Annotated in this window: 52 protein-coding genes and 6 pseudogenes (2 of these 58 running past the window's edge); 34 read left to right on the top strand and 24 right to left on the bottom strand. The window is 66.1% G+C overall.

Annotation, left to right across the window (positions count from 1 at the left end; all coding sequences use genetic code 11):
• The 3 genes from G6N24_RS14740 to G6N24_RS14730 form a co-directional block, all read left to right on the top strand.
• Positions 1-1,012: the 3' portion of a thiolase family protein gene (locus G6N24_RS14740; protein WP_085160582.1), read on the top strand. It extends 182 nt beyond the left edge of the window; 1,012 of the gene's 1,194 nt are visible here — the last part of the coding sequence; the start codon falls outside the window, past its left edge; it ends in the stop codon at positions 1,010-1,012.
• Between the two features lie 7 nt (positions 1,013-1,019).
• Complete coding sequence (locus G6N24_RS14735) at positions 1,020-2,507, top strand: FadR/GntR family transcriptional regulator (protein WP_085160580.1); 1,488 nt, start codon at positions 1,020-1,022, stop codon at positions 2,505-2,507.
• 129 nt (positions 2,508-2,636) lie between these two features.
• Positions 2,637-3,608, top strand: a complete 972-nt coding sequence (locus G6N24_RS14730; RefSeq protein ID WP_085160578.1) for a sensor histidine kinase — start codon at positions 2,637-2,639, stop codon at positions 3,606-3,608.
• Positions 3,609-3,666: 58 nt separating this feature from the next.
• On the opposite strand, the gene G6N24_RS14725 is transcribed toward G6N24_RS14730, so the two are convergent.
• The 3 genes from G6N24_RS14725 to G6N24_RS14715 all read right to left on the bottom strand — a co-directional run bounded on the left by G6N24_RS14725 (position 3,667) and on the right by G6N24_RS14715 (position 5,974).
• Positions 3,667-3,807: a hypothetical protein gene (locus tag G6N24_RS14725; protein ID WP_163745525.1), complete on the bottom strand. Its 141-nt coding sequence runs from the start codon at positions 3,805-3,807 to the stop codon at positions 3,667-3,669.
• 325 nt (positions 3,808-4,132) lie between these two features.
• Positions 4,133-4,315, bottom strand: coding sequence for a hypothetical protein (locus G6N24_RS14720; RefSeq protein ID WP_085160576.1), 183 nt, complete (start codon positions 4,313-4,315; stop codon positions 4,133-4,135).
• 180 nt (positions 4,316-4,495) lie between these two features.
• Positions 4,496-5,974 (bottom strand): cytochrome P450, encoded by a 1,479-nt coding sequence (locus G6N24_RS14715; protein WP_085160574.1) that lies wholly within the window; start codon positions 5,972-5,974, stop codon positions 4,496-4,498.
• Positions 5,975-6,134: 160 nt separating this feature from the next.
• Here G6N24_RS14715 and G6N24_RS14710 point away from each other — a divergent pair, with 160 nt between their 5' ends.
• Entirely contained in the window at positions 6,135-6,743 is a 609-nt protein-coding gene (locus tag G6N24_RS14710; protein ID WP_085160650.1) for a TetR/AcrR family transcriptional regulator, read from the top strand.
• Positions 6,744-6,777: 34 nt separating this feature from the next.
• Complete coding sequence (locus tag G6N24_RS14705; RefSeq protein WP_085160573.1) at positions 6,778-7,683, top strand: SDR family oxidoreductase; 906 nt, start codon at positions 6,778-6,780, stop codon at positions 7,681-7,683.
• Between the two features lie 146 nt (positions 7,684-7,829).
• Here the strand turns inward: G6N24_RS14705 and G6N24_RS14700 are convergent, their stop codons facing one another.
• Both G6N24_RS14700 and G6N24_RS14695 read right to left on the bottom strand, forming a co-directional pair.
• Positions 7,830-8,882: a DNA polymerase IV gene (locus tag G6N24_RS14700; RefSeq protein WP_085160648.1), complete on the bottom strand. Its 1,053-nt coding sequence runs from the start codon at positions 8,880-8,882 to the stop codon at positions 7,830-7,832.
• Between the two features lie 11 nt (positions 8,883-8,893).
• Positions 8,894-9,508: a TetR/AcrR family transcriptional regulator gene (locus tag G6N24_RS14695; RefSeq protein WP_085160571.1), complete on the bottom strand. Its 615-nt coding sequence runs from the start codon at positions 9,506-9,508 to the stop codon at positions 8,894-8,896.
• 88 nt (positions 9,509-9,596) lie between these two features.
• Between G6N24_RS14695 and G6N24_RS14690 the strand changes: the two genes are divergently transcribed.
• On the top strand, positions 9,597-10,169 hold the full coding sequence (locus G6N24_RS14690; RefSeq protein ID WP_139822403.1) for an NAD(P)H-dependent oxidoreductase: 573 nt from the start codon (positions 9,597-9,599) through the stop codon (positions 10,167-10,169).
• 25 nt (positions 10,170-10,194) lie between these two features.
• On the opposite strand, the gene G6N24_RS14685 is transcribed toward G6N24_RS14690, so the two are convergent.
• Positions 10,195-10,764, bottom strand: a complete 570-nt coding sequence (locus G6N24_RS14685; RefSeq protein ID WP_085160567.1) for a diacylglycerol-binding protein — start codon at positions 10,762-10,764, stop codon at positions 10,195-10,197.
• 474 nt (positions 10,765-11,238) lie between these two features.
• On the opposite strand from G6N24_RS14685, the gene G6N24_RS14680 reads away from it, so the two are divergent.
• The 9 genes and pseudogenes from G6N24_RS14680 (at position 11,239) to G6N24_RS14650 (ending at position 20,076) form a co-directional block, all read left to right on the top strand.
• A complete protein-coding gene (locus G6N24_RS14680) occupies positions 11,239-11,478 on the top strand; it encodes a redoxin NrdH (protein WP_085160563.1) in 240 nt (79 codons plus the stop codon).
• Positions 11,479-11,513: 35 nt separating this feature from the next.
• Positions 11,514-11,990, top strand: coding sequence for a class Ib ribonucleoside-diphosphate reductase assembly flavoprotein NrdI (gene nrdI / locus G6N24_RS14675; protein WP_085160561.1), 477 nt, complete (start codon positions 11,514-11,516; stop codon positions 11,988-11,990).
• A pseudogene (locus G6N24_RS25550) lies at positions 11,957-12,517 on the top strand (ribonucleotide reductase N-terminal alpha domain-containing protein); the annotation flags it as partial. The gene nrdI and the pseudogene G6N24_RS25550, both read left to right, overlap by 34 nt.
• Positions 12,506-13,429 (top strand): annotated as a pseudogene (locus G6N24_RS25545) (Hint domain-containing protein); the annotation flags it as partial. The pseudogenes G6N24_RS25550 and G6N24_RS25545, both read left to right, overlap by 12 nt.
• A 306-nt stretch (positions 13,430-13,735) precedes the next feature.
• Positions 13,736-15,352, top strand: a pseudogene (nrdE, locus tag G6N24_RS25540) (class 1b ribonucleoside-diphosphate reductase subunit alpha); the annotation flags it as partial.
• 640 nt (positions 15,353-15,992) lie between these two features.
• The gene (locus G6N24_RS14665; RefSeq protein ID WP_085160557.1) at positions 15,993-16,733 is read left to right on the top strand and encodes a TetR/AcrR family transcriptional regulator; all 741 of its coding nucleotides are present in this window, start codon (positions 15,993-15,995) and stop codon (positions 16,731-16,733) included.
• A gap of 145 nt (positions 16,734-16,878) precedes the next feature.
• The gene (locus G6N24_RS14660; RefSeq protein WP_085160646.1) at positions 16,879-18,447 is read left to right on the top strand and encodes a flavin-containing monooxygenase; all 1,569 of its coding nucleotides are present in this window, start codon (positions 16,879-16,881) and stop codon (positions 18,445-18,447) included.
• 135 nt (positions 18,448-18,582) lie between these two features.
• On the top strand, positions 18,583-19,557 hold the full coding sequence (gene nrdF / locus G6N24_RS14655; RefSeq protein ID WP_085160555.1) for a class 1b ribonucleoside-diphosphate reductase subunit beta: 975 nt from the start codon (positions 18,583-18,585) through the stop codon (positions 19,555-19,557).
• A gap of 108 nt (positions 19,558-19,665) precedes the next feature.
• A complete protein-coding gene (locus tag G6N24_RS14650) occupies positions 19,666-20,076 on the top strand; it encodes a DUF3349 domain-containing protein (protein WP_085160553.1) in 411 nt (136 codons plus the stop codon).
• On the opposite strand, the gene G6N24_RS14645 is transcribed toward G6N24_RS14650, so the two are convergent.
• The 4 genes and pseudogenes from G6N24_RS14645 to G6N24_RS14625 all read right to left on the bottom strand — a co-directional run bounded on the left by G6N24_RS14645 (position 20,065) and on the right by G6N24_RS14625 (position 24,873).
• Entirely contained in the window at positions 20,065-21,045 is a 981-nt protein-coding gene (locus G6N24_RS14645) for an NAD(P)-dependent alcohol dehydrogenase (RefSeq protein ID WP_085160550.1), read from the bottom strand. The genes G6N24_RS14650 and G6N24_RS14645 overlap by 12 nt on opposite strands.
• 128 nt (positions 21,046-21,173) lie before the next feature.
• Positions 21,174-21,927: pseudogene (gene istB / locus G6N24_RS14640) on the bottom strand (IS21-like element helper ATPase IstB).
• Positions 21,928-21,999: 72 nt separating this feature from the next.
• Positions 22,000-23,554, bottom strand: a pseudogene (istA, locus tag G6N24_RS14635) (IS21 family transposase).
• A gap of 278 nt (positions 23,555-23,832) precedes the next feature.
• Positions 23,833-24,873 (bottom strand): iron-siderophore ABC transporter substrate-binding protein, encoded by a 1,041-nt coding sequence (locus G6N24_RS14625; RefSeq protein WP_085162075.1) that lies wholly within the window; start codon positions 24,871-24,873, stop codon positions 23,833-23,835.
• A 279-nt stretch (positions 24,874-25,152) separates the two neighbouring features.
• On the opposite strand from G6N24_RS14625, the gene ctaD reads away from it, so the two are divergent.
• The 8 genes from ctaD to G6N24_RS14585 all read left to right on the top strand — a co-directional run bounded on the left by ctaD (position 25,153) and on the right by G6N24_RS14585 (position 33,722).
• On the top strand, positions 25,153-26,874 hold the full coding sequence (gene ctaD / locus G6N24_RS14620) for an aa3-type cytochrome oxidase subunit I (protein ID WP_085162074.1): 1,722 nt from the start codon (positions 25,153-25,155) through the stop codon (positions 26,872-26,874).
• Positions 26,875-26,905: 31 nt separating this feature from the next.
• On the top strand, positions 26,906-28,141 hold the full coding sequence (gene serB, locus G6N24_RS14615; RefSeq protein WP_085162068.1) for a phosphoserine phosphatase SerB: 1,236 nt from the start codon (positions 26,906-26,908) through the stop codon (positions 28,139-28,141).
• Between the two features lie 70 nt (positions 28,142-28,211).
• A complete protein-coding gene (locus tag G6N24_RS14610) occupies positions 28,212-29,063 on the top strand; it encodes an ABC transporter ATP-binding protein (RefSeq protein ID WP_139822534.1) in 852 nt (283 codons plus the stop codon).
• Positions 29,060-29,890, top strand: a complete 831-nt coding sequence (locus tag G6N24_RS14605; protein WP_085162066.1) for an NUDIX hydrolase — start codon at positions 29,060-29,062, stop codon at positions 29,888-29,890. The genes G6N24_RS14610 and G6N24_RS14605 overlap by 4 nt, the downstream gene beginning before the upstream one ends.
• Positions 29,887-30,651, top strand: coding sequence for an enoyl-CoA hydratase (locus tag G6N24_RS14600; protein WP_139822533.1), 765 nt, complete (start codon positions 29,887-29,889; stop codon positions 30,649-30,651). The genes G6N24_RS14605 and G6N24_RS14600 overlap by 4 nt, the downstream gene beginning before the upstream one ends.
• A gap of 11 nt (positions 30,652-30,662) precedes the next feature.
• A complete protein-coding gene (locus tag G6N24_RS14595; protein ID WP_085162064.1) occupies positions 30,663-31,643 on the top strand; it encodes a class I SAM-dependent methyltransferase in 981 nt (326 codons plus the stop codon).
• A gap of 133 nt (positions 31,644-31,776) precedes the next feature.
• Entirely contained in the window at positions 31,777-32,964 is a 1,188-nt protein-coding gene (locus tag G6N24_RS14590; RefSeq protein ID WP_085162073.1) for a class I SAM-dependent methyltransferase, read from the top strand.
• 74 nt (positions 32,965-33,038) lie between these two features.
• Positions 33,039-33,722, top strand: coding sequence for an esterase (locus G6N24_RS14585; RefSeq protein WP_085162063.1), 684 nt, complete (start codon positions 33,039-33,041; stop codon positions 33,720-33,722).
• Between the two features lie 7 nt (positions 33,723-33,729).
• On the opposite strand, the gene G6N24_RS14580 is transcribed toward G6N24_RS14585, so the two are convergent.
• The gene (locus G6N24_RS14580; RefSeq protein WP_085162072.1) at positions 33,730-35,019 is read right to left on the bottom strand and encodes an outer membrane protein assembly factor BamB family protein; all 1,290 of its coding nucleotides are present in this window, start codon (positions 35,017-35,019) and stop codon (positions 33,730-33,732) included.
• A gap of 314 nt (positions 35,020-35,333) precedes the next feature.
• Between G6N24_RS14580 and G6N24_RS14575 the strand changes: the two genes are divergently transcribed.
• Entirely contained in the window at positions 35,334-36,071 is a 738-nt protein-coding gene (locus G6N24_RS14575; RefSeq protein WP_085162062.1) for an acyltransferase, read from the top strand.
• 66 nt (positions 36,072-36,137) lie between these two features.
• On the opposite strand, the gene G6N24_RS14570 is transcribed toward G6N24_RS14575, so the two are convergent.
• Complete coding sequence (locus tag G6N24_RS14570; RefSeq protein WP_085162061.1) at positions 36,138-36,683, bottom strand: anti-apoptotic protein; 546 nt, start codon at positions 36,681-36,683, stop codon at positions 36,138-36,140.
• A gap of 177 nt (positions 36,684-36,860) precedes the next feature.
• A complete protein-coding gene (gene ricR / locus G6N24_RS14565) occupies positions 36,861-37,166 on the bottom strand; it encodes a copper-sensing transcriptional repressor RicR (protein WP_085162060.1) in 306 nt (101 codons plus the stop codon).
• A gap of 377 nt (positions 37,167-37,543) precedes the next feature.
• Between ricR and G6N24_RS14560 the strand changes: the two genes are divergently transcribed.
• Complete coding sequence (locus tag G6N24_RS14560) at positions 37,544-37,975, top strand: DUF4189 domain-containing protein (protein ID WP_085162059.1); 432 nt, start codon at positions 37,544-37,546, stop codon at positions 37,973-37,975.
• Between the two features lie 41 nt (positions 37,976-38,016).
• Here the strand turns inward: G6N24_RS14560 and G6N24_RS14555 are convergent, their stop codons facing one another.
• The 10 genes from G6N24_RS14555 to G6N24_RS14510 form a co-directional block, all read right to left on the bottom strand.
• Positions 38,017-38,514, bottom strand: a complete 498-nt coding sequence (locus G6N24_RS14555; RefSeq protein ID WP_197743093.1) for a lipocalin-like domain-containing protein — start codon at positions 38,512-38,514, stop codon at positions 38,017-38,019.
• 30 nt (positions 38,515-38,544) lie between these two features.
• Entirely contained in the window at positions 38,545-39,594 is a 1,050-nt protein-coding gene (locus tag G6N24_RS14550; protein ID WP_163745524.1) for an alpha/beta fold hydrolase, read from the bottom strand.
• 2 nt (positions 39,595-39,596) lie between these two features.
• Positions 39,597-40,259: an MFS transporter gene (locus tag G6N24_RS14545; protein WP_163745523.1), complete on the bottom strand. Its 663-nt coding sequence runs from the start codon at positions 40,257-40,259 to the stop codon at positions 39,597-39,599.
• A gap of 1 nt (position 40,260) precedes the next feature.
• Positions 40,261-41,817 carry a bifunctional 3-(3-hydroxy-phenyl)propionate/3-hydroxycinnamic acid hydroxylase MhpA gene (mhpA, locus tag G6N24_RS14540; RefSeq protein WP_232070570.1) on the bottom strand — a complete coding sequence of 519 codons (1,557 nt, stop codon included), beginning with the start codon at positions 41,815-41,817 and terminating at the stop codon, positions 40,261-40,263.
• Positions 41,814-42,752, bottom strand: a complete 939-nt coding sequence (locus G6N24_RS14535) for a fumarylacetoacetate hydrolase family protein (protein WP_085162056.1) — start codon at positions 42,750-42,752, stop codon at positions 41,814-41,816. Before G6N24_RS14535 ends, mhpA begins: the two co-directional genes overlap by 4 nt.
• Positions 42,749-43,879, bottom strand: coding sequence for a VOC family protein (locus G6N24_RS14530; protein WP_085162055.1), 1,131 nt, complete (start codon positions 43,877-43,879; stop codon positions 42,749-42,751). The genes G6N24_RS14535 and G6N24_RS14530 overlap by 4 nt, the downstream gene beginning before the upstream one ends.
• Before the next feature lie 292 nt (positions 43,880-44,171).
• Positions 44,172-44,570 carry a hypothetical protein gene (locus tag G6N24_RS14525; protein ID WP_085162054.1) on the bottom strand — a complete coding sequence of 133 codons (399 nt, stop codon included), beginning with the start codon at positions 44,568-44,570 and terminating at the stop codon, positions 44,172-44,174.
• Positions 44,571-44,588: 18 nt separating this feature from the next.
• Entirely contained in the window at positions 44,589-45,833 is a 1,245-nt protein-coding gene (locus G6N24_RS14520; protein WP_085162053.1) for a glycosyltransferase family 4 protein, read from the bottom strand.
• A gap of 115 nt (positions 45,834-45,948) precedes the next feature.
• Positions 45,949-47,529 carry a 1,4-alpha-glucan branching protein domain-containing protein gene (locus tag G6N24_RS14515; protein ID WP_085162052.1) on the bottom strand — a complete coding sequence of 527 codons (1,581 nt, stop codon included), beginning with the start codon at positions 47,527-47,529 and terminating at the stop codon, positions 45,949-45,951.
• Positions 47,526-48,335 (bottom strand): class I SAM-dependent methyltransferase, encoded by an 810-nt coding sequence (locus tag G6N24_RS14510; protein ID WP_085162051.1) that lies wholly within the window; start codon positions 48,333-48,335, stop codon positions 47,526-47,528. Before G6N24_RS14510 ends, G6N24_RS14515 begins: the two co-directional genes overlap by 4 nt.
• 328 nt (positions 48,336-48,663) lie before the next feature.
• Between G6N24_RS14510 and G6N24_RS14505 the strand changes: the two genes are divergently transcribed.
• From G6N24_RS14505 to G6N24_RS14470, 8 genes and pseudogenes are all read left to right on the top strand, one after another.
• Positions 48,664-49,464, top strand: a complete 801-nt coding sequence (locus G6N24_RS14505; protein WP_085162050.1) for an electron transfer flavoprotein subunit beta/FixA family protein — start codon at positions 48,664-48,666, stop codon at positions 49,462-49,464.
• Between the two features lie 77 nt (positions 49,465-49,541).
• Positions 49,542-50,498: an electron transfer flavoprotein subunit alpha/FixB family protein gene (locus tag G6N24_RS14500; protein WP_085162049.1), complete on the top strand. Its 957-nt coding sequence runs from the start codon at positions 49,542-49,544 to the stop codon at positions 50,496-50,498.
• A 149-nt stretch (positions 50,499-50,647) separates the two neighbouring features.
• Entirely contained in the window at positions 50,648-51,505 is an 858-nt protein-coding gene (locus tag G6N24_RS14495; RefSeq protein WP_085162048.1) for a GNAT family N-acetyltransferase, read from the top strand.
• Positions 51,505-52,449, top strand: coding sequence for a lysophospholipid acyltransferase family protein (locus tag G6N24_RS14490; protein WP_085162047.1), 945 nt, complete (start codon positions 51,505-51,507; stop codon positions 52,447-52,449). The genes G6N24_RS14495 and G6N24_RS14490 overlap by 1 nt, the downstream gene beginning before the upstream one ends.
• 33 nt (positions 52,450-52,482) lie before the next feature.
• Positions 52,483-53,664, top strand: a complete 1,182-nt coding sequence (locus G6N24_RS14485; protein WP_085162069.1) for a cysteine desulfurase family protein — start codon at positions 52,483-52,485, stop codon at positions 53,662-53,664.
• Positions 53,661-54,764 carry a tRNA 2-thiouridine(34) synthase MnmA gene (gene mnmA, locus G6N24_RS14480; RefSeq protein WP_085162046.1) on the top strand — a complete coding sequence of 368 codons (1,104 nt, stop codon included), beginning with the start codon at positions 53,661-53,663 and terminating at the stop codon, positions 54,762-54,764. Before G6N24_RS14485 ends, mnmA begins: the two co-directional genes overlap by 4 nt.
• 195 nt (positions 54,765-54,959) lie before the next feature.
• Positions 54,960-55,274 carry a PE family protein gene (locus G6N24_RS14475; RefSeq protein WP_163745522.1) on the top strand — a complete coding sequence of 105 codons (315 nt, stop codon included), beginning with the start codon at positions 54,960-54,962 and terminating at the stop codon, positions 55,272-55,274.
• Positions 55,271-55,849, top strand: a pseudogene (locus G6N24_RS14470) (PPE family protein); the annotation flags it as partial. The gene G6N24_RS14475 and the pseudogene G6N24_RS14470, both read left to right, overlap by 4 nt.
• Before the next feature lie 24 nt (positions 55,850-55,873).
• On the opposite strand, the gene G6N24_RS14465 reads toward G6N24_RS14470, so the two are convergent.
• Positions 55,874-56,740, bottom strand: coding sequence for an ISAs1 family transposase (locus G6N24_RS14465; protein WP_197743092.1), 867 nt, complete (start codon positions 56,738-56,740; stop codon positions 55,874-55,876).
• A 437-nt stretch (positions 56,741-57,177) separates the two neighbouring features.
• Here G6N24_RS14465 and G6N24_RS14460 point away from each other — a divergent pair, with 437 nt between their 5' ends.
• On the top strand, positions 57,178-57,671 hold the 5' portion of the coding sequence (locus G6N24_RS14460; protein ID WP_163745521.1) for a PPW family C-terminal domain-containing PPE protein. The gene runs 145 nt beyond the window's last position; only the first 494 of its 639 coding nucleotides appear in the window; it begins with the start codon at positions 57,178-57,180; its stop codon lies beyond the right edge, outside the window.

Below are 57,671 nucleotides of genomic sequence, written 5' to 3'. Positions count from 1 at the left end.
CGTCAATGCCGAATTGCGGATCGTCGCCGCGGACTGCGGCAGCGGGTTCGGCACTGGCGGCTTGCTGAGCCCGGTGATGTCGGCGTGCCGTGCGGTCGCCGAGAGGCGCGCTCGTCACGTGGTGGTCTATCGGACGATTCACATGCTCGGCGGCACGGTCCCGGTGAAACCCCAGGGCAATGCCCGCGCCCCGGCGCTTGCGCGCATGTTCGAGACGCGGCACGGCGCACCACGGCCCGCCGTCGGTGCGATGGACGATGTCAACGAACTGGTTGCGGCCCAGGCCTACTCGGCGGCGAACTGGCTGGCGCTGAACTGCCGTCGCCACATGGAGTTGTACGGAACCACCAAGGAGCAACTGGGCTGGCTGGCCCTCAATGCCAGGCGCAACGCCGCATTGAATCCCCGTGCGGTCTACCGCGATTCGCTGACCATGGCCGATTATCTGGGCGCGCGGCTGGTTTCGACGCCGTTCGGGTTGCTGGACTGCGATGTACCGATCGACGGCTCGATCGCGGTGGTGGTATCGAACGCGGTATACGCGCGAGACTGCCCGCACCGCGCCGTGGCGGTGGAGGCGGTCGGCGGGTCCGATGGTGCCGGTGGCTGGTTTCACCGCGACGACTATCCCAAAATGGCGATGTCGGATGCGGCGGCGCAGATGTGGTCGCGAACGCAGTTGACGCCCGCCGACCTTGACGTCGCGCAGCTGTACGACGGATTCACATTTCTGGCGATCGCGTGGCTGGAAGCCCTCGGAATATGCGGCGACGGCGAGGGCGGCCCATTCGTCGAGGGCGCCGAACGGATCGCCCGCGACGGGCAACTTCCGCTGAACACCTACGGCGGCCAACTTTCGGCCGGTCGGATGCACGGCTACTGGGCGCTGCACGAAGGGTGCCTGCAGTTGCGCGGTGAGGCGGGAGAGCGGCAAGTGTCCCGGCGCCCCGAGGTCGCGGTGGTTTCTGTGGGCGGCGGTCCCGTCGCGGGTTGCATGTTGCTCACATGTTGAGCCCTCGATGAGTTTCGACGCGGACATCGCGCGGACGGACAAACGAGCATCGCAGGTCGCCCGTCGCATTGAGGCCGATATCGTGCGGCGCGGCTGGAACGTTGGGGAATCACTGGGCTCGGAGCACGCGCTGCAAGAACGCTATGGCGTGAGCCGATCGGTGCTGCGGGAAGCCGTTCGCCTTGTCGAGCACCATCAGGTCGCCAGGATGCGTCGCGGGCCGAACGGGGGGCTGCTCATCTGCGAACCCGATGCCGGCCCCGCGACCCGCGCCGTCGTCATCTACCTCGAATACGTCGGCACTACCATCGAAGAACTGCTCGACGCGCGCCTGGTGCTCGAGCCCCTGGCGGCCTCGCTTGCCGCCGAACGGATCGACGAGGCGGGCATCGAGGCGCTGCGAGCGGTGTTGCTTGCGGAGGAACGCCGGAAGCAGGCGTCGGCCGACGAGTTCCACATCGCGCTGGCCAAGCGCTCGAAAAATCCTGTCCTACAACTGTTTATCGAAGTGCTGACGAGCCTCACCAGGCGTTATGCCCTGCAGTCGCGGACAGACTCGGCGACCGAGGCTGTCGAGGCGGACCGGATGCGCAACGACCACTCCCACATCGTCGCCGCCGTCACCGCCGGTGATGCGGCACGGGCCAAGACTCTCAGCGAGCGGCATGTGGAAGCGGTGACCGCCCGGCTGCGGCGCCATCGCCCCGGCGACAAGACGGCCAGCCCGCGGCGGGCACGTGAGTCGCGGGGTGTATCGCGGCTCAATAACGAGGCTCCCCGAGGCAAGCTCGCCGAGGTGTTGGCCGCCACCATCGGCGACGATATCGCCGCCTGCGGATGGCGAATCGGTTCGGTCTTCGGCACCGAAGCGGCGTTGCTGGAACGCTACCGGGTGAGCCGTGCGGTGTTGCGGGAAGCGGTGCGGCTGCTCGAATATCACTCGATCGCGCAGATGCGCCGGGGGCCTGGCGGCGGGCTGATCGTGACAAAGCCTCAGGCGCAGGCCAGCATTGACACCATCGCGCTCTACCTGCAGTACCGCAGGCCGGGGCGCGAAGACCTACGCTGCGTGCGGGATGCCATCGAGATCGACAGCGTCACCAAAGTCGTTGCCAAGGTTGGCAACCGGCGCACCGAGTCCGACGTGGCGGCCTTTCTTGACACCCATGGTCGTCCGACGGACCTCGCGTTCGGCGAAAACCCTCGAGAATCTGCCGGCGATGTGCGCACGGCATCCCTTGAGGAGTTCCGGTTCCATGTGGGGCTGGCACAGCTGGCCGGCAACGCGCCGCTGGACCTGTTCCTTCGGATCATCGTCGAGTTGTTCCGACGGCACTGGTCCAGCACCGGCCAGGCACTGCCCACCTGGAGCGACGTTATCGCCGTTGAGCGGGCGCACCAGAAGATCGTCGAGGCGATCAGCGCCGGTGACGACAGCCTAGCCCGCTACCGCCTCCGTCGCCATCTAGACGCCGCTGCTTCGTGGTGGCTATAGGACGCGAGTCTGGTCGTCGTGTCGGCGCACCATTCGCGCATAGCGAACGCTGGTCCGGGGTATGTGGATACGAGAGTGAGCGCCGGTCCAGCAGGGGTCGGCATGGGGACCAAACGCGGGAGCACCCACATGACCACGAGCACGGAAGCCGAGCAACGAGGCTTTGTTCACTCCGCGCTGTTTTACCAATCCCAGCGGGAGTACCTGGACTTCGTGACGCGCTTCGTGGTCGACGGCTTGGAGATTGATGAGCCGGTGCTGGTCGCCGTGCCAAGCGACAAGCTGGCGTTGCTGCGCGGCGAATTGTGGCGCGCGCGCGGTGTCCCCACAGCCGAATTGCATTTGGCCAACATCGCGGAGGCCGCCCGCAACCCCAGCCGATTTCTGGCGATCGAGGCTGACTTCGTTGAGCGATACCCCGATCGACGGGTGCGCATTGTCAGCCAACTGGTCTGGCCCGGCCGCACCCCCGATGAGTCTCTGGTCTGCGTGCAGCATGAGGCCTTGATCAACGGGGAGCTCAAAAACCAGAACGTGATGGGGTTGTGCCTCTACGACGCCGGCCGACTGGATGAGGATGTGCTGGAAGGCGCCCGCACCACCCACCCGCTGTTGTGGAAGCGCGGATCGGTGTATCGCAGCGCCGAGTACTCGCCCGAGCACGCCCTGGCGCGCTGCAACCAGCCGCTGACAACCAACCCGGGGGCCGTGACATATACCGTCAGGCAGACCGCCGACCTCCGTCCGGCGCGGTCGTTCGCCGTCAACTACGCCGACTGGGTTGGACTATCGCAGGACGGCATCGACGAGCTGCAATTGATCGCCACCGAGCTGGCCAGCAACAGCTTGCTGTACACCAATGGAGCGTGCCGGCTGGCCTTCTGGCGGCATGAGGACCATGTGGTGTGTGAGGCGCGCGACGGCGGACGATTCGATGATCCGGCCGTCGGTCACCGGCGTCCGGGCGCCGGTGGCACGGCCAGCCGTGGACTGTTTCTGGTCAATGCCATGGCCGATCTGGTGCGCACTCACACCACGACAACAGGCACGACGATCCAGGCATACATTCGGCTTGAACCGTCGCGAGAGTCGACCGGATGACACGCGAGCCCGGATGCCGGCGAGGAGTTGTGCCGGTGCGGCCGGCGGGCGGGCGACCCTAGCGGGGCACTCCCATCTCGGGGCTGGGAACTTGGGGAATCTTTGCCGCACAGCCGGTCGCCAGCGTCGCGAACGCGGCGATCAGCGCCGCGGCCACCATGCCAACAGTGCGGGCCTTGCTGCTCTTTTTAGTCGTCATCTGTCGCGCCTTTCTTCGCTCGTCGATGGGCGTGGTTTTGCAACGACACTGCCTGCCGATGCTATCGCCGTCACCGTGGGCGGCGGGTTGTTTTGCAGTTTCTTGGCGGGCTGGGCGCCGCTGGGACCTGACCGAAGTTGGATCCATTACGACAGCCGCCGACGGCCATCGCGTCCCGAGGCATGAATCGGACGTGACGCATCGGTTCAGCCCGCCGGGAGCGCCCGCGAGTTCGGTCCCCGATGCCCTTTGCCGAAGGGCGTCACCGGCCTCGCGGCGGTTCCCGACGGGTCGCCCGTACCCGGCCGTATCCGGCGTAGCTCGGCTAGACGCCAGTGTGCAGGGGTACCACGATCCCGGCGCCCGGCGCCAGCGCGCGCAGCTCGGGCACCGGGCCGGGCGTGCGTTGGGCCGCGCAGCCCGCCGCTAGCACCGCGAACACCGCGCCGAGCGCCGCGATCAGCATCCGAACAGTTCGCATCCCCTTGCCGGCATTTGTCGCGCTCATCGATCGAGCCTTTCGTTTGCTGGTTCACACCGGTTGTGCGATTTCTACCGCCACCAGATGCTATCGCCATCGAGCAACGCCGCGCGCTGTTTTCGCCAGTTGAGGCGCTGAAAGCCGAGCAGTCGCAAAAGCACCCAATTCCGTGCCGGAATGGGTGCTTTTGCGACTGCTCGGCACAAATCAGAGCGGGCGCAGGACTATCGGCATTCCGTCCTTCGGGACCGGCATGCCGCTGTAGTCCCAGCGCGGTTTATAGCCGGGCCGGGCGAGTTCCAGCCGGTAGCGGCGCAGCAGCCGGTGCAGGATCGTCTTGATCTCCAATTGGCCGAACACCATCCCGATGCACTTGTGCGCGCCGCCGCCGAACGGCGTGAACGCGTAACGGTGCCGCTTGTGCTCGTTGCGTGGCTCGGTGAACCGCTCCGGGTCGAATTTCATCGGGTCCGTCCAGATCTCCGGCAGACGGTGATTCATCCCGGGATACGCGATGACATTGGTGCCCTTGGGTAGGTAGTAGCCCAGCAGGTCGGTGTCCCGCACCGTCTGGCGCATCGCCCACTGCACCGGCGTGACCAACCGGATCGACTCGTTCATCACCAGATCGAGCGACTCCAGCTTCTCGAGCGATTCGATGTCGAGCGGGCCGTCGCCGAGGCGGTCCGATTCGTCGCGGCAGCGCTGCTGCCACTCCGGGTGGGCCGCCAGGTGGTACACCATCGTTGTGGCCGTCGACGTCGACGTGTCGTGGGCGGCCATCATCAAGAAGATCATGTGGTTGACGATGTCCTCGTCGGAGAACCGGTTGCCGTCCTCGTCTTCGGTCTGGCACAACACCGTCAGCAGGTCGTCACCTTTCTGCCCGCGGCGCTCGCTGACCCGTTCCGCGAAATAGTTCTCCAGCAGCGCACGCGCCCGCAGCCCACGCCACCAGGTGAACGGCGGCACGCTGGTGCGGATGACCGCGTTGCCGGCGCGGGTCGTGGTCGTAAACGCCTTATTCACTTTGGTGACCAGCTCGTGGTCGGTGCCGGGCTCATGGCCCATGAACACCATCGAGGCGACGTTGAGGGTGAGCCGCTTCATCGCCGGATAAAGAAGGAAGCGCGCGTCGTTTGCCACCCAGTCCTCGACGATCACCTGCGACACCACCGCGTCCATGTGCTCGACGTACCCCGCCAACCGGGACCGGACGAATGCCTCCTGCATGATTCGCCGGTGGAATAGGTGTTCTTCGAAGTCGAGCAGCATCAGCCCGCGGCGGAAAAACGGGCCGATCACCGGGACCCAGCCCTGCTGCGAGTAGTCCTTGTTGCGGTTGGAGTAGATCTCCTGAGCGGCGTCGGGGCCCAACGCCGCGACGGCCGGCAACACCGGCGAGTCCCCGAATATGACCGGACCCTGGGTCTGGTATAGGAACAGCAGATAGTCCGGCCCGCCGCGCAACATCTCGATGAAGTGCCCGAGGATCGGCAGTCCCGCGTCGCCGACGACTGGCTTGAGCCCGCTGCCCGGGGGCGGCTCGGCCAGCGTCTTCTCCGGGAAGTGGGTGTTTCGCAGCCGGCGTTCGACAAGGCCCATGCCGGGGAAGTTGTTGAACGACGGGGTCAATCGACGCTGGGCTTGGTCAAGAAGGTACGCCGGGGTGCTGATCGTCGCCATTGGCGCTCCTAAACGGTTGTGGCAGCCGTCACTACAAATTATCCTTCGGACCAACTTGACGACTGTCAAGTTTTCTTTTTCGGGCGCAGTGGTGCATCGTCATGGGGTGATCAACAGCGTGAACGGCAACGTCGCCAACGAACGGCGGACCGCGCCGGCAATGAGGCGGCGCGGTGATCGGCAAAGGCAAGCGATCTTGCAGGCGGTGCGTGAATTGCTGCAGGAGAGACCGTTCGCGGAGCTGTCGGTCAGCACGATCAGCAACCGAGCCGGGGTAGCTCGATCCGGTTTCTACTTCTACTTCGACTCCAAATATTCGGTGCTCGCCCAGATCCTGGCGGAGGCCGCCGAAGAACTCGAAGAACTCACGCAGTATTTCGCCCCCCGTCAGCGGGGGGAGTCACCCGAGGAGTTCGCCAAGCGGATGGTCGGCAGCGCCGCCGCCGTCTACGCGCACAACGACCCGGTGATGACGGCTTGTAACGCCGCCCGCCACACCGATATGGAGATCCGCGACATTCTCGAGCGGCAGTTCGACGTGGTGTTGCGCCAGATCGTCGGCGTGGTGGAGGCCGAGATGAAGGCCGGGACCGCGCACCCGATCAGCGAGGACCTCCCGACACTGATCCGGACCCTGGCCGGCACCACCGCACTGATGCTGACCGGCGACCCCCTCCTGGTCGGTCGCGACGATGACATGGAGCGCCGCGTGCGGGTGCTCGAGCAGATGTGGCTCAACGCGCTGTGGGGCGGCTCGCCTAAGGACTGATGGGGCGGCTGATCCCGTAGGTATCGTCACGGCTATGGCGCAGACGGCATCGGGGCGGTATTTCGCGGCAAAGCGGTGTTTACTCACCGGCGCGGCCAGCGGCATAGGCCGCGCCACCGCCTTGCGGCTCGCCGAGCACGGTGCCGAGCTCTTCCTGACCGACCGCAACGCCGACGGTCTCGAACTCACCGTGGCCGACGCCCGCGCGCTGGGCGCGCGGGTGCCCGCGCATCGAGCTCTCGATGTTTCCGTCTACCACGACGTCGCCTCGTTCGCGGCCGACATCCACACCCGCTATCCCAGCATGGATGTCGTGATGAACATCGCCGGCGTATCGGCCTGGGGCACCGTTGACCAGCTCACCCACGAGCAGTGGAGCAATATCGTCGCCATCAACCTGATGGGGCCCATCCATGTCATCGAGGCGTTCATTCCGCCGATGGTGGCGGCCGGCCGGGGCGGGCATCTGGTCAACGTGTCGTCGGCGGCTGGGCTGGTCGCGCTGCCCTGGCATGCGGCCTACAGCGCCAGCAAGTACGGGTTGCGCGGGCTGTCCGAGGTGCTGCGCTTCGACTTGGACCGGCACCGCATCGGGGTGTCGGTGGTGGTGCCCGGCGCGGTGAAGACCCCGCTGGTCAATACCGTCGAGATCGCCGGTGTCGACCGCGACCACCCCAAAGTGGCCCAATGGTTCGAGCGCTTCGGCGGTCATGCGGTGTCGCCGGAACGGGCGGCCGACAAAATCCTGGCCGGCGTCGCGAAGAACAGGTACCTGATCTACACGTCGGCAGACATCCGGGCGCTGTACGCCGTCAAACGGGTGGCCTGGTGGCCCTACAGCGCGGTGATGCGCCGGGTCAACGTCTTCTTCACGCGCGCACTTCGGCCCAGCCCGGCGACGATGCGGTCCGCGGAGCGGACCGAGGAGGAGCTGGGCTAGTGAAACCCAGCCCGGCGACGATGCGGTCCGCGGAGCGGACCGAGGAGGAGCTGGGCAAGTGAAACCCAGCCCGGCGACGATGTGGTCCGCGGAGCGGACCGAGGAGGAGCTGGGCAAGTGAAACCCAGCCCGGCGCCAACCCGAACCTAATTGGGCATTTCGAGGTCCAGCCGCACACCGAGTAACCGGACCGGCCGATCCAACTCGAACAGGTGCAGGACCCGCAGGGCGGCGGCGGTGACGACATCCGGATCGGTGGTGGGCGCCGGAAGTTTGCGCATCTTGGTGCGGGTGTAAAACGTCGCCGTGCGCACGGTCACTGCCACCCGGGTGACGATCCGCCCCGAAGCCACCACGTCGTCCAGCGTTCGCTTCGCCAATTCCGTTACCGCGGATTCCATTTCGGCACGGTCGGTGAGATCGCGCGGGAAGGTGACGACGTGGCTGCGGGAGCGCGGCACCCACGGCTGCGCCGTGACGCCGGCGTCGCCGCCACCCTTGGCGAGCAGCAACAGCCACAAGCCGGTGCGTGGGCCGAACGTGGATGTCAGCAACTCGGCGTCGCTGCGCGCAAGCTGCCAGACCGTGGTTATCCCAAGGGCTGCGAGCTTTTTCGCCGTCTTTGGACCCACCCCCCACAGCGCGTCGACCGGACGCTCTGCCATCACCGTCAACCAGTTCGCGTCGGTGAGCACGAAGATTCCGGCTGGCTTCGCGAAGCCGGTGGCGACCTTGGCCCGCTGCTTGTTGTCGCTGATGCCGATCGAGCAGGACAACCCGGTTTCCGACATGACGACGGCGCGGATCAGTTCGGCGACCTCGGTGGGGTCCACAGGATCGTCCACCCCGACGTAGGCCTCGTCCCAGCCCCACACCTCGACTGGATGTCCGAGGTCACGCAACAAACCCATCACCTGGTCGGACGCCGCGTCATAGGCGGCCGGATCCGAGGCCAAGAAGGTGGCGTTGGGGCAGCGACGGGCGGCGGTGCGCAGCGGCATGCCTGCGTGCACTCCGAATTCGCGGGCCTCATACGAGGCGCAGGTGACGACCTTGCGCGGTTCGGTTGGGTCGCCGCTGCCACCGACGATGACCGGCAGCCCCGCCAATTCGGGGTGGCGACGCAGCTCGACCGACGCCAAGAACTGGTCCAGGTCGACATGGAGGACCCAACGCGGCGTCGACAAAGGCTCGGGCATGGCCGGGGTCCTCACCGCCCGCACAGCTTGCGGGCCAGGCTTTTCCAGGCGTCCCCCAACGTCTCCACCGTGTGGCCGCCGACGTTGAGTTGATGCTCGACATAGTCGGCATCGAGCAAGGCCAACAGGGCGTCGGTCTGGGCATCAAGATCGCCGGTGGTGTGCGCGGAGGCCAGCAGCACCCGCACGTGTGTGCGCTGCACCGCCGCGGCCGGTCCGTAGCGGGTGCGCGGATCGCGGTTGGCCGCCGACAGAAGCGCGTGATGGGTGTGGACGAAGCGGATCCGCTCGCGGCCGAACGCCACCAGCCGGTCCAGCGGCGGCGCATCCGGGCCCAGCGGCGGCGGGCCGAACAGAAATGCGTGCTGACTGGCGCGTTCGTCCTCGTCCAGCAACACCATCATCAGACCGGCGCGGCTGCCGAACCGGCGGAACAGTGTGCCCTTGCCCACCCCGGCGGCCGCGGCGACGTCATCCATGGTGACGGCGTCGGCGCCGCGTTTTGCGACCAGGCTGCGGGCGGCCTCCAGTAACAGCGCCCGGTTGCGCGCGGCATCGCCTCGCTCGGTCGGAGGCTGCCGCGGAGCGGACACGGGCAACTCGCCCAACCGCTCGGCACCGCTCACACCTGCACTCTAACGGGCCGGAATAAATCGGACTAGAGTCCGGTTTCGTGTGGGAAGATGTAGACCAACAACCGAAGGGAACGAGCCAGTGGCAGAGAGCAAGTCCGACATTAAGGTCTTGGCGTTAGTGGGCAGCCTGCGCGCGGCGTCGATCAACCGCCAGATTGCCCACCTGGCCGCGGCGGTCGCTCCGGACGGCGTCACCATCACAGTGTTCGAGGGGCTGGGCGATCTCCCGTTCTACAACGAGGACATCGACGATGCGGTCAACAGCGCCGTCGAGCGGCCACCTGCCCCGGTCGCGGCGCTACGGGCCGCGGCGGCCGACGCCGATGCCGCTCTGGTGGTCACCCCGGAGTACAACGGCAGCATTCCCGCGGTCATCAAGAACGCGATCGACTGGCTCTCACGCCCGTTCGGCAACGGCGCGTTGAAGGACAAGCCGTTGGCGGTCATCGGCGGGGCCCTGGGCCGGTACGGCGGGGTGTGGGCGCACGACGAGACGCGCAAGTCGTTCGGGATCGCCGGGAGCCGGGTGATCGACGCGATCAAACTTTCGGTACCGTTCCTGACCCTGGACGGCAAGGCGCCGGCTGAAAGCGCCGAGCTCGCGGCGAAGGTGGGCGACGTGGTCGGCAAACTCGCCGCCGAGGTCGGCTGAGCAGGCGGTCGATGCGGCCCGAATCTTAGTCAGGCTGGCGCCTCTCGACGGCGATCTCGGCGAGCAGTGCGGCCGTCACACCGAACGCGAAGTACAGCGCTGGCAGCCATGGCGCCACCCCAAACAGTGCGTTCGAGTCGGCGGCGTACCTGAACACCCCGGCCCCGGCGAGGACGGCTTCGAACAGCGGGCCGCCGGTCGCGGCGAGCAGGCCGCACACCGCGCCGGGGCCGTCACCCAGGACGCACCAGGTGATGATCGCGAGGGCGAAGATGAGCACGTTCGTCGGGACCGCGGGCGCCGAGTGCACCAAGGCGGTGACGACGTAGGTGGCGAGCACCGCTGTCACTGCGGCGAGTCCCTGGCGCGCGCTGACAGTGGCACGCGGTGCGGGCAGGTGCAGCCGCAGCTCGGCCAGCGAGACGGTCGCGGACGCGACGAGCAAGGGGAACCAGATCGGGCTGCTCCACACGTACGGAACCGCGTGGGCAAGGTATTCGGTAGTGCCGGTGACGACATGACTGTGATCGCCGATCAGTGCCGCCAGCGCTCCCAGCGCGAACAGGAAGACGACTTCGGGCACACGCAGCTTCATGAGGCGCACGGTACTTGATCGACGCCAGAGCCTGGGCCGCGACCGGTCGGTTTGCTAGCGCCGGGCCGCGGTGTCGGCCGCGGCCGGCTGGTCAGCAGCACTGTCGGTGGCCGGTGATATACCGATGCGCATCGACATCCCCGGCGGATGTTGTGATCTGCGACACGCCGAGGCGGTACCGAACACAGGCTTACGACCAGGGAATTTCAGAAATGTTATTCAGAACATCTTGTACCTCTTCTTCTTGTCACCCACTAGGTGTAGTGTTTCGAGCACCGGCAGCTCCCAGGTTCACCGAGTCGGCCAGGCCCGGTGAGCTTTCCTGGAATCGGCATCGCAGGTCTATCGACCAGGCGGCCGCGCGACGGGATTTTTGGGGGTTGGCGGGTCGCTGAACTAGAGCGCACATGTATTACCCGAGTAGTTGCCAGTCCGTGATAAGTTCCCATCTTCCGCAAAGGAGCGGCATCCGCGATGAGCATCACCGTGTACGCCAAGCCGGCATGCGTGCAATGCACCGCCACCTACAAGGCGCTGGACAAGCAGGGCATCGCCTACGAGAAGGTCGACATCAGCCTGGACTGCGAGGCTCGGGACTATGTGATGGCGCTGGGGTACCTGCAGGCTCCCGTCGTGGTGGCAGGGAACGACCATTGGTCGGGCTTCCGGCCCGATCGGATCAAGGCGCTTGCCGGGGCCGCGCTGACCGCGTAGCGCGGCAGACGGTCAGTCAGGAGGATTGCGGTGCCATGGAGGTCAATGGGCGCAACCTCGTGTATTTCTCCAGCGTGTCGGAGAACACCCATCGCTTCGTGCAGAAGCTGGGTGTTCCCGCCACGCGGATACCGTTGCACGGCCGGATCGAGGTCGACGAGCCGTACGTGCTGGTGGTGCCCACATACGGCGGTGGCCGGGCTAACCGGGATCTCTCGGATCTTCGGACCGGACGTCATGTCCCTAAACAGGTGATCGCCTTTTTGAACAACGACCACAATCGAGCGCTGCTGCGCGGTGTGATCGCGGCCGGCAATACCAACTTCGGCGCGGAGTACTGCTATGCCGGCGACGTTGTCGCCCGCAAGTGCGGCGTTCCGTACCTCTACCGCTTCGAAATGATGGGCACCGCGGACGACGTCGCCGCCGTCCGCGAGGGCCTAACGAACTTTTGGGCTGACTTCTGGAAGGAACAGACGTGCCACCAACCGTCACAGCTGCAGAGCCGGTAACTACCGGCGCGCACGCGCTACCCGGCGAGACGGACTACCACGCGCTCAACGCGATGCTGAATCTGTACGACGCGGACGGCAAGATCCAGTTCGACAAGGACCGTGAGGCGGCGCACCAGTACTTCCTGCAGCACGTCAACCAGAACACGGTCTTCTTCCACAACCAGGACGAGAAGCTCGACTACCTGATCCGCGAGAACTATTACGAGCGTGAGGTTCTCGACCAGTACTCGCGCAACTTCGTCAAGACGCTGCTGGATCGCGCGTATGCCAAGAAGTTCCGGTTCCCGACGTTCCTCGGCGCGTTCAAGTACTACACCTCCTACACGCTGAAGACCTTCGACGGGAAGCGCTACCTCGAGCGCTTCGAGGACCGCGTGGTCATGGTGGCCCTGACCCTGGCCGCGGGCGACACCGCGTTGGCCGAGAAGCTGGTCGACGAGATCATCGACGGCCGGTTCCAGCCGGCCACCCCGACTTTCTTGAACTCGGGCAAGAAGCAGCGCGGTGAGCCGGTGAGCTGCTTCCCAGCTGGAACTCCGGTGGATACCTCCGAAGGACCGAAGGCGATCGAGACTCTGCAGGCGGGTGACCGGGTGCTCTCGCACGATGGGGCCTATTCTGTCGTGGAAGCTGTCGTTGAGAACCCGAATCACCATGCCCTGGTATCGATCTCGCACTTCGGGCACAAAGAGCCGATCCGATGCACTCCGGAGCATCCGATCCTCGTATGGACGACGCGCGAGGTCGACACTCTCATCGAAGGCGATGGTGCCGATCCGTTCAATGGATTCGTTTGGCTAGCTGCCAAAGACATTCAGCCCACTGACTTCATCGTGACGGCAGCACCGCTGGAGGGACGTGAGCGGCGCGTTTATGACCTGATGGAGCATGTCGGCGCGGGCGCCTACGAAGAGGTCGACGGGCTCATTCGCACGGTTAACTCCGACCTGAAGCACCGTAGCAAGCAAGGTCATCGGATCGGCTTCGTTTCAGTGAACCGGTATGTCGAGGAATCGTACGACCTTGGCCTCATGCTCGGGTGGTACGTGGCCGAAGGTCAGATCTCCAAGCGATCGGGTTCAGAGGGACTAGCGCTTAACGGCATTCGCTTCACGCTTGGCGCACATGAGCTCGAGTTCCAGCAGGAGTTGGCGGCGGCGTTCAAGCGAGTGTTCGCGGCTGACCTTTCCGTCAACCAAAGTGTGTCGGACCAGTCGGTACGCATGATCTGCAACAGCAAGGTCGTGGCTTCGCTGTTCCTGTCGATGGCCGGCACTGGATACCACCTGAAGCGATTGTCCCAAGACGTTTTAACGGCCAATGAAGACTTCCAGCGTGGACTGCTGGCCGGGTTGTTCCGTGGTGACGGATGCAGCACCACCGGCGGAATGATGCTTGACCTGGTGAATCCGGAATTGGTTGATCAGGTGCAGTTGATCCTCCGCCGTCTGGGGATCGTTTCCGTCGTTCGCCGATACGTCAATCGCTCAGGCAATGTGACTGGTCAGGTATTCGTTCCTGGGTTGCCCGGCACAAATGAGGAGTTCATCTTCGACGTCGGCAAGAACCTGCACAACTACGTCGGACGAAAGGGATCGTCGCGCACGACATACCAGGTTGTGCATGGGCGCCATGTGTATGGAATCCGTGAAATGGTCCATACGCAAGAAATTCCGGAGAAGGTGTACAACCTCCACGTCCAGGGCACGCATACGTACACAATTCATGGCACGGTCGTGCACAACTGCTTTCTCTTGCGCATCGAGGACAACATGGAGTCGATCGGTCGCTCGATCAACTCCGCGCTGCAGCTGTCCAAGCGTGGCGGGGGAGTCGCGTTGCTGCTGACCAACATTCGCGAGCACGGCGCGCCGATCAAGAACATCGAGAACCAGTCATCGGGCGTCATTCCGATCATGAAACTGCTCGAGGACTCGTTCTCCTACGCCAACCAGCTGGGGGCGCGCCAGGGCGCCGGCGCGGTGTACCTGCACGCCCATCACCCCGACATCTACCGGTTCCTGGATACCAAGCGGGAAAACGCCGACGAGAAGATCCGGATCAAGACGCTGAGCCTGGGGGTCGTGATCCCCGACATCACGTTCGAATTGGCCAGGCGCAACGATGACATGTATCTGTTCTCGCCCTACGACGTCGAACGGGTCTATGGTGTGGCGTTCGCCGACATCTCGGTGACCGAGAAGTACTACGAGATGGTCGACGACGCGCGCATCCGCAAGACCAAGATCAAGGCGCGGGAGTTCTTCCAGACGCTGGCCGAGCTGCAGTTCGAGTCCGGCTACCCGTACATCATGTTCGAGGACACCGTCAATCGCGCTAATCCTATTGAGGGCAAGATCACGCACTCGAACCTGTGCTCGGAGATCCTGCAGGTGTCCACGCCGTCGTTGTTCAACGATGACTTGTCGTATGCCAAAGTGGGCAAAGACATTTCGTGCAACCTGGGGTCGCTGAACATCGCCAAGACGATGGACTCACCGGACTTCGCCCAGACGATCGAGGTGGCGATCCGCGCGCTGACCGCGGTGAGCGACCAGACCCACATCACTTCGGTGCCCTCGATTGAGCAGGGCAACAACGACTCCCACGCGATCGGGCTGGGGCAGATGAACCTGCACGGCTACCTGGCCCGCGAGCGCATCTTCTACGGCTCCGAAGAAGGCATCGACTTCACCAACATCTACTTCTACACGGTGCTCTACCACGCGCTGCGGGCGTCGAACCGGATCGCCATCGAACGCGGTACGCGCTTCAAGGGATTCGAGCGCTCCAAGTACGCGTCGGGGGAGTTCTTCGACAAATACACCGAGCAGGTATGGGAGCCCAAGACCGAGAAGGTGCGCCAGCTTTTCACCGATGCCGACATCCGCATCCCGACGCAGGACGATTGGCGCCGGCTGAAGGAGTCGGTGCAGGCGCACGGCATCTACAACCAGAACCTGCAGGCGGTGCCGCCGACCGGTTCGATCTCCTACATCAACCATTCGACGTCCTCGATCCACCCCATCGTGTCGAAGGTCGAGATCCGCAAGGAAGGCAAGATCGGGCGGGTCTACTACCCGGCGCCCTACATGACCAACGACAACCTGGAGTACTACCAGGACGCCTACGAGATCGGTTACGAGAAGATCATCGATACCTACGCGGCGGCCACTCAGCATGTGGATCAAGGGCTTTCGCTGACGCTCTTCTTCAAGGACACCGCCACCACCCGCGATGTGAACAAGGCACAGATTTACGCCTGGCGCAAAGGGATCAAGACGCTGTACTACATCAGACTGCGGCAGCTGGCGCTGGAGGGCACCGAGGTCGAGGGGTGCGTGTCCTGCATGCTGTAGAGGACGTGCGAGGAGATATAGAAAAGTTAGGGTCCGAACCTCGTTGCATGAGGCTGGTTTCCAAGGGAGTGTACGAGCGCTTGACGCCTTGCGCCCGATCGCAAACAAGGATCTCTTGTGCGCTTACCTCCACTGCTCGCAGTGGGCGCCGCACGAGGTGTTCGTCAATACACGCGATGACTGTGACTACCATCTGACGCGGGACGTCATGGACTTGGTACACGCATATGAACGCGGACAGTTAGAACGCGGAGGGAATCGTCAGCCTGGCGGAGGCGCGCCGACGGGCATCGCCACCAGGGGCGCGGTCTACCGCGCTGGTATTCCATCAAGTCGATGGGCGCCGGGGCGCAGGAGCAAGAGCAGTTAGCGGTGTAGGTCGGTAAATGAGCCCCACATAAGCGATTTGAAGGGTCTGAGCTGACCGTCGGATGCGCCCAGCAGCACGTTACTTCTAGAGCCTTAAACCGCGTCGTCAAATTCGCTGGCCGCATTGGCGCTGCGGTTGGCTCATCTCCGCGCGCCGAGTGTTAATCAGGCGACGGCTTCGCGGCGTGTCGCGTCGCCCAATTCACACTCGGCGAAGCTGGCCAGGCGCCAGCGGCCCAGGTCAGGGCTGCACCGCGGTAAGGTACTTGACGTGCGGAGAATTGCCCGACCCCATTCCACCCCGACCCCGGGAGTGAAGGTCGACGCGCGCAGCGAACGCTGGCGCGAACATCGCAAGAAGGTGCGCGGCGAAATTGTCGAGGCGGCATTCCGCGCAATCGACCGCCTGGGGCCCGAGCTGAGTGTGCGGGAAATCGCCGAAGAGGCCGGGACCGCGAAGCCAAAGATCTACCGCCACTTCACCGATAAGTCCGACCTGTTCCAGGCGATCGGGGAGCGTCTGCGCGACATGCTGTGGGCCGCGATCTTCCCGTCGATCAACTTGACCACCGACTCGGCCCGCGAAGTTATCCGTCGCAGCGTCGAGGAGTACGTCAACCTCGTCGACATGCATCCCAACGTGCTGCGAGTGTTCATTCAGGGTACCTCGGGGGGTACCTCCGAGGCGACGATTCGAACCCTCAACGAGGGTCGTGAGATCACGTTGGCCATGGCCGACATGTTTGACAACGAGCTGCGTGAGATGGAGCTGGACCATGCGGCGCTCGAACTGGCCGCCCACGCGGCCTTCGGATCGGCCGCGTCGGCCACCGAGTGGTGGTTGGGACCCGACCCGCAAAGCCCGCGACGCATGCCGCGTGACCAGTTCGTCGCGCACCTGACGACCATCATGATGGCGGCCATCGTCGGCACCGCGGAGGCGCTCGGCATCGTGATGGACCCTGACCAGCCGATCCACAGCGTGGTGCCAAGTAACCCAGCCGCGAGCTGAGCGACCGCGTCGTTGACATCGCTGTGGCGATCGATACACTCGTTCTATCCGATACCCTGGGTACCGGGTATTTGAGTCCGGCGAGGCGCCGATGGCCCCGGATGCGCCAGCCGACACCAGGCTCCGACAGGAAGACCGATTCACCATGACCGATACCGCGACCCCTGCCATGACAGAAGCGGAACCGACCACCGAGGCCCAAAAGCCACCCCTGCATACCCGGGCCCTCATCATCGGGACCGGATTCTCCGGTTTGGGTATGGCCATCAAGCTGCAGCAGCGCGGCGTGGACTTCGTCATTCTGGAAAAGGCCGACGACGTCGGGGGCACCTGGCGAGACAACAGCTACCCCGGGTGCGCGTGCGACATCCCGTCGCACCTGTACTCGTTCTCGTTCGAGCCCAAGGCGGACTGGAAGCACCTGTTCTCGTACTGGGACGAGATCTGGGACTACCTCAAGGGGGTCACCGACAAGTACGGGCTGCGCCGCTACATCGTGTTCAATTCCCTGGTCGATCGCGCGTACTGGGACGACGACGAGTACCGGTGGCATGTATTCACCGTCGACGGACGGGAATATGTAGCCCAGTTCCTGATTTCGGGGGCAGGCGCGTTGCACATCCCGTCCGTGCCCGATATCGAGGGTCGTGACGACTTCGCCGGTTGCGCCTTCCATTCCGCGGAGTGGGACCACAGCGTCGACCTGACCGGCAAGCGGGTGGCTGTCATCGGGACCGGTGCCAGCGCGATTCAGATCGTGCCCGAGATCGTCAGGCAGGTCGCCGGGCTGCAGCTTTACCAACGCACCCCGCCGTGGGTGGTGCCGCGCACCAACGAGGAGCTTCCGCTGGGCCTGCGGCGGGCGCTGGAGAACGTCCCCGGGCTGCGGGCCCTGCTGCGCCTGGGCATCTACTGGGCGCAGGAGGCGCTGGCCTACGGCATGACCAAGCGGCCGAACACGCTCAAGGTCATCGAGGCACTCGCCAAGTGGAACATCCGCCACTCCGTGAAGGATCGCGAACTGCGTCGCAAGCTGACCCCGCACTACCGCATCGGTTGCAAGCGAATCCTGAACTCCTCCACCTATTACCGTGCCGTGGCGAACCCGAAGACCGAGCTGATCACCGACCACATCAGCCGGATCACGCCGAACGGGATCGTCACCGCCGACGGCACCCAGCGCCCCGTCGACGTGATCGTGTACGCCACCGGTTTCCACGTCACCGACTCCTACACCTACGTTCAGATCAAGGGCCGCCACGGCGAGGACCTGGTCGACCGCTGGAACCGCGAGGGCATCGGCTCCCACCGCGGCATCACCGTCGCCGACATGCCCAACCTGTTCTTCCTGTTGGGACCCAACACCGGGCTGGGGCACAACTCGGTGGTGTTCATGATCGAATCCCAGATCCACTACGTCGCCGACGCGATCGCCAAGTGCGACCGGTTGGGCGCGCAGGCACTGGCTCCGTCCCGGGCGGCGCAGGACCGTTTCAACGACGAGCTGCAACGCAAGCTGGCCCACTCGGTCTGGAACAGCGGCGGCTGTCGCAGCTGGTATCTCGACGAGCACGGCAAGAACACGGTGCTGTGGGGTGGCTACACCTGGCAGTACTGGTTGACGACCCGCTCGGTCAAGCCCGAGGAGTACGAGTTCCTGGGGGTGGGTGCGGACTCATCACGGGACCGCGCGGCCGTGGCGACGGCACACTAGCGGACTCGAGTTTCGCGACACGCAAACACAACTTCTTGTGTTGCGCCGGCTTGTCGGCCACCAGGGGTAGTGTTTGAAGTCTGAAGTACGACAGACAATCCGGTAGCCAATCAAGGCGTATGAAGTGGGGTTCTGGTGACCGAAAACGCGAAACTTATCGACCGGGCCAAGGCGATCAACTGGAACCGGGTGCAAGACGAGAAGGACGCCGAGGTCTGGGACCGGCTGACCGGAAACTTCTGGCTGCCCGAAAAGGTGCCGGTGTCCAACGACATCCCGTCGTGGGGCACGCTGACCGCCAGCGAGAAGCAGCTGACGATGCGGGTGTTCACCGGGTTGACGCTGCTGGACACCGTCCAGAGCACGGTAGGGGCGGTCAGCATGATTCCCGACGCGCTGACCCCGCACGAGGAAGCCGTCTTTACCAATATCGCGTTCATGGAGTCGGTTCACGCCAAGAGCTACAGCCAGATCTTCTCCACGCTGTGTTCGACCGCCGAGATCGACGACGCGTTCCGCTGGTCGGAGGAGAACTACCACCTGCAGCGCAAGGCCGAGATCGTGCTCGACTACTACCGAGGCGACGAGCCGCTCAAACGCAAGGTGGCCTCCACGCTGCTGGAAAGCTTTCTGTTCTACTCCGGCTTTTACCTGCCTATGTATTGGTCGAGCCGGGCCAAGCTGACCAACACCGCCGATATGATCCGGTTGATCATCCGCGATGAGGCCGTGCACGGCTACTATGTCGGCTACAAGTTCCAGCGCGGACTGGCGATGGTAGACGAAGCCAAGCGCGCCGACATCAAGGACTACACCTACGAGCTGCTTTTCGCGCTCTACGACAACGAGGTCGAGTACACCCAGGATCTTTACGACGAAGTGGGACTCACCGAAGACGTCAAGAAGTTCATGCGTTACAACGCGAACAAGGCGTTGATGAACCTGGGCTACGAGGCGCTGTTCCCACGGGATGAGACCGACGTGAACCCGGCGATCCTGTCCGCGCTGTCACCCAACGCCGACGAGAACCACGACTTCTTCTCCGGCTCGGGGTCGAGCTACGTGATCGGCAAGGCCGTCGTCACCGAGGACGAGGACTGGGACTTCTAAAGTCTTCGGCCTTTGCCCACATGGTCGGCCCGTGAACGGCACATGAATTGTCCGTTTTGTGTGCCCCCGCGGTGGCCGCGGTGACACGGCTTTCGTGACACTGTTGGGGTGACGAAAACCCACCCTTCTCACCGCCATTTCCTTAGTTCAGTGGTCCGTTGGTTGCAGGCCGGCTACCCCGACGGCGTACCAGGTCCCGACCGGGTGCCCCTGCTGGCGCTGTTGCGAAGCACGCCACTGACCGAGGATCAGGTCAGGGAAGTCGTGGGCAACATCACCGAAAAGGGATCTCCGGCGCTGGCCGACGGCCGGATCGACCGTGACGAGATCGCCGAGTTCATCAAGGATATGACCCACTACGACGCGGGACCGGAGAACATCCAGCGGGTCGCCGCGAGGTTGGCCGCCGCCGGCTGGCCGCTCGCCGCAATCGACGTCAGCGAGGTTGTTCCCGGTGATGAAGACGCGGAGGCCGCCGAACAGCTTGCCTCACGCGCCTCGATCGCGTCACAAGCGTGAGATGTCGATGACGAAGCGGTAGCGCACGTCGCTGGCCAGCACGCGCTCGTAGGCTTCGTTGATGTAATCCGGCTCGATGAGCTCGATCTCGGGTGTGACGCCGTGCTCGGCGCAGAAATTCAGCATCTCCTGGGTCTCGGCGATCCCACCGATGTTCGACCCGGACAAACTGCGCCGCATCAGGGCCAGCGCGAACGCCGGCACCGGCATGGGGTGCTCGGGGATGCCGAGCTCGACGAGCGTGCCGTCGACGTCGAGCAGGTTCAGGTAGTCGCCGAGGTCCAGGTTCGCCGAGACGGTGTTCAGGATCAGGTCGAAGCCGCCGCGCAGCTTGCGGAAGGTGTCCCGGTCGGCGGTGGCGTAGTAGTGGCTGGCACCCAGGCGCAGGCCGTCCTCCATCTTCTTCAGGGATTGCGACAGCACCGTCACGTCGGCACCCATCGCCGCGCCCAGTTTGACGCCCATGTGACCCAATCCGCCCAAGCCGATGATCGCCAGCCGCGTGTTCGGCGCGGCGTTCCAGTGCCGCAGCGGTGAGTAGAGCGTGATGCCCGCGCACAGCAGGGGCGCCGCGGCGTCCAGCGGCAGCGCGTCGGGGATGCGCACCACGAAGTTTTCGTCGACGACGATCGCTTGACTGTAGCCGCCCTGGGTCGATTGGCCGTCTTTGCCGACCGAGTTGTAGGTGAAGGTCGCGCCCGGCTTGCAGTACTGCTCGAGCCCGGCCAGACAGCTGCTGCATTCACGGCAGGAGTCCACCATGCAGCCCACCCCGACGCGATCGCCGACATTGTGCTTAGTGACCGCGGAGCCGACGGCGGCCACCACCCCGGCGATCTCGTGGCCGGGGACCACCGGGTAATTCGGTTGGCCCCACTCGGCTTTGACGGTGTGGATGTCCGAATGGCAGATCCCGGCGAACTTGATGTCGATCGCCACGTCGTGGGGACCGGGGTCACGGCGGGTGATCGTGGTCTTGGTTAGCGGCTCGGTGGCCGAGGTGTGTCGACCGTCACGTAATTCCCCAGGGCTGCCGTCACGGAATTCCCCAGGTGCGGGCCTCGATGGTATGTGTACCGTGCCCGCGGTGGCGTTGTCTAGCTGACGCTGCGTCCGGGCCGTTTGCGGGGCCGGTAGCTGGGTCCGTCCATGAGGATCTGGTAGCTGCTGTTGATGATCCTGTCGAGTAGCGATTCGGCGACGACCGGGTTCGGGAATAGGCCGTACCAGTCGTTGGGGGCGCGGTTGGAGGTCAAGATCAGCGGCTTGCCGCTGACCGCGCGTTCGTTGATTAGCTCGTAGAGGTCGTCGGCGTGCATGGTCGTGCTCGCGCATCGCAAAATCATCAAGAATCAACACGAGCGGTTTGGTGTATTCGCGGATGCGTTGGCCCTAACTGCGGTCGGCGTGCCCGCCGGCGAGGTCGGCGAGCATCCGAGAGGTTTTGGCGAAACGGACGTCGCCGCCGCGTCGGGCTACAGCATGCCCGAGTGCTTGTGCCACATGGGTTTTGCCTACCCCAACGGGTCCGTAGAGGATGACCGACTCGCCGGCGTCGAGCCAGCGCAGCGCGGCCAGGTCGCGCAGTATGGCGGCGGGCAGTTTCGGGTTGGCGGAGAAGTCGAAGGATTCGAAGGTGGCTTGTTCTTCGAACTTCGCGCGGCGGATGCGCCGTGTCAGGGCGGCCGATTCGCGGCGGGCGATCTCGTCCTCGCACAGTGCTTGCAGGAATTCGAGGTGCCCGAAGTCGCCGTTGCGGGTCTGGGCTAGCCGGGCGTCGAGGGTGTCAAGCATGCCCGACAGTTTCAGAGTGCGCAGCGCGTTGCGCAGCGCGGGGTCACAAATACCCATGAAGTCGTGTTCTCCTTGTGAAATAGCTTATGTGGGTTGTGATTCGGTCAGATTCCGGGACCCGGGTGACTTTCAGCCGACTCCGCCGGTGTCGCCGGTGGCGAACTGGTCGGGGCCACGCAGGAACGCCGCGGTAGTGGCGGCGGCGCCGGTGGCCGGTTCGGCGGTGGTGGCGTCGTGTTCGGTGCCGGCGGCCAGGATGCCCTTGATGGTCCGATACGCCGGGTCGCCGACGGCGATCGCGCAGGCGCAGGCGGCTTCGAGCCGATCACAGCCGTGCTTGTCGCGCAGCCCGAGCACTCCTTGCGCCGAGCGCAGGTGGTGGATCGCGTTGTCGCGCATGAATTCGGCGATCACCGCTTCGCAGGCGGGGCCGACCTGGGCGGCGGTGTGCCGACACCAGGTGGGGGTTTTCATCGCGAAGGCGACCTTCTCCGGCGGGTAGTGGGAGAAGTCGGTGGAGCGCCCCGAGGCCCGCCGCACATGGGTGGCGACGACCTCGTTGTGGGCAAAGATCTGCACGATGTCACCGGCGGTGCGGGCGTGCAGGCGCCGCCCGATCAGCCGCCATGGCACGCTGTAGAGGGCCTTGCCGACCTTGAGGTGCGTATCGACCCCCACGGTGCCGATAGACCAGGTGGTGAGTTCGAACGCGTGGCGCGGCAACGGTTTCAACGTATCGGCCTCGATCGCTTCGAACACCCGCAGCGGCTGGCCGCCGTCGAGGCCCGTGAATGTCGTAGCCCGGCCACCTCCCGGCTCCACCGGGCCGCCTCGCCCTGCATCTGAGCCAGCGAGGTGAACTCGCGGCCCCGCCAGAACGAATCCCGCACATACGGCATCGGCCGCTCGACACGAGGTTTGTCCTTGGGCTTGAACGCCCGGGCCGGGTCGATCAAGCAGTCGTAGTGGGCGGCCAGCTCGGCGTAGGTGCGGTTGATCTTCGGGTCATATAGGTCGGGCTTGTCCACCCCGGTCTTGAGGTTGTCGCACACCAGCCGGGCCGGAATACCATTGAAGAATTCGAATGCCTCGACATGGCAAGTGCACCAGGTGGTTTGGTCCATCCTGACCACAGGGCGAACGAACAGGTGCCGCGAGCACGACAGCACCATGACAAACGCCCACACTGCGACTCGCTTGGCTGTGGCCGGGTTCAGCCACATTCCTAACCGGCCGTAGTCGATCTGCGCTTCGCTGCCCGGCGGCACTTCGCCGCGCGGCACGCTCACCCGAGCACGAGCCACCTCATCGGCGAAATTCATTGCCACCCAACGCCGCACAGAGGACTCCGACACGTCGACCTGATGGTCGTCACGTAGCCGCTGCGCGATCGTGGCGACCGTAACATCGGCGTGCAGCCAGTCCTGATCCGGTCGCTATGCCGGTCGATCAACGGCCACGTCGATGCCCGCGCGCCGCGATCATCCAGTCCGGGAAACCACTGCGCGATCCGCGCCGCCCACTGCTCGGCGCTCAGCGGTTCTCCGCCTGGGCCAATGCCCTCGGCGACCGCCGGGGCCAGATACTTGCGGATCGTCTTACGATCCATCCCCAGCGACTGCCACAACTGCACCTGTGAGCGACCAGCCTGCCAATGCGTGTACAACTCGATCAGATCGAACATCTCGATATCTCTCCTCGCCATCAGTGCCCCTTCGTCCGCCGTACTCCGACGGATCAAGAGCGAACATGTGTGCGAGGCCCACACCCGGCAGACACACCGCCCAGGGTGGGGAATTACCTGACAGCCAGGGTGGGGAATTCCGTGACGGACAACCCCTCAAACCTGGGGAATTGCGTGACCGCTGACAGGTGGCGGCGTACGCGGAAACAGTGTTCATGAGCACCTTCTTCTGGCATCGTTGAGGCGCGTGACTTCTTAGCTGTGGTTACCCCAAAAGCCTAATTGATCGGGGCGTTGACCCAGCGCAGGTCGTCGACGATGCCGCGGGCCGCGATCAAGCCCTCGCCCGTCTGCCAAATCTCGTCGTTGACGACGAAGACTCGGTTGTCGTGGTTGGCGGACAGCTTGCGCCACGGGCCGCTGTCCAGGACGGTGGCCGCGCGCTCGGCGGCGGCAGACGACGCACAGGACACGTAGACGATGTCGGCGTCGGCCGCGGAAAGGTCCTGACCGTTGGCGAGATCGGCGTCGGTGGTGCCGATCTCGATGTAGGGCTTGTCGGTGAAGCGCTGTGATGCTGGTCGGTCCACCCCGACCGCAGTCAGCACGCTGGCCGGGAAGTTGTTGGCCCCGAACACCCGCATGGTGTTGGTGGTCAGCTGAACGATCGACGCCTGGAAGTGAGTCGCGTCATGGTTTGCCCCGACCAGCTTGGCCCGTGCGGCGAACCCGGTGAGCAGGGCGTCCATGGCGCCGCTGCGGGCCGTCGCGGCGCCTACACCACGCAGGTTGTCCTCCCAGGCCGCGCCCGGTGCGGCGGTGAACACCGTCGGGGCGATCGCGGCCAGCCGCGGGTACAGCTTCGGCGTAAAAGCCTGCGAACCCAGGATCAGGTCCGGATGAGCCGCCGCGATGGCGTCCAGGTCGGGGGAGCTGCGGGTCCCGACACCGGGCAGCCCGTGCACCGCCTTACCCAGGTAGGAGGGCTGACTCGAGGAGCCATCCGGCAGCGCCGCGGCGATCACCCGCGATTGCAGGCCAAGGGCGCATAGCGCGTCGAGCTGGTCACCGGAGAGCACCACGATGCGCTGCGGGTCGGCCGGCACCTGGGCGACGTCGGGGGTGACGCCCGCCGCGTTGTGCGCTGGCCGGGTGGCCGGCCCGGGATCGGCGGCGGCCGGGTCGCGTGCGCATGACTCGTCCGGCTTGCGGTCGTTGCCCAGCACCCCGGCTCCGGCGATTTGGGTGGTGGGGGTGACGACCGATCGCGATGATGTGGTGGGCGGCTGATCGGACCCGCAGCCGCTGCACGTCACCATCGTCGCCACCGCCGCGGCCGCTAGCGAGGTGGCTCCCGTGGCTAGGCGTCTCGCTCGCGTCCCCCCGATTGGCACGTGTTCGACGTTAACATCCGGCCTGCTGGGACCGGGCCGCCGAAAGGTCGCACCGGCACCGGCGAGGCATTTACGACAGTTTGTAGGACCAGGCCTTCCGCGGGCCTGATCGGCGGCTAAGATTCGTGTCATTGCGGGTTTCTGGGCTGGTTTTCTGGGCTCCAGAAGCCGTTGATGTTCGGTGATGGATGTTTGGAGGAGCTGTTGACAGCCGAAGCGCCCCCGTTGGGAGAACTCGAGGCCATCCGTCCGTATCCGGCCCGGACCGGTCCCAAAGGGAACCTCGTCTACAAGCTGATCGCCACCACCGATCACAAGATGATCGGCATCATGTACTGCGTCGCCTGCTTCGTCTTCTTCTTCATCGGCGGGCTGTTGGCGCTGTTCATGCGCGCCGAGTTGGCCACGCCCGGTCTGCAGTTCTTGTCGAATGAGCAGTTCAACCAGCTGTTCACCATGCACGGCACGATCATGCTGCTGTTCTATGCCACCCCGATCGTGTTCGGCTTCGCCAACCTGGTGTTGCCACTGCAGATCGGCGCGCCCGACGTGGCATTCCCGCGGCTAAACGCCTTCTCGTTCTGGTTGTTCGTGTTCGGCGCCACGATCGCGATGGCCGGCTTCATCACGCCCGGCGGGGCCGCCGACTTCGGCTGGACCGCCTATACCCCGTTGAGCGACGCCATCCACTCGCCCGGCACCGGCGGTGACCTGTGGATCCTGGGTCTGGCGGTTGCCGGCCTGGGCACCATCTTGGGTGCGGTCAACATGATCACCACCGTGGTCTGCATGCGCGCGCCCGGCATGACGATGTTCCGGATGCCGATCTTCACCTGGAACATCCTGGTGACGTCCATCCTCGTGCTGATCGTCTTCCCGCTGCTGACCGCGGCGCTGTTCGGGCTGGCCGCCGACCGCCACCTGGGGGCCCACATCTACGACCCGGCCAACGGTGGGGTCCTGTTGTGGCAGCACCTGTTCTGGTTCTTCGGCCACCCCGAGGTCTACATCATCGCGCTGCCGTTCTTCGGGATCGTCTCGGAGATCTTCCCGGTGTTTTCCCGCAAGCCGATCTTCGGTTACACCACGCTGGTCTACGCGACGCTGTCGATCGCGGCGTTGTCGGTCGCGGTGTGGGCGCACCACATGTTCGCCACCGGAGCCGTCCTGCTGCCGTTCTTTTCGTTCATGACGTATCTGATCGCGGTGCCGACCGGGATCAAGTTCTTCAACTGGATCGGCACGATGTGGAAGGGCCAGTTGACCTTTGAGACGCCGATGCTGTTCTCGGTCGGCTTCGCGGTCACCTTCCTCCTGGGTGGTCTGACCGGCGTGCTGCTGGCCAGCCCGCCGCTGGATTTCCATGTGACCGACAGTTACTTCGTCGTCGCGCACTTCCATTACGTGCTGTTCGGCACGATCGTGTTCTCCACCTTCGCCGGTATCTACTTCTGGTTCCCGAAGATGACCGGCCGGCTGCTCGACGAACGACTGGGCAAGCTGCACTTCTGGTTGACGTTCATCGGGTTTCACACCACGTTCCTGGTGCAGCACTGGCTGGGCGATGAGGGCATGCCGCGCCGCTACGCCGACTACCTGCCCACCGACGGCTTTACCAGCCTGAACGTCGTCTCGACGATCGGGGCCTTCATCCTGGGCGCGTCGATGTTCCCGTTCGTGTGGAACGTCTTCAAGAGCTGGCGGTACGGCGAGGTCGTCACCGTTGACGACCCGTGGGGATACGGCAACTCGCTGGAGTGGGCGACCAGTTGCCCGCCGCCGCGGCACAACTTCACCGAACTGCCGCGCATCCGTTCCGAGCGGCCGGCGTTCGAAATGCACTATCCACACATGGTGGAACGGCTGCGCGCCGAGGCGCACGTCGGACGTCACCACGACGAGCTCGCCCAGGTGACCGCGAACTGATGGGGCCGCACTGGCAGGGCGGCACTTGCGGGTGACCAAACCACCCAAGGTGTCGGTGCTGATCACCGTCACCGGCGTCGATCAACCCGGTGTGACGTCCGCGCTCTTCGAGGTGCTCTCTGGGCACGGAGTCGAGCTGCTCAACGTCGAACAGGTGGTGATCCGGGGCCGGCTCACGCTGGGTGTGCTGGTGTCGGCTGCGCTGGAAGTGGCCGACGGTACCCCGTTGCGAGACGATGTCGAAGCCGCCATCCACGGGATGGGCCTCGATGTCACGATCGAGCGCAGCGACGACGTGCCGGTGATCCGGGATCCGTCGACCCACACCATTTTCGTGCTGGGCCGGCCGATAACCGCGTCCGCGTTCGGCGCGGTGGCCAAGGAGGTGGCCGCCTTGGGCGTCAACATCGACGTCATCCGCGGCATCTCCGACTATCCGGTCACCGGATTGGAGTTGCGGGTCTCGGTGCCGCCCGGGGTCGATGGCCGGCTGCAAACCGCCCTGACGAAGGTCGCCATCGACGAGCATGTCGACGTCGCGGTCGAGGATTACGGGTTGGCCTGGCGCACCAAGCGGCTCATCGTGTTCGATGTCGATTCGACCCTGGTCCAGGGCGAGGCCATCGAAATGCTGGCGGCCCGGGCGGGCGCCCAGGGAGCGGTCGCGGCGATCACCGAGGCCGCGATGCGCGGCGAGCTGGACTTCGCGCAGTCGCTTCGGCAGCGCGTGGCCACTTTGGCCGGCTTGCCCGCCACGGTGATCGACGACGTCGCCGGACAGCTCGAACTGATGCCGGGCGCCCGCACCACGATACGCACGTTGCGCCGCTTGGGTTTTCGCTGCGGCGTGGTCTCCGGGGGCTTTCGGCGGATCATCGAACCGCTCGCCCGGGAGCTGATGCTCGACTTCGTCAAAGCCAACGAGCTCGAGATCGTCGACGGCTTGCTCACCGGCCGCGTGGTTGGGCCCATCGTCGACCGGGCCGGCAAGGCTCAGGCGTTGCGCGACTTCGCGGCCGAGTTCGGGGTGCCGATGGAGCAGACCGTCGCGGTCGGCGACGGGGCCAACGACATCGACATGCTGGCCGCGGCCGGGCTGGGAATCGCGTTCAACGCCAAGCCGGCGCTGCGCGAAGTGGCCGACGCGTCGTTGAGCCATCCCTACCTGGACACGGTGCTGTTTCTGCTGGGTGTGACGCGCGGCGAGATCGAGGCCGCCGACGCCGTCGACGGCGTGATGCGCCGAGTCGAGATCCCGCCTGACTAGGTTGCGCGAGCAGACGCAAAAGCCCCCATTTCGGGCCGAAATTGGGGGCTTTTGCGTCTGCTCGCGGTACATACGGCACGATGATCGGGTGCCCGAGGCTGCGGCAGATCCCGATCTGTTGATCGACTTCCGAGACGTTTCGCTGCGCCGCGACGGGCGCGTGTTGGTCGGCCCGGTGGATTGGGCGGTCGAACTCGACGAACGGTGGGTGATCATCGGTCCCAACGGGGCCGGCAAGACGTCGCTGCTGCGCATCGCCGCAGCAGCCGAGCACCCGTCGTCGGGCGTCGCCTTTGTGCTGGGCGAGCGGCTGGGTCGGGTCGACGTCACGGAGCTGCGGGCGCGGATCGGGCTGAGTTCCTCAGCGGTGGCCCAGCGGGTGCCCGACGATGAAGTGGTGCGCGACCTCGTCATCTCGGCCGGCTATGCGGTGCTGGGCCGGTGGCGGGAGCGCTACGAGGATCTCGACTATCGCCGGGCGATCGACATGCTGGAGAGCCTGGGCGCCGAGCATCTGGCCGACCGCACCTACGGGACGTTGTCCGAAGGTGAGCGCAAACGGGTACAGATCGCCCGTGCGCTGATGACCGACCCGGAGCTGCTGCTGCTCGACGAACCCGCCGCCGGCCTGGACCTGGGTGGCCGCGAGGAGTTGGTCGCGCGGCTGGCCGACCTGGCCGCCGACCCCGACGCGCCCGCGCTGGTGCTGGTCACCCATCACGTGGAGGAGGTGCCGCCCGGCTTCAGCCACTGCATGCTGCTGTCGGAGGCGCGGGTGGTTGCGGCGGGTCTGTTGCCGGACGTGCTGACCGCCGAAAACCTGTCCACCGCGTTCGGCCAGTCGATCGCCCTGGACGTCGTCGACGGGCGATACTTCGCCCGGCGGGTTCGCACCCGCCCAGCCCATCGGAGGCAGGTATGAGTACACCCAGCGAGCCCCGGACACCGCGCCCGGCGGCGACGGTGATGCTGGTCCGCGACAGCCCCGACGGCCTCAACGTCTTCCTGATGCGACGGCACTCGGCGATGGACTTCGCCGCCGGGGTAATGGTGTTTCCCGGCGGAGGTGTCGACGAGCGGGATCGCAGCGCCGACTTGGGCCGGCTAGGGGCCTGGGCCGGCCCGCCGCCGCAGTGGTGGGCGCAGCGGTTCGGAATCGAACCCGACCTGGCCGAGGCCCTGGTCTGCGCCGCGGCCCGGGAGACCTTCGAGGAATCGGGGGTGCTGTTCGCCGGGCGGGCCGACGATCCGAACGGCATCGTCCGGGATGCCTCGGTGTACGGCGGCTCCCGCGCCCGGTTGGCTGATCGCACCTTGTCCTTCGCGGACTTCCTGCGCACCGAAAACCTGGTGCTGCGGTCGGACCTGCTGCGGCCCTGGGCGAATTGGGTCACCCCGGAGGCCGAACTCAGCCGCCGCTACGACACCTATTTTTTTGTGGGGGCGCTACCGGAGGGCCAGCGCGCCGACGGCGAGAACACCGAATCCGACCGCGCCGATTGGACTTTGCCGCAAGACGCGCTCGACGACTTCGCAGCCGGCCGCAACATCCTGCTGCCGCCGACCTGGACACAGCTGGACTCACTGGCCAGCCGCACCGTCGCCGATGTGCTGGCCGTCGAGCGCCAGATCGTGCCGGTGCAGCCAAACCTGACCCAAAACGGCGACAACTGGGAGATCGAGTACTTCGACTCCGACCGATACAACGCGGCGCGCATCTCGGGCGGGGCCACTGGATGGCCGTTTTGAGCGAGTTCGTCAGCGTCGTGGTCAGCGACGGCTCACGGGATGCCGGGCTGGCCATGCTGCTCCTGTCGAGACCACCCACCAATGCGATGACCCGCCAGGTCTACCGGGAAATCACGAACGCGGCCGTCGAACTCGGCCGCCGCGACGACGTTGCCGCGGTGATCCTGTTCGGTGGCCACGAGATCTTCTCCGCCGGGGACGACATGTCCGAGCTGCGGACCCTGACCGCGCCGGAGGCCGGCATCGCCGCGCAAGTGCGGCGCGACGCGATTGCGGCGGTGGCGGCGATCCCGAAGCCGACCGTCGCCGCGATCACCGGATACGCGCTGGGCGCGGGCCTGACGCTGGCGCTGGCCGCCGACTGGCGAGTCGGCGGCGACAACGCGAAATTCGGCGCGACGGAGATCCTGGCCGGCCTGATCCCGGACGGCGACGGAATGACCCGCCTGACCCGCGCGGCCGGGGCGAGCAGAGCCAAGGAGCTGGTCTTCAGCGGGCGCTTTGTCGACGCGGAGGAGGCCTTGGCGCTCGGCCTGATCGACGACATGGTGGCTCCCGACGACGTGTACGACGCCGCCGCGGCCTGGGCGCGCCGTTTCCTCGACGGCCCGGCGCATGCGCTGGCCGCCGCCAAGGCCGGCATGAACGACATCGTCGACCTGGAGCCGGCCCACCGGCGCGCCGCCCAGCGCCGCCGCTACCTCGAGGTGTTCGCCGCCGGTCATGATGGTGCCGGTAAGGCCGACCAGGAAGGCCATTAGGCTTGCCCTTCATGACGAGGACCGAAATCCCCGCTGACGCTGTCCCCAACCCGCACGCCACAGCCGAGCAGGTGGCCGCGGCGCGGCATGACAGCAAGCTCGCCCAGGTGCTCTACCACGACTGGGAGGCCGAGAACTACGACGAGAAGTGGTCGATCTCGTACGACCAGCGCTGCGTCGAGTACGCCCGGGGCCGGTTCGACGCGATTGTGCCCGCCGACGTCATCCGCGGGCTGCCCTACGACCGCGCCCTGGAACTGGGCTGCGGGACGGGATTTTTCCTGCTCAACCTGATTCAGGCGGGTGTCGCCCGGCGCGGGTCGGTCACCGACCTTTCGCCCGGCATGGTCAAGGTCGCCGTCCGCAACGGGAAGTCGCTGGGGCTCGACATCGACGGCCGGGTGGCCGACGCCGAGGGCATCCCGTATGACGACAACACCTTCGACCTGGTGGTCGGGCACGCCGTGCTGCATCACATTCCCGACGTCGAGCTGTCGCTGCGCGAGGCGATCCGGGTCCTGAAGCCGGGCGGCCGGTTCGTGTTCGCCGGCGAGCCGACCAACGTCGGCGACGGCTACGCTCGCGCGCTGTCCACGCTGACCTGGCGAGTCGTCACCAACGCCACCAAGCTGCCTGGCCTGCGCGGTTGGCGTCGTCCACAGGCCGAGCTCGACGAATCCTCGCGCGCCGCGGCGCTGGAGGCCCTGGTCGACCTGCACACCTTCGCGCCCGCCGACCTGGAACGGATGGCCACCAGCGCCGGCGCGGTCCAGGTCGAAACCACCACCGAGGAGTTCACCGCGGCGATGCTGGGCTGGCCCCTGCGCACGTTCGAATGTGCGGTGCCGCCGGGGCGGCTGGGCTGGGGCTGGGCGAAGTTCGCGTTCACCAGCTGGAAGGCGTTGAGCTGGCTTGACCTCAACGTGTGGCGCCGGGTCGCCCCGAAGGGCTGGTTCTACAACGTGATAGTCACCGGGGTCAAGCCGTCCTGAGGAGTGACTCACCGGGCCTCAGATTCAGCACGGCGACGATGCGGGCCGCGCAGCGGCGTGAGGAGGAGCCGGGCAATCAGATTCAGCACGGCGACGATGCGGGCCGCGCAGCGGCGTGAGGAGGAGCCGGGCAATCAAATTCAGCACGGACGACGTCAGATACCTGAGCTCGGACTCGGGTGCCGCGGCGCTTGCGGCGGCCGCCGAATTCGAGCTGTCCGACGCCACCCGGATCGCCGATACCGCCGCGGTGCGCGCCCGATTCGGCCACCGGGCGCCGACCCTGGTGGAAACGACGCTGCTGCGCCGTCGGGCGATGACCAAGCTGGCCGGTCTGTGCGATGTTTCGGGCTGGCTGTTCACCGACGAGGCACTGCAGCAGGCCACGGTGGCGGCGGTGGCACTGCACCGTGCCAGGCGGCTCGCCGGTCTTGTCGTACACGACGCGACGTGCTCCATCGGCACCGAACTGGCCGCGCTGCGCGGCTCGGCGGCCCGCGCGCTGGGCAGCGATATCGACCCCGTGCGCCTGGCGATGGCGCGGCACAACCTGGGGCTCACAATTGAACCCCGGGTCGATCTGTGCCGTGCCGACGCGCTGCACCCGGTGACCCGTGACGCGGTGGTCATCGTCGACCCGGGACGTCGCGGCGGCGGGCGGCGACGCTTGAGCCCGCATGACTACCAGCCCGGCCTGGGCGCGGTGCTGGACGCCTACCGTGGCCGGGGCCTGGCCGTAAAGTGCTCTCCCGGAATAGATTTCGCGCAGGTGCGCCGCCTCGGTTTCGACGGCGAGGTGGAGGTGACGTCGTATCGGGGTTCGGTCCGGGAGGCGTGCTTGTGGTCGGCCGGATTGGCCGCGCCGGGTGTGCGCCGTCGCGCCAGCGTTCTCGATAGCGGCGAACAGATCACCGACGCCGAGCCCGACGAGTGCTCGGTGCGGCCCGCGGGGCGCTGGATTGTCGACCCCGACGGGGCCGTCGTGCGGGCCGGCCTGGTGCGCCACTACGGCACCCGGCACGGACTGTGGCAGCTGGATCCCGATATCGCGTACCTGTCCGGTGACCGGCTGCCACCGATGGTGCGCGGTTTCGAGGTGCTCGAACGGTTGGCGTTCGATGAGCGTCGGCTGCGTCAGGCGCTGTCCGCACTCGACTGCGGAGCGCTGGAGATCCTGGTTCGCGGCGTCCAGGTTGACCCCGACACCCTGCGGCGGCGGTTGCGGCTGCGCGGCAGCCGGCCACTGTCGGTGGTGATTACCCGCATCGGCTCCGGGCTGGCCAGTCGCGCAACAGTGTTCGTCTGCCGGCCCTCGCGGTAGGGCCGGGTACGCTGGCTGCGATCCCCCTTTGCGGTGCCACCACCCCTCTTTGGTCTGCGAGGACGATTAAGACGATGCGTTATTTGATAGCGGCCGCTGTGTTGGCCCCGGTGGTCCTGATGGGTTGGCCGGCCGCCGCGACGCCGCCGTCTTGCGCGAGCCTGGGCGGCACCGTCGAGGCCGGCCAGATATGCCATCTGCATGCCTCGAGCGCCAGCTACACGCTCGACATGAAGTTTCCCGTCGATTATCCCGACCAGCAGGCGTTGACCGACTACGTTACGCAAAACCGCGATGGATTCATCAACGTGGCGCAGAGCTCCCCGCGGCGCGACCAGCCGTATCAACTCGACGCCAGCACGCAACAGCACACCGCCGGCCAGCCGCCGCACAACACCCGCAGCGTGGTTATCAAGTTCTTCCAGGACCTCGGCGGGGCACATCCGTCGACGTGGTACAAGGCCTTCAACTACAACCTCGGCGCCAAGCAACCCATCACCTTCGACAACCTGTTCGCGCCCAATACCACGCCGCTGGACAGCATCTTCCCGATCGTGCAGCGCGAGCTGGAACGTCAGACCGGTTTCGGTGCCGCGATATTGCCCTCGACCGGTCTCGACCCGTCGCACTACCAGAACTTCGCCATCACCGACGACCAGCTGATCTTTTACTTCGCCCAGGGCGAGATGCTGCCGCAGTATGTCGGGGCCACCCAAGCCCAGGTGCCGCGCAGCGCCATCCCGGCTCTGGCGATCTAGCGGCAACCTAGGGCGTGAAGCTATAGACCTGACCGTCGCTGGTGGCGGTCACCACCCGGCGGTCGGCGCCAACCGACACCCCGACGGGATATCCGGTGGCGGCGGGCAGCGGGTAGCTGTTGATCGTATGACCGTTGGCCGGATCGAAGACCAGCAACGACATGCCGGGTGCAGCGTCGTGGGGTGGACCGCTGACGACTACGTATCCGACGCCGGTGCCGGCCAGGCTCGACGCCGACAGGGGAGTGATGTCGTCGCGTCGCCACACCTCGTCGGCGTGATCGCCGGCGTCCCGGAACGCCGCGAGCCGGGTGTCGGGGCCGCCGCCGGACACAATCAGGCCCTGCGGGGTTACTGCCGGTGGCGTCTGCGCCAGGAAGGCCAGCGCCACGGACCACTTCGCTTTCCCGTCGGCGGCATTGAGAGCCCACAGTCGCTGGTCGCGGCCATTGACGTAGACGGTCGATCCGTCGGCGGACAACACCGGGCTGGCAATGACGCCCGCGCTGACGGCGTCGCTGGTCCACTCGCGCGCCAGCAGGGGGGTCTGGCCCGGGCGGTACTTGAGCCCCACCAGCCCCGCGGCTGGAACGCCGGGCTGCCAGACGCCGAGCACCACCGTCGCGCTGACCGGCGAGAAGGCCGGGGCGGCCGCGACCGGGCAGCCCTGTCGGGCCGCTGCGCAATCGGCCAAACCGCGGGTCGCATCGGTGGGATCGATCCCCTCCACCAGGTCCAGCGGGCTGCCGGCCACGGTGCCGCGGTGGACGTCAAAAACCAGTACCTGCCCCAGGTGCGTTGTGACGAGTAATTGACCGCCTCCCAGAAACCGCGGGGTGGACGGCATGCCGATCACTGGCTGGCGCCAGCGCGTCCACTGCGTCACCGGAAACGAGAGGATCGCGCCCGGCTCGCCGACGTAGAGGTTGTCGAACCCGTCGAGCAGCGGGCCGGCGAAACCGCCGCCTTGAACCAGGCGCACGCACCAGCGCTGCCGGCCGTCGCCGTTGTTCTCCCACTCCATCAACGAACATCCGGCCGCGGTCTGCGCGTTCAGGGCGAGATAACCGCGCGCGCTGAGCGCGGGCCCGGCCGCCAAGCTCCCTTTGACCGAGCGCGTCCACCCCAGCGTCAGCTTGGTGGCGCCGCTGGTCGCGGTGTAGCTGCTGTTGGCGGCGTCGCCGTATTGCGCCGGCCAGCCCTGCGCGGGTGCCGCGTCGACCCACGAGTCGGTGCTGGAGCAACCGCCGAGTCCGGCGGCAAGCACAGGGACGAAAACCGTAGATAGCCAACGCAGCGGCGCACCGCGGAGATGTCGCGCAAGCACGTTTTCCTCTCGGAGGGACCCAAATCCTTCGTCCAACGCGGGCCGCTGCCGGGCGGCCCCGGTCGTTCGGTGTGAGCAGCGATCGAGTACAGGTGAGGGTAACCCGTGGTGGCTCGGCCTCCCACAGCCCGCCGTCCCGGCGCGCATCGTCGCCGGGCTGGGCCTGATTGCCCGGCTCCTCAGCCTGCCGTCCCGGCGCGCATCGTCGCCGGGCTGGGCCTGATTGCCCGGCTCCTCAGCCCGCCGTCCCGGCGCGCATCGTCGCCGGGCTAAGCTGTCCGCCCATGACCAGTATGTGGGGGGCACCGCTGCATCGTCGCTGGCGTGGGTCGATGCTGCGCGACCCCCGCCAGGCCAGGTTCCTCACGCTGGCGTCGCTGAAGTGGGTGTTGGCGAATCGCGCGTACACCCCGTGGTACTTGGTGCGCTACTGGCGGCTGCTGAGGTTCAAGCTGGCCAACCCGCATATCATCACGCGCGGCATGGTGTTTCTCGGTAAGGGTGTCGAGATCCACTGCACACCCGAATTTGCGCAGCTGGAGATCGGTCGCTGGGTGCACATCGGGGACAAGAACACCATCCGGGCACACGAGGGCTCGCTGCGGTTCGGCGACAAGGTGGTGCTGGGCCGCGACAACGTCATCAACACCTACCTCGACATCGAGATCGGGGACTCGGTGCTGATGGCGGACTGGTGTTACGTCTGCGATTTCGACCACCGCATGGACGACATCAACCTGCCGATCAAGGACCAGGGCATCGTCAAGTCGCCGGTGCGGATCGGGCCGGACACCTGGGTGGGTGTGAAGGTGACCGTGCTGCGGGGCACGACGATCGGACGGGGCTGCGTGTTGGGGTCGCACGCCGTGGTCCGCGGCGTCATCCCCGATTATTCGATCGCGGTCGGCGCTCCGGCCAAGGTGGTCAAGAACCGGCAGCTGGCTTGGGAGAGCTCGGCCGCGCAGCGCGCCGAGCTGGCCGCGGCCCTGGCCGACATCGAACGTAAGAAGGCGGCCCAATAGCCCCCGCGAGCCGGATAGCAGCCGCGATGGGAAAGCCACAGGCGGACAACAGATTCCGGTGCCGAACTATTCGGGATGGTCGTCAACCTTGAAATCGAAGCTGACATCACCGGCGTCGACGCTGGTGACGGTCACGTTGATGCCGTACTTCTGGCTGCCGTCGGTGAGTTGGCACCGCAGTGTGGCGCCCTCGACGCCCTTCAAGTTGTCGGGGCAGGTCACCGAATCGGGTCTACTGCCCACCTGCTGATACAGCTTGTCGCTGATGACGCGGGCGACCTGGTTCTTGTCGACCGTCTCCACCATGTCGAATTTCACGTCCTTGCCCTCAACGCTGGTCACCGTGACGTTGACGTTGTAGGTGGAGTCTTTGACCTTCATCTCACAGTTGATCTGCGCTCCGACCTTTGCCGGCAGGTCGTTTGGGCACGTCACCGAATCGGGCTTGTTGCCGGCGGCGTCTGTCATCTTGGAGGTGATCTGGCTGGCGATATCGCTCCTGCTCACCGTATGCGACGACGAACCGATCGACCACGAACAGGCTCCGGCGCTGGCGATCAGCCCTGCAGCCGCAGCTGGGATCAGCAACGTGCGAACGATCGAGTGGGCCATGTCGCCTCCCGTGGCATCGACAACTGTGAATCGGCTGATGATTGCATGCCAAACGGGTTCTGGTAGGCGGAACCGGCAAATGCACACCGAACGACGTGCGGCCGGCGATGGCGTCGGCGAGGACGATCCTCAGGACGCGAAGACACCCCCGCTTCCAACCACGCTGGCGCGGTTCGATTACGAGCGAACAAGCCGCGCGATCGCGGCCGACGCCTCGGCGAGCTTCGCCTGCGCCTCATCGCCGCCCTCGGTGATCGCGTCGGTCACACAGTGGTCAAGGTGCTCGTGGAGCAGGTTCAACGCTACTGATCGTAAGCCACTGGTGACGGCGCTGATTTGGGTGAGGACGTCGATGCAGTACTTGTCGTCTTCGATCATTTTCGCGATACCGCGGACCTGACCCTCGATTCGACGCAGCCGCTTGGCGTAGCTGTCTTTGTGGGCTACGTACCCGTATGTGGCTGCCACCTGGCCTCCTAGCATCTTTGTCAGCAGGTCGACTCAGCTTCATTGTCGGCCACTGTCGACGTATTCGCACACGTTGAAGTCGGCTCCCGGTTCGATGCCGTTTCGCACGGGCCTTTGTCCCCTACCCCGGTGGGACCTTATGCCCTACCCTGGTGGGGTATATGCGCAGATAATCCGAGTATGACCCAGTCACCCGAAGTCGCGGCCGAGCAGGCCATCGCGGCTGGGTTGCTCTGCAGCTATGTCGCGCCAGTAATGCCACGCACGTTCGGGGCTGAGCCAGCAGTAACGGCCACGGCCAGCTGCTCACGGCGCACCCACTTCGCCAGTCATCTGAACCTGCTCGAAGCGACGGATTGGCGGACCGCACAAAGGAAAGGGGTCAGGAAAGGATGACAAAGCTTCGACGCCGAACCGTGCTTGTGGTGGCCTGCCTGGGCGCTGCCGCCGGGCTGACTACCTTACTGGTTACGCCGGTAGGCGCCTACATGGACAACCGCACGATGTCCGAGATCATGATGTCCGATATGATGCCCGAATTGCCTGTCCCCCCGGTGATCCACCATGGTGCGATCGCCGTTGCCCCCAACGGCGCGATAGGCAAATCGTGGCACCAGCGATCCAAGGCACGGGCGGTAGAAGTCGCATTGGAGCAGTGCGGCGTGCGAAGTTGCAAAGTGCTCAGCCACTTCACTCGGTGCGGCGCGGTCGCCTATGACGGCTCGAAGTACCACGGGGGAGCCGGCTTGACACGCGGCGCGGCAGAAATCGATGCCGTTAGCCGCCTCGGCGGCGGGTGGGTCGTCGAGTGGGCGTGCAACTAATCTAAGTGTTCTCGCTCGTAAGTTCGTCGTGTGTTTCGCGATCAGCCCCCTGATCCATCGTCATGCCTGCCCTGCGCGGAGTTCGCTTCGCGCCCTACGGCTGGGCGCGCCCACACCAGGGTCGCCCGTATCGTCGCCCTGCCGGCCGGCACGTCGGCAACCAGCGTCAGCCGATCGTTGTCCAGGGTGACGTTTCGCAGCTGCGTCGTGTTCACCCAGTTGGGTAGTAGCGACACCGCCACGTCGTGATACACGACGCCGGTAGCCTCGTCGACGCGGTAGGGACCGGCATAGGCCAGATAGTCGGCCGCCGTCGCAGCCTCGTTCGTGCCGGCAGTACACGGATGGACGTGGGCGGATCGATTCGGCCGCATCAGCTGAGCCGACATGTAGCCGTCGAGCGTGTACATGATCAGCCCAACGGCGTCGGCGCCCAGCGGGTAGATGACCGGGCCGCCCCGGTCGGATTGGGCCGTATACGACACCAACTGCCAGGTGCCAGCAATCTCATCGCTCAACATCAGGCGCTTGCCTTTCACCGTTTCGGCGTGGGCTTGAGATGTGGCCGATCAGTGTTCTGGCGTGCCGTCGCTCAGCGACGACGATTTCGTGGCGACGCGGTCGCAGAAGTCGGCGACGACGCTGACCGTCGCCTGCGGCGCCTCGAAGGGCCAGAAGTGGCCGGTGTCGAACACGTGCACGTCGCTGCCAGGCGGAAGCATGCCCAAAAGCTCTGCGTCCTGGTAAAACTCGCGTGGCTGCAGACGGTCATGGGCGCCCTGGAGCAGCAGCACCGGAGCCTTCCAGGACCGAATAAGCCGGGTTCGGCGGTCCACCCACTCCTGTCGAAACGATGAGGAGTGGAAGTAACGCGGCACCGCGGTGGCAATTCCGGGATGGCTGAATTCTTCAACGGTGCGCAGTAGGTCCTGTTGGGCGACCGGTCGTTCGGTGAGCCATGTGTAGACGGTCGACACGAACCGTCTGGCGTCGCCGAGCATGGCTGGAGCTTCCGCCGCCAGCATCAGCTGTTCCTGGGGGTGCAGACTGGGGTGTAGATGCCAAAGATGTTGCTGGCCGCGACCGTATCCGCGGACGCGTTCACCCATCGCCGCCACCAGGTGGTCGCCGACTGGGCTGCCGCGGTCGTGGGTGACGAGGGTGAATTCGCCGATGCGCAGCTCGTCGAGGAGGGCGCCGAGCTGCCCTGCGACGCCGGCCTGGCGGTAGTCACCGCTGCGTTTGTCGGATTGGCCATAGCCTTTGAGGTCGATCGCCAGGCAGTGGTAGCGGCGGCTCAGCGCTTCCAGGGCGTAGTGCCACTGCCACCACGAGTCGGGCAGTCCATGCAGGAACACCACCGTGGGATCTGAAGAGGCGCCGGATTCCACGAAATGCCATCTGACAGTTTCGCTGTCGCCAGGCGCGTCGACCAACCGATGGACGGCGGTCACGTCGCCAAGGTGCTCGATATCGCCGTCTTGATTGACCCGGGCAGGGGTGGCGTCGCCCAGTTCTGCGACCATCTCCGCTGCAGCCTGAACGGCTTGGGTCAGCCCTTCGTGCAGCGTTTCCCTCACCCGCTGCGGCGGTTCGGTGTAGGACAAAGTTGCCGGCATGGTCATTGTTGTTCCTTAACAGACACGGGCGTGCCGCGCAGTTGCCCACGCAATCGCGGCGGCCACCACGATGGATTCGGAGGCGTGGGCAAGCGTCGTACCTTGCTACCTTGCGGTGTCGTCCGCGTCGTGGCAGCGGGAACACAAGCATCAGGACAAGGGTTAGCCCGGTGATCGCGGATCGTGCCGACTGCCTGTTGGGGAACCGCGGTGGGCAGCTTGAGTTGGCCGCGGTACCCGTCGCTGAACAGCGAGGCGAGCAAGGCGATGCCCAGTGCCGCACCCAGTTCGCGAGTGACGTCGTTCATGGCCGACGCCACGCCTTGTTTGTCTGGCGGCAGCGAATCCACGATGGTATTCGTGGCCGCAGTGGCCGAGAGCGCGAGGCTCTTGGTGTCGGGCACCAACACCACCGTGACGAGCAGAGAGACCGCCGCCATCGCGGCGGTCCCGATGAAGGACCGCCACGAGTAGTGCTCGAGCAACGCGCCGCTGAGGAGCAAACCCAAAATCGCTCCTGCGCTTGCGAATCCGGTCCAGGTGCCGACGGCTCGGCCTTTTTGGTCGGAGTGGACAACAGCGGTGATCGTCGACAACCTGCTTGGCACGAGGAGTGCGGCGCCGACGCCCATGATCACGCGGGCGCCGCGAAAATCGTTGCGCATTTCATCTCCCATAGGACGTGGCGCTATCGCCATTGCGGGACAGCACAAATCGAGGTACCGAGGCACACAGGGTGGTGAGCTGGCGACCGGCTCGCATGACGGTGCGATCCGGCCGGATGACCGCCGCCGTGACGCCGCCGCCCTGTAACCAGCGCGCGAGTTCGCTTCCCGGCGGCGCATCGACGATGACAGTCCCGCGGTGACGAAGTTGCTCGCGCTGCGCTGCGGTGGGTGGTTCGGTGGTGATGACGGCGAAACGGTTTCCGAGCACCATGTCGAGCCGGGCGCCGTCAGACAATGCGGGATTCGGACACAACTGGCCCGCGAGGCGGCGGCCACCGATCGTCTTGTGCACCAGGGCGCTTGCGCGAAGTGCGGGGGTCTGGCTGTTCGTGATGAATCGCCGCGCGCCAGGGATGAGGTGCAGTCGCGGAATTAGAGCGTCGCGGACGGCGTTTCCAGGTCGCCCGCCGGCCGTCATCAACCATCCCACGATCAGGGCAAGCCTAATCATGGCCCTTGCGTGGGGTCTGCGCTCCTGCTCGTAGGTCTCGAGAACACTGGCCGGAAGGTTTTCAGTCAGCACGCCGGCAAGCTTCCAGGTCAGGTTCGCCGCGTCGCGTAGTCCGGCCCCCATGCCCTGGCCGATGAACGGGGGCGTGAGATGGGCGGCGTCGCCGAGAAGGAAGACATTGCGCTGGCGCCACGAGCTTGCCACACCGGCGCCAAACGTGTACTCGGCGACGCGCACCAAGGACAACTCGTCGGCCGAGATGCCTTTGACCCAAGTGGAAATCAACGGGTAGAGGTTCTCCGGGGATGCGAAGTCGTGAACGGTTTCGCCCTCCCGAAGCCGAAATTCCCAGCGGTAGCGGTTGTCGCCGGTACGCATGTAGGTGGCGGCCCGGTCGGGGTTGCAGACTTGGTACACACCGTCCCACAGGTCGATTGCGGCGTCGGTTGCCACATCGACGACCAGCCAGCGTTGGGCGAAACGAAGCTCACCCATCACCGCGCCGATGCAGGCGCGAATGACGCTGTTGGCGCCGTCGCAACCCAAGACGTAGGTGGTGTCTACGACGTGTTCGTCGCCGCTGATGAGATCGGTGAACCTGACTCGCACCCGGCCGGGCTCGTGCTGGCTGACATGGGTGACTTCAGCGTTTCCTTGAAAGCGAACGCAGTCGTGTTTCTTTAGGTTTGCCCGCAGAATACCTTCCAGCTCGGGTTGGTCGAACATAGTGGCCTGTGGGAAACCGTGAATGCTGTGCGCCGGATCGCGATCGAACTGAGCCAGCGTTCGCAAGTCCTTGTTGACAAGCCGCAGACCCAGCCCCGGCCGCGTTGTCGCAGCGAATTCATCGCCGATGCCGAGCCGGCCGATGATCCGCCTGATCTCGTCGTCAAGGTGCGCGGCCCGCGGTTGTGGGTACACGCTTGTCCACCGGTCAAGAAGCAGACACGGTATGCCGTACTGGGCTAGCAAGATTGCCGACGTGACACCGGTGGGGCCGGCGCCTACGATGACGACCGGCACCGCGCTCTGGGATGTATTCACGTGTACCGCACCACCGTTCGTTGCGTCCCAAGGTCGATTGCGCCGTCATCGGTGGCCACGGTGGCCTCGACGAGGTCGCCGTCGTGTAGGTAGTTGGCATTTCTCGCCTGCCGCTTGAAGAAGGTCTTCCACCTGACGGCGGGCGGCAGCAGGGAACTGATGATTTGCACCGGTTTTGGGGGAGCGCTGAGCGCAGTGCCCGCCGGTGTGCCGGTCAGCACTAGATCTCCGGGTTGGAGTTGCTGAAACCGGGCGAGCGCCTGCAGTGCTTGCAGGGGGGAGTAGATGATGTCCGTGCCCACCACCATGTCCTGGCGGGTTTCGCCGTTGACTCGCAATCGGAGCCGCAGGTCACCGAAGTGCTTAAGCTCGCCGGCATCCAGAAGCACCAGCGCCGGGCCGACGGGAGTGAACGTCGGATACGACTTGGCCTCGTAGAACTGGGTTTTGGGAAGCTGGATGTCGCGAGCCGACACGTCGTTGACGACCACCAGTCCGGCAACGTAGTCGGACAGATTGGCCGCCGCGATCGTGGCACCGACACGCAGCTCGCGGCCGATGACCAACCCGATCTCGACTTCGTAGTCTAGGAACCGAACATGACCGGGTTTGACGATGTCGTCAAACGGCCCGCTGATCGAGCCCGAGGCCTTCCGGAAGAACGTCAATGGGATGCTCTTCGGGTCCATGCCGGAGTCTTCGACGTGTGAGGCAAAGTTGGTCATCTGGGCCACTACTCGGCATGGTGCCGTGACCGGTGAGACAAGTTGCAGGCTCTCGGGGGGCACGACGTCATTGCGTCGCGCTGCCGTGCTGATGGCCACGCGGTCGGCGAGCAACTCTGCGGTGCTGACCGCGTCGGTCGCGACTTTGACTGCGCCGGTGGCGACTTGCACCCACCAGGCATCATCGGTTCTCAGGACGGATATGGTCATGACTTGGCCGCTTCGATCAGGCCGATCAGGCGGCGGTAATCGAACTCGTTGTCGGCGCAGAGCGCGCTGATAGCTGAAAGTGCTTCGCGGGGTAAGGATTTGCGACTGGTGCCAAGATAATCTCTGGTTGGCGCCGGCCCCCACTGCACCAGGCCCGACGCGGTCAGCGGTGCCCAGCCAGGCTCCAGAGAACAGTCGAACATGTCTCCGTCACTGAAGTGCTCGACCATGAATCCGTCCGGGTCGCGCCAGTAGTCGAAGATCTGGCTGCCCTGGATGTGGCGGCCGATTCCCCACGACCGGTGATAACCACAGCTGGCGAGGTATTCGCCGCCCGCCGCCAGGCTGTCGAGATCGCATACCTGATATGCCGAATGCAGGTAGCGGTTCGCCGGTGCCAACGCTAGGGCGAGCGTGTGGTGGTCGGTCGGTGTCATCCCACGGTCACAGCGGATGAAGCTCATGGCGGGTCCCCGGTCGCGCTGGCCGGGAAAGAACAGGAAGTCGCTGACGATCATTCCCAGGGTGTCGAGGTACCAATTGAGCGTCCGCAGATACGAGGTGGTCTGCAGCGCCAGGTGTCCGAGCCGTTGCACGGTGGCGGGTCTCCGTGGCGGCCGCTGGGTCGCGTTGACGCGCTTGAGTTCATGCGCGACGTTCAAGGTGTGCGGCGCCTGAGCCGGCAACGGCTCGAGCTGATGGGTGTCCGCCACCACACGAACCGTGAGCCCGCTGGGATCGGTCAGGTCGACGGTTAGGCCGCCCAGCCGTGCGGGCAGATCGCGCGGCCGGCGTCCCGTCGCGTCGGCCAGCCGCTGCACATCGCTTTGGTCGCGGGCGGTGAAGGCGGCCCCAACGAAGCGAGACCTGCGGCCGCGCCGGATGAGCACGCACGGTGCTCCGGCGTCAGCGCCGCGCAGGTGCAGCGCGTCGGGTGTGCGGACGGCGACGGCGAATCCGAATGCCTTACCGAAAGCTTCGGCGTGATCCAGATCGGGCTTTTCGAACTCCAACCATGCGATGTCGTGAACCTTGATCACGGGGTTGCGCGAGCGGCCGGGATGCTCACCTCTGCGGGCGCCGTACTCGCTGTGTAAGCCGTTGTGTGCCTCGACGTCGGGTGTCATGGAATGCCTCCTCAGGAGATGATGATATCTTCACTTACGAACTAATCATCAGTCAAGGTTTGTGAAGAAATATTCACAAGCGAAGGCTGCCGTCAAGCCTGGGGCGAAGGCACAGGAGGCGGCCCGTGGCCGACGCCGAGAATTCAGGGGAGACCGGAAACTGGCGATGGCGGTCGCCGTGGGTGCGCTGCACGATGAACCTGAGCGCGACGAGCCTCGATGGGCTAAGTCAACCGAAGTCCGGCGTCGGAGCGATCGTTGCCACAGGACAGGTGGCCGGAACGGCTCCTCCCTACGTGACCCTCTTGAGCGCGGCGACCAGGCCTTCGGTGTCTGCCACGGTCACGGTCAGCGCTGAGTGGTCGCGCAGCCCGAGGACGCGGCGTATAGGCGGCTCGAAGTGGACGCACACCCCGGCCTGGGCGTTGGTGCCGAAGGTCAGTCCGTCGTCGACCATCGACAGTCGGGGGCCGACCGCAGTCCACCATCGATAGGGGCCGGTGATATGCGCATCGCGCACACTCGCCAATGGAGCTTCGGCGCGGAATGGCCCGTAGCGGGCGATGAAACGGCCGTCGCCGGTTAGCGTCACGCCTTGGTTGCCCGGCCATCGAAACGGCAGCCACATCAGCGCCAGTCGCGGATCGTAGCGGTAGGGGAAGTGGCGTCCGTTCTCGTCCTGCGGTTTCATCCCAGCTCCGATCGTTGCTCAACGGTCCGGCAGTGCGTGTTCGACGATCGGCAGTCGCGGCTGTGGTTGCCGTTCGCGGCGCTTGGCCGACAGGTACACCTGTGCGGTCTGGCTGGCCACTGTCTGCCAGTCGAAGTCGGAGGTCAGCCGTTCTCTGGCCGCCCGGGCGCGCCGCTGCGCGGCCGCCGGATCGTCGAGCACTGTGCGCACGGCCGCGGCCAGTCCCGCCACATCACGGGGTGCACAGGATACCCCTGTCCGTCCGTTGATCACCGCCTCGCCGAGGCCGCCGATGTTCGACGTCACCAGCGGGGTGCCGGCAGCGGCGGCCTCGAGGGCAACAAGGCCGAACGGCTCGTAGTGGCTGGGCAGCACGGCGGCGTCAGCGCGATGGAGCAGCGCCAGCAGCTCGTCGTGGTCGAGGTGTCCTACGAACCTGGTTGCCTTGAGCACCTTGTGTTTGCGGGCCTGCTCGACAAGCCAGTTCTGCTGGGTGCCCTCGCCGGCGATGGTCAGCGTGGCACCCGGGTGGGTGCGCCTGATCCGCGGCAGCGCGGCGATGGCGTCGTGTACACCCTTCTCGTACTCCAGCCGCCCGACGTAGAGGAGTTCGGGTGGCCCGGTGCGTGGGCGTCGGGCAGCGAACGGCCAGCGCGCCGCGTCGATACCGTTGCGTATCACCGTGATCTCGGCCAGGCCGGGCCCGAAAAGCTCGGTGATCTCGTCGCTCATCGACGCCGAACACGTGATCAGCGAATCGGATTCACGTACCAGCCACGACTCGACGGCGTGCACCTGACGGCTGAGAGCGCCGCTAACCCAGCCGGAATGCCGGCCGGCTTCAGTCGCGTGAATCGTGGAAACCATTGGTACGTCGTAGAATTGGGCCAGCGCAATGGCCGGATGAGCGACCAGCCAGTCGTGTGCGTGTACGACGTCGGGACGCCATGGGCGATCGGTGCCGCGTCTCTTCAGGGGCATGCCGGCGCGGATCATCGCATGGCCCATTGCCAGGGTCCAGGCCATCATGTCGTCGCTGAAGGTGAATTCGTGTGGATCCTGCGCCGCCGCGATCACCCGGACACCCGCGCAGACCTCGTCGGAGGACGGGTGCGTGCTGGCATCGGTGCCCGACGGACGGCGGGACAACACGACGACGTCGTGACCCGCCGCGGCCAGGGCGGTCGACAGGTGATGCACGTGCCGCCCAAGCCCGCCGATCACCACCGGCGGGTATTCCCACGACACCATGAGGATCCTCACGAGCGTCCCTCTTGTCGCCGAGACTGCGCCCACGGCGTGCAATCGTGGCCACGCCATGTCGTGGCCGCAGGATCGACGCCGTCACCGCAGTCTCGCCTGCTGGCCAACCGGGCCGTCACCTGGGCAGCCTTCGGGCGTCCAAGGCGCCGAACAGACCGTCGGCGCGGTTCCACCCGTCGGCCAGCCGCCGCGCCGCCTCGCGCCGACCCGACGCCAGCGCCCCGGCGATCTCCCGGGTGGCGTGGGCATGCAGGTGTGCGCGGTACCGGGCGTAGTCGGCGGCGGAATCCTTACTCACCATGAACGGCCAGTCGCTGGACACGGTGAGCAGCGTCTCGCGCAGGATCTGATCGGCAACATGATCGCGAGGAGTAGGTCCGTCCAACGACGCCGTCTGCGCCAAAGCCTTGTCGACCGTGGTCAACGCGGTGTCGACCACTTCGCTGTTGAGCTGGACCAGATCGGCCACCCTCTCGCCGTCCCACACCTGCCAGTCCTTACCGGAACCCCACGAGCTGGGCGGCAATTCGACCGCATCACCGACAAAGCCATCGGTGATCGCGTCGCTCAGCGTGCCCACCCGCACGCCGGCGGCCGGCAGGGCCCGCAGCACGCGCGCCAACCACGTCGGGCCCTCGTACCACCAGTGGCCGAACAACTCGGTGTCGAAGGCGGCCACCACGTGGGCGGGCCGCCCGATGCGCTCGGACTCGGTGAGCAACCGGCGGCGCACCACCTCGACGAAGTCGGCGACATGCAGGTCGACCGCGCGGTCGGCCCGCTCGGGATCGTAGGGTGCCTTGGCCTCGGACGCCACGTTGCGGCCGGTGACCCGGGCCGGCTTGAGACCGGTGAGGTGGTCATAGGTGTGGAAATCGCGGTAGGCGGCGTGTCCGGGGTAGCCGGATTTCGGCGACCACACCCGGTAGCTGACCTGCAGGTCACGTCCGAACGCGACTACATCGGTGTCGCCGACCGGCCGGCCTAGCGCGGCGTCACCGTGCAGTGACGGGCCGTCGACCATGAAGTGAGAGACGCCGGCAGTCGTGTACTCGGTTTCCAGGCCTGGGGCGTAGGCGCATTCGGGTGCCCAGATCCCGGTCGGGTGGTGCGCCAAGCGAAGCCGTGCGTCGGCCAGCCCTTCGCGCAGCGCGAACTCGCGCAGCCGCGGCGCCAGCAATGGCTGGAATGGGTGGGCCAACGGGCCGCCCAGCAGCTCCACGGTGCCGGCGTCGATCAGGCTGCGCAACAGCGGGCTGGCGCCATGGCGCCACCGGGTTGCGAAGTCCTCAAGTGCTTCGTCCGCCTCGGCGCATTCACGAATCCCGAAGGCCCGCAACGCCTCCGGTGCACACGACGGATAGTCGGCCGACTTCGCGCGGGAAGCAATCCGCACGCTGGCGGCCTCGGCCGCGCGCAGTCGCCAGTTGGCCAGCCAGTGATGCATGCCGTCGAGGCAATACGGGTCGTCGAGCTGGGCGTTGACCACGGGCGTCATCCCGAGGGTGATCGACCGGTGCCGACCCTCGTCGGCCAGGGTGCGCAGCACGCGAAATAGCGGCAGGTAGGCCGCCGACCATGACTGGTAGAGCCATTCCTCACCGACGGGCCAGCGGCCGTGGTGGGCCAGCCACGGCAGGTGGGTGTGCAGAACCAGGCTGAACATGCCCGGAACCCGGCTCGAGGACGTGCTCACGGCCGCACCGCGATCGCGATTAGATCCAGGCTGTCATCTACATCTCGGTCGCCGGCCTCAGCGACGTCGAAATCCGCGGTGGTGACCGCCGCAACGTCGGCCGCAAGCCCGGGGGGCCACGGTGCGTCGGCCACCGCGCGGGCGATCTGCGCGTCGATGATGGAACCGCCGTGGCGGGTATCCATGTCTTGCAGCCGCGGCCCGTGGAACAGACCGCTGATCGACACGTCGGAAAACCCCCCGGCGAGCAGCAGTTCGGTGAGTTCGTCGGCGTTGAGTTCGCGGGTGTGAAACGGGTTGATCGGGGTGTCGCGGCCGGGGGAGAAGGTGATGCGGTTGGGAGTGGACACCATCAGCAGCCCCGAGGGCCGCAGCACCCGGAAGCACTCGCGGACGAACTGGCCCTGGTCCCACAGGTGTTCGATGACCTGGAAGTTGACCACGACGTCCACCGACGCGTCATCTAGGGGCAACTCGGCCAGGTTTGCCTGCAGCACGTGCACCCCGGGGTAGCGGCTGCGGACATGGGCCACCGCGGCCTCGTCATAGTCCACCGCGACGACTCGGCGGGCGACGGCGGCGATCAAATCGGCACCGTAGCCTTCGCCGCAACCGGCTTCCAGCACGTCACGGCCCGCGCAGCGGGGCGCCAGCCGCTCATACACCACCTGGTGGCGGCGAAACCAGTAATTCTCGATGTCCACACCGGGGATGGTGCGCTCGCCCGTCAGCGTCAACGCCGTATCGACCCCCGGCGAGGTGGCGCCGGAGATGTGGTGGGGGACGTCAGGGACGAATGCGCTCATTGCTAAGGCAGGCTAACCCGTGCCGCCCGTTTCGCGAACCGCGCACCGGAGGTACCGCCCGCTTGCGGGGACATCGAGGCGACCGAAGGCCGCCCGGCGACGATGCGGTCCGTGGTAGCCGCCCGTGGCCGCACGCCCCCGCAAGCGGGTGGGGGCACCTCCCGCTTGCGGGGAGAGCGGGCAATCGGGCAAGCACGACCCGCTATGGTGTGAGGGCAGACCGCACGAAGTTACCGATTAGTAACATGCCTGTGCGGTCGTGAAATGCGTGACCGAGGTCCCGCAGTTGACCACTGCGGGACTCCTTTGAGGAGGACGAGCCAGACTCATGACAAACATCGTGGTCCTGATCAAGCAGGTCCCGGACACCTGGTCGGAGCGCAAGCTGACCGACGGCGATTTCACGTTGGACCGCGAAGCCGCCGACGCGGTGCTGGACGAGATCAACGAGCGCGCGGTGGAAGAAGCGCTGCAGATCCGGGAGAAAGAGGCCGCCGATGGCATCGAGGGGTCGGTCACCGTGCTGACCGCGGGCCCAGAGCGCGCCACCGAGGCGATCCGCAAGGCCCTGTCGATGGGCGCCGACAAGGCCGTTCATCTCAAGGACGACGGCATGCACGGCTCCGACGTGATCCAGACCGGGTGGGCGCTGGCGCGCGCGCTGGGCACCATTGAGGGCACCGAGTTGGTGATCGCCGGCAACGAATCCACCGACGGCGTGGGCGGCGCGGTGCCTGCCATCATCGCCGAGTACCTGGGCTTGCCGCAGCTCACCCACCTGCGCAAGGTGTCGGTAGCGAACGGCAAAATCACCGGCGAGCGCGAGACCGACGAGGGCGTATTCACCCTCGAGGCCTCACTGCCCGCGGTGGTCAGCGTGAACGAGAAGATCAACGAACCGCGCTTCCCGTCCTTCAAAGGCATCATGGCCGCCAAGAAGAAGGAGGTCACGGTGCTGACCCTGGCCGACATCGGCGTCGAGAGCGACGAGGTCGGGCTGGCCAACGCTGGGTCGACCGTCCTGGCTTCGACACCGAAGCCGCCGAAGACCGCCGGTGAGAAGATCACCGATGAGGGTGAAGGCGGCAACCAGATCGCGCAGTACCTGATAGCCCAGAAAATCATCTAGCCGGGCGACGGCGAGCGCCGGAACGGCGCGAGCACCGAGCCCGGCAATCCAACTAGAGACGAGGCTGACAAAACCCCATGGCTGAAGTATTGGTGCTCGTCGAGCACGCCGAAGGCGCGCTGAAGAAGGTCAGCGCCGAATTGATCACCGCCGCCCGCGCGCTGGGCGAGCCGGCCGCCGTCGTGGTCGGCGCGCCGGGCACGGCCGCCCCGCTGATTGACGGGCTGAAGGCGGCCGGTGCCGCCAAGATCTACGTTGCCGAGTCCGACGCCGTAGACAATTACCTGATCACCCCGGTGGTGGACGTGCTGGCCGGGCTGGCGGAATCGAACGCTCCCGCGGCGGTGTTGCTGGCGGCCACCGCCGACGGCAAGGAGATCGCCGGGCGGCTCGCGGCCCGGATCGGATCCGGTCTGCTGGTCGACGCCGTCGAGGTCAAAGAGGGCGCCAAGGCCGTCCACTCCATTTTCGGTGGCGCCTTCACCGTCGAGGCGCAGGCCAATGGCGACACCCCGGTGATCACGGTGCGGGCCGGGGCCATCGAGGCACAGCCAGCCGACGGCGCGGGTGAACAGGTCAGCGTGGAGGTGCCGGCTCCGGCCGAGAACGCCACCAGGATCACCTCGCGCGAGCCGGTGGTGGCCGGTGACCGGCCGGAGCTGACCGAGGCCACCGTTGTGGTGTCCGGTGGTCGTGGCGTCGGCAGTGCGGAGAACTTCAGCGTGGTCGAGGCGCTGGCCGACTCGTTGGGTGCGGCGGTAGGGGCGTCGCGCGCGGCGGTCGATTCCGGCTATTACCCGGGCCAGTTCCAGGTGGGCCAGACGGGAAAGACCGTGTCGCCGCAGCTCTACATTGCGCTCGGCATCTCCGGGGCGATTCAGCACCGCGCGGGCATGCAGACCTCCAAGACCATCGTCGCGGTCAACAAGGACGAGGAGGCACCCATCTTCGAGATCGCCGATTACGGCGTGGTCGGTGACCTGTTCAAGGTCGCTCCGCAGCTGACGGAGGCGATCAAGGCCCGCAAGGGCTGAGTTTCTGCGGCCGAGCAGTCGCAAAAGCACCCAATCCCGTGCCGGGATGGGTGCTTTTGCGACTGCTCGCCCAGTTTCGTCATCAGACGTGCACCGACATGTCATAGCGCCGATGCCGATTAGCTGACCGGCTGAGCCACGTTGTTGGCATGAGCATTGCTTCTGTCCTCATACCCAGCGAGAAAGAGCGTGGCGCGCTGGCTTCGTGTTCCGCGTCGGCTCCCGGGCCGCGCTATTCCCTGTTGCTGTCCACCGACGCTTCTCTCATTGAGGCGGCGCAGCGGCTCCGCTATGACGTGTTCAGCAGCACGCCGGGCTTCGCGCTACCGGCGGCGGGCGACGGCCGTGACGTCGATCGTTTCGACGAGTACTGCGACCACCTGCTGGTCCGCGACGACGGCACCGGGGAGCTGGTGGGCTGCTACCGGATGTTGCCGCCGGCGGGTGCGATCGCCGCCGGGGGGCTCTATACCGCCACTGAGTTCGACGTCCGCGCGTTCGATTCGTTGCGGCCATCGTTGGTGGAGATGGGCCGCGCGGTTGTGCGCGAAGGCCACCGCAACGGTGGCGTAGTGCTGCTGATGTGGGCGGGCATCCTGGCCTACCTGGACCGCTACGACTACGACTACGTGACCGGCTGCGTGTCGGTGCCGATCGATACCGACGGTGAAGCACCCGGTAGCCAGATCCGCGGCGTGCGCGACTTCGCGCTGAGCCGTCACGCGTCGCACTACCGGGTGCGCCCCTACCGGCCGGTGCGGATCGACGGCAAGGGCTTGGACGACTTGGCCCCGCCGCCACGGCCGACGATCCCACCACTCATGCGCGGATACTTGCGCCTCGGTGCCCGGGTCTGCGGTGAGCCGGCGCACGACCCAGACTTCGGTGTTGGCGATTTCTGCGCGCTGCTGGCCAAACAGCATGCCGATACCCGCTATCTGCGAAGACTGCGGTCGGTGTCGGCGGCCTCCGAGATGGCTGGCGCGATGGCGGGCGGAGCGGCCTGATGACCGGGACGGCCGCGCACGCCTGGCTCCCGCGGGCATCGTGTGACGTCAGCTGTGTGGGCGTCGGCGACACGGCTGCGGCGCGGCCGGTGCGGGTGGCGCTGCGAGTGACGCTTCGCGTCATGTTGGCGCTGTTGCTGGCTCCGGGGCTGCCGCTGCTGGCGGTGCCACTGCCGGGCCGGACGCGCGCGCAACGCGGCTATTGCCGGTTGGTGCTGCGCTGTTTCGGCGTTCGAATCACCGTGTCGGGCAATCCGATTCGCAACCTGCGCGGAGTCCTGGTTGTCAGCCCCCACATGTCCTGGCTCGACGTCTTCGCTATCGGTGCGGTGTTGCCGGGCTCGTTCGTCGCCCGCGCGGATATGTTCACCGGACGCGCGACCGGGATTGCGGCCCGCATCCTGAGGGTCATCCCGATCGAGCGATCCAGCCTGCGGCGCCTGCCCGGCGTGGTGGACGCAGTCGCCCGTCGGCTGCGCGCCGGGCACACGGTGGTGGCGTTTCCGGAGGGCACCACCTGGTGCGGCTGGCACGGCGACGATGCGGGCCGCGACGCGGCCCGAGATGGGGGCACTCCCCCGCACGCGGGAGGTACCCCCACCCGCTTGCGGGGGAGAGCCGGGCAATCGCACAAGGGGTGCGGGTCCTTCTACCCGGCGATGTTTCAGGCCGCGATCGATGCCGGCCGTCCGGTGCAGCCACTGCGGTTGACGTACCACCACGTCGACGGCAGCGTCTCCACGGCGCCGGCTTTCGTCGGCGAGGACACCTTGTTGCGATCGGTCTGCCGGCTGCTCCGCGTGCGCCGCACTGTGGCCCGGGTGCGCGTCGAATCGCTGCAGCTGCCGGGCACCGACCGGCGGGCCCTGGCCAGTCGCTGCCAGTCCGCGGTGGAGGTGGGCCCCTCGCGGCACCCAGGTCGCGGGCACGCGCTGGTCGCCTGACCCCTCGGGCCTGCAGGTATCGTGGGCCGAGTCATGGTCTACCTGGATCACGCCGCCACCACTCCGATGCACCCCGCCGCCATCGAGGCGATGACGGCCGTCCTCGGCACCGTCGGCAACGCTTCGTCGCTGCACACCACCGGACGTCAGGCGCGTCGGCGGATCGAGGAATCCCGTGAGCTGATCGCGGACAAGCTGCACGCGCGCCCGTCGGAGGTGATCTTCACCGCGGGTGGCACCGAGAGCGACAACCTGGCCGTCAAGGGGATCTACTGGGCCCGCCGCGATGCGCAGCCGAGTCGCCGGCGCATCGTCACCAGCGAGGTGGAACACCATGCCGTGCTGGACTCGGTGAACTGGCTCGTCGAACACGAGGGCGCCCAGGTGACGTGGCTGCCCACCGCGGCCGACGGCTCGGTGTCGGCAGCCGCGCTGCGCGAGGTGCTGGAGAGCCACGACGACGTAGCGCTGGTGTCGGTGATGTGGGCCAACAACGAGGTCGGCACCATCATGCCCACCGCCGAACTCGCGACCGTCGCCGCCGAGTTCGGCGTGCCCATGCACAGTGATGCCATTCAGGCGGTGGGACAGCTGCCGGTCGATTTCGGCGCCAGCAAGCTGTCGGCGTTGAGCGTCGCCGCGCACAAGTTCGGCGGTCCGCCGGCCGTAGGCGCCTTGCTGCTGCGCCGCGACGTCAGCTGTGTGCCGCTGTCGCACGGCGGTGGGCAAGAGCGCGACATTCGTTCGGGCACACCCGATGTCGCTGGTGCCGTCGGAATGGCAACGGCGGCACAGATCGCGGTCGACGGGCTGGAGGCCAACGGCGCGCGGCTGCGGGCGCTGCGGGACCGCCTGGTCGAAGGTGTGCTCGCAGAGGTTGACGACGTTCGACTCAACGGTGCCCGCGATCCGCTGCGGCTCCCGGGCAACGCGCACTTCACCTTCCGCGGCTGCGAAGGTGACGCGCTGTTGATGCTGTTGGACGCCAACGGAATCGAGTGCTCGACCGGCTCGGCCTGCACCGCCGGCGTCGCGCGGCCGTCGCATGTGCTGATCGCGATGGGCGCCGATCCGGCCAGCGCCCGAGGATCGCTGCGTCTTTCGTTGGGACACAACAGTGTTGACGCCGATGTTGATGCGGCGCTGGAGGTGTTGCCCGGTGCGGTCGCCCGAGCGCGCCGGGCCGCCCTGGCCGCCACGGGGGCGTCGGGGTGAAGGTTCTCGCCGCGATGAGCGGTGGCGTGGACTCGTCGGTCGCGGCGGCCCGCATGGTCGATGCCGGGCACGACGTGGTCGGCGTGCACCTGGCGCTGTCGACGGCGCCCGGCACGCTGCGCACCGGGTCGCGGGGCTGCTGCTCCAAGGAGGACGCCTCGGACGCCCGCCGTGTCGCAGATGTACTCGGAATCCCGTTCTACGTATGGGATTTCGCCGAGAAGTTCAAAGAAGACGTGATCGACGACTTCGTGTCGTCCTATGCCCGCGGGGAAACCCCCAACCCCTGCGTGCGGTGCAATCAGCGGATCAAGTTCTCCGCCCTGTCCGCGAGGGCCATCGCGCTGGGTTTCGACACCGTGGCCACCGGCCACTATGCCCGCCTGTCCGATGGGCGGCTGCGCCGCGCCGTCGACCGGGACAAGGACCAGTCCTACGTGCTGGCCGTGCTGACCGCCGAACAGCTGCGCCACACCGTGTTTCCGATCGGGGACACTCCTAAGCCACAGATCCGTGCGGAGGCCGCCCGCCGCGGCCTCGCGGTCGCCGACAAGCCGGACAGCCACGACATCTGCTTCATTCCGTCCGGGAACACGCAAGCCTTTTTGGGTGAGCGCATCGGGGTTCGCCGCGGCACCGTGGTCGATGCGGACGGTGCCGTGCTCGCCGAACATGATGGGGTGCACCGTTTCACGATCGGTCAGCGCAAAGGTCTGGGCATAGCCGGGCCCGGGCGGGATGGTCGCCCGCGCTACGTGACGGCGATCGACCCCGGCACACAGACCATTCACGTGGGCGACGTGACCGACCTCGACGTGCACGCGCTGACCGGACGGGCGCCCGTGTTCACCGCGGGTTGCGCGCCGCCGGGTCGGATCGAGTGCGCGGTTCAGGTGCGCGCGCATGGCGAAACCGCCAGTGCGGTAGCCGAATTGGTCGGTGACGAGCTTTGCGTGCGGTTGGTCACGCCGCTGCGTGGTGTGGCATGCGGGCAGACGCTGGTGCTGTACCGGCCCGATCCCGATGGTGACGAGGTGCTCGGCAGCGCGATCATCACCGGCACCTCGCGGTCGTCGTCCGGCGCCAAACCCCGGGCCTGACGCGGCGCCAAATCCGAATGTCGCTATGTCTCTGGCGCATTCGTTCCGCGGTTAGGTAGCCCGCGCCGTGTGTCAGAAACCTACGGCACCGTCGCCTTTACCTACGTAACCGTAGCCTACGGCAACAGTTGACAAGCAATATAATCCGTGAGATTCATTGTCGGGTGCAGGTGCGTCTCGGAAGGAGTGTCGGTAGTGACGTTGCGGGTGGTTCCTGAGGGTTTGGCGGCGGCCAGTGCGGCGGTGGAAGCGCTGACCGCGCGGCTGGCGGCCGCGCACGCCGGTGCGGCGCCGGCGATTACGGCGGTGGTGCCGCCGGCGGCCGATCCGGTGTCGCTGCAGACCGCGGCCGGGTTTAGCGCCCTGGGCAACGAGCACGCCGCGGTGGCCGCCGAAGGGGTCGAAGAGCTGGGCCGTTCCGGGATCGGTGTGGGTGAGTCCGCTATCAGTTATGCCGTCGGTGACGCCGCCGCGGCGGCGTCGTATGCGGGTGCGGGTGGTTCGCTGTGACGGCGCCGGTCTGGATGGCCGCGCCGCCGGAGGTGCATTCGGCGCTGCTCAGCGCCGGCCCGGGTCCGGCTTCGCTGCAGGCGGCCGCGGCGGGCTGGGCATCGCTGAGCACCGAATACGCCGCTGCGGCAGAAGAACTCACCGCAATCGTGGCCGCGGTGCAGGCCGGTGCCTGGCTGGGCCCCAGCGCCGAGGCGTACGTGGCCGCCAACGTGCCGTACGTGGCGTGGTTGATGCAGGCCAGCGCCGATGCCGCGGCGACGGCCGCCGAGCATCAGACGGTGGCGGCCGCCTATGTCGGCGCGTTGGCGGCGATGCCGACGCTGGCCGAGCTGGCCGCCAACCACGTCACCCACGCGGTGTTGGTGGCGACGAACTTCTTCGGCATCAACACCATCCCCATCGCGCTCAACGAGGCCGACTACGTGCGGATGTGGATCCAGGCCGCCACCACGATGAGCGTCTATGACGCCGTTGCGGGTGCGGCGGTGACCTCAACACCGCACACCAGCCCCGCACCGGTCATCGTCAAACCCGGCGCCAACGAAATCAGCAACGCCGTGGCCGCCGCCACCCCAGGGTGCCGGAAAAGTCGCGTCTCATGAGGTCAGGACCAGTTTGAGGGCATGGTCTGGGTGTGTGGCGTGGTGGCGTAGGCCGGCGGCGATGTTGTCCCAGCCGGTGATTCGCAGGATGCCGATGGCGAGGTTGCGGCAGGTGGCCATCACCCGTGGTGCTTGGCCGGTGCGTACCTGCGAGGAGTCCTCGGCGAAGGTGACGTCTCGGACCCAGTGGAGGCGATTTTCTATGCTCCAGTGCCCTTGGACCCAGGTGGCGAGCCGCTGGGGCGGTGCGGCCGTGTGGTTTGCTGAGGTGATCAGGTACACGACCTCGACGGTTTTGCTTCCGTCAACGGTGACGGTGCGGCGCAGCTGGGCGACTTGGGTTGCACCGGGAAAGTCGATCCAGTCGGGAACGTCGGCGACCTTGATCGAACGGGTGATGTGTCGGCCACGCTCAGCGGCCCGGGTCGTGTGGGCGGGCATGTCCTTCCAGGGCAGTGTCTTGAGCTTGTGGTGCAGGGTCGGCATATTCGCCTTCACTGTGAACACGTAGTCGCCGCCTGCGCCGGTGATGAGTGTGGCGGTATCGGTTTGGGTGTGCATCGCATCGAGGGTCACCACTGCATCGTCGAGATCGAGATGCCTCAACAGTGTTCGCGCAGCGGGTATTTCGTTGCTCTTTGCGTCGACGGCCACCTGTCCTAGCACGACTCCGGCACCGTGGTCGAATGCGGCGATCAGGTGTGGGGCCTTGCCACCAGCGCGGGTGCGCGCGCCTCGGATCGTCTTGCCGTCGATGGCGATCACGCGACGCTGCTCGACGGTGAAGGTTCGCGTCCACATCCACACGCCCAATGCTTGGTCGAGGGCGTCGGCATCGAGGCGGGCGAACAATTTGCGCAACGTCGATTCGTCCGGGCGCTGCCGCTGGTGACTCCGAACGAAGCCAGTGTGCCACTTGCCGCCTCTGCGGCCCATTGGCCGATCGCCGCGAACGACCGGCACCCGGCCAAGGTAGCTGTGACCGCCAGTGCGAGCACCCGGCCAACGAGTAGCGCACCCGCGCCGGTCGCGTGGGTCGGGCACTGTCTGCAGGGCTTGCAACAGGCGTTCGTGGCGCGTCGGGTTCGCATCGGCAGGCGGCGTCGGAGAAGATGGCACGTGGGTGTGACCTCGGGTTCGGATGGTTGGCTTCGCAACCTGCATCCAAGCCCGTTGGCCACACCCGCCACATCCGACACGCCGGTCACACACTGATAACGGCCGAGGTCACAGCTCTACGCATCAACCTTTCCGGCGCCCTGGCCGCCACCCTCACACCATTCCCGTGGCAAGCCATAATGCAGGTCTTAACCGAGGCCGCTAAAGAACTGGCAGAGATCGGCGAAATTTTCGAAAAGACCGCCGAAGCCTTCATTGAGCTACTGTTCCTATTGGTCGTGAATCTCTTGAATTTCCAGTTCATACTGGCCTTTGATGATCTGGTATCCCTCGCTCTGCTTGGGATACCATTCACCATCGGACTCATTTTACTTCCGTTAGTAATCTTCGGTAACGCATTAGCCATTACAACGATTGTTGTTGCGTGGATTATTTCGAATTTGATTGGCGCTGTTCCGCTTTTGGCGGCTCCCTTGTTGGGGGTGTTGGCCGCTGGTGTTGCTCCGGCTGTCGCGGGTGTGGCCGGTGTGGCGGGATTGGCCGCTATGCCGGCGGCGGGGGTGGTTGCCGCGCCGGCCGCTGTGGCTGTCGGGGCGGTGGAGCCGTTGGCGGGTGGTGCTTCTGGCGCGCGGTTGGTGTCGGTGGTGGCTTCTGATCGGGGTGCTGGGGTGTT

The organism is Mycobacterium lacus, from assembly GCF_010731535.1.
In the GTDB taxonomy this organism is placed as follows: domain Bacteria; phylum Actinomycetota; class Actinomycetes; order Mycobacteriales; family Mycobacteriaceae; genus Mycobacterium; species Mycobacterium lacus.
Note: the sequence above shows the minus strand (reverse complement) of the source record. Positions and strands in the feature narration are given on the sequence as shown.

Excerpts from the sequence above, each read along its gene's own strand:
- ricR (WP_085162060.1), bottom strand. The coding sequence starts at position 37,166 with ATGCTAGGAGGCCAGGTGGCAGCCACATACGGGTACGTAGCCCACAAA.
- G6N24_RS14660 (WP_085160646.1), top strand. The coding sequence starts at position 16,879 with ATGACCGATACCGCGACCCCTGCCATGACAGAAGCGGAACCGACCACC.
- G6N24_RS14720 (WP_085160576.1), bottom strand. The coding sequence starts at position 4,315 with ATGAGCGCGACAAATGCCGGCAAGGGGATGCGAACTGTTCGGATGCTG.
- G6N24_RS14685 (WP_085160567.1), bottom strand. The coding sequence starts at position 10,764 with ATGAAGCTGCGTGTGCCCGAAGTCGTCTTCCTGTTCGCGCTGGGAGCG.
- G6N24_RS14595 (WP_085162064.1), top strand. The coding sequence starts at position 30,663 with ATGACGAGGACCGAAATCCCCGCTGACGCTGTCCCCAACCCGCACGCC.
- G6N24_RS14550 (WP_163745524.1), bottom strand. The coding sequence starts at position 39,594 with ATGCCGGCAACTTTGTCCTACACCGAACCGCCGCAGCGGGTGAGGGAA.
- G6N24_RS14545 (WP_163745523.1), bottom strand. The coding sequence starts at position 40,259 with ATGCGCAACGATTTTCGCGGCGCCCGCGTGATCATGGGCGTCGGCGCC.
- G6N24_RS14730 (WP_085160578.1), top strand. The coding sequence starts at position 2,637 with ATGACCACGAGCACGGAAGCCGAGCAACGAGGCTTTGTTCACTCCGCG.
- G6N24_RS14585 (WP_085162063.1), top strand. The coding sequence starts at position 33,039 with ATGCGTTATTTGATAGCGGCCGCTGTGTTGGCCCCGGTGGTCCTGATG.
- G6N24_RS14485 (WP_085162069.1), top strand. The coding sequence starts at position 52,483 with ATGGTCTACCTGGATCACGCCGCCACCACTCCGATGCACCCCGCCGCC.
- G6N24_RS14530 (WP_085162055.1), bottom strand. The coding sequence starts at position 43,879 with ATGACACCCGACGTCGAGGCACACAACGGCTTACACAGCGAGTACGGC.
- G6N24_RS14625 (WP_085162075.1), bottom strand. The coding sequence starts at position 24,873 with ATGGTGACGTGCAGCGGCTGCGGGTCCGATCAGCCGCCCACCACATCA.
- G6N24_RS14605 (WP_085162066.1), top strand. The coding sequence starts at position 29,060 with ATGAGTACACCCAGCGAGCCCCGGACACCGCGCCCGGCGGCGACGGTG.
- G6N24_RS14490 (WP_085162047.1), top strand. The coding sequence starts at position 51,505 with ATGACCGGGACGGCCGCGCACGCCTGGCTCCCGCGGGCATCGTGTGAC.
- G6N24_RS14705 (WP_085160573.1), top strand. The coding sequence starts at position 6,778 with ATGGCGCAGACGGCATCGGGGCGGTATTTCGCGGCAAAGCGGTGTTTA.
- G6N24_RS14575 (WP_085162062.1), top strand. The coding sequence starts at position 35,334 with ATGACCAGTATGTGGGGGGCACCGCTGCATCGTCGCTGGCGTGGGTCG.
- G6N24_RS14710 (WP_085160650.1), top strand. The coding sequence starts at position 6,135 with ATGAGGCGGCGCGGTGATCGGCAAAGGCAAGCGATCTTGCAGGCGGTG.
- G6N24_RS14505 (WP_085162050.1), top strand. The coding sequence starts at position 48,664 with ATGACAAACATCGTGGTCCTGATCAAGCAGGTCCCGGACACCTGGTCG.
- G6N24_RS14525 (WP_085162054.1), bottom strand. The coding sequence starts at position 44,570 with ATGAAACCGCAGGACGAGAACGGACGCCACTTCCCCTACCGCTACGAT.
- G6N24_RS14735 (WP_085160580.1), top strand. The coding sequence starts at position 1,020 with ATGAGTTTCGACGCGGACATCGCGCGGACGGACAAACGAGCATCGCAG.
- nrdI (WP_085160561.1), top strand. The coding sequence starts at position 11,514 with ATGGAGGTCAATGGGCGCAACCTCGTGTATTTCTCCAGCGTGTCGGAG.
- G6N24_RS14570 (WP_085162061.1), bottom strand. The coding sequence starts at position 36,683 with ATGGCCCACTCGATCGTTCGCACGTTGCTGATCCCAGCTGCGGCTGCA.
- G6N24_RS14700 (WP_085160648.1), bottom strand. The coding sequence starts at position 8,882 with ATGCCCGAGCCTTTGTCGACGCCGCGTTGGGTCCTCCATGTCGACCTG.
- G6N24_RS14725 (WP_163745525.1), bottom strand. The coding sequence starts at position 3,807 with ATGACGACTAAAAAGAGCAGCAAGGCCCGCACTGTTGGCATGGTGGCC.
- G6N24_RS14535 (WP_085162056.1), bottom strand. The coding sequence starts at position 42,752 with ATGACCATATCCGTCCTGAGAACCGATGATGCCTGGTGGGTGCAAGTC.
- G6N24_RS14500 (WP_085162049.1), top strand. The coding sequence starts at position 49,542 with ATGGCTGAAGTATTGGTGCTCGTCGAGCACGCCGAAGGCGCGCTGAAG.
- G6N24_RS14560 (WP_085162059.1), top strand. The coding sequence starts at position 37,544 with ATGACAAAGCTTCGACGCCGAACCGTGCTTGTGGTGGCCTGCCTGGGC.
- G6N24_RS14680 (WP_085160563.1), top strand. The coding sequence starts at position 11,239 with ATGAGCATCACCGTGTACGCCAAGCCGGCATGCGTGCAATGCACCGCC.
- G6N24_RS14715 (WP_085160574.1), bottom strand. The coding sequence starts at position 5,974 with ATGGCGACGATCAGCACCCCGGCGTACCTTCTTGACCAAGCCCAGCGT.
- G6N24_RS14510 (WP_085162051.1), bottom strand. The coding sequence starts at position 48,335 with ATGAGCGCATTCGTCCCTGACGTCCCCCACCACATCTCCGGCGCCACC.
- G6N24_RS14495 (WP_085162048.1), top strand. The coding sequence starts at position 50,648 with ATGAGCATTGCTTCTGTCCTCATACCCAGCGAGAAAGAGCGTGGCGCG.